The sequence below is a fragment of the Nocardia sp. NPDC004711 genome (assembly GCF_053601595.1).
In genome coordinates this window covers 1-56719 of record NZ_JBSGCB010000037.1, presented here as the reverse complement: position 1 = coordinate 56719, position 56719 = coordinate 1, and the positions used below count along the sequence as shown (strand labels likewise).

At 68.4% G+C, this 56719-nt stretch carries 53 protein-coding genes and 1 pseudogene (1 of these 54 cut by a window edge); 28 read left to right on the top strand and 26 right to left on the bottom strand.

Annotated features, from left to right (window positions below; translation table 11 throughout):
• The 4 genes from ACWEKS_RS32215 to ACWEKS_RS32200 form a co-directional block, all read left to right on the top strand.
• Positions 1-914, top strand: partial view of an APC family permease gene (locus ACWEKS_RS32215; RefSeq protein WP_452343574.1) — the 3' portion only. Its footprint begins 559 nt before the window's first position; 914 of the gene's 1473 nt are visible here — the last part of the coding sequence; its start codon lies beyond the left edge, outside the window; the stop codon is at positions 912-914.
• Complete coding sequence (locus ACWEKS_RS32210) at positions 911-2539, top strand: N,N-dimethylformamidase beta subunit family domain-containing protein (RefSeq protein WP_452343573.1); 1629 nt, start codon at positions 911-913, stop codon at positions 2537-2539. The genes ACWEKS_RS32215 and ACWEKS_RS32210 overlap by 4 nt, the downstream gene beginning before the upstream one ends.
• Positions 2536-2916 (top strand): cupin domain-containing protein, encoded by a 381-nt coding sequence (locus ACWEKS_RS32205; protein ID WP_452343572.1) that lies wholly within the window; start codon positions 2536-2538, stop codon positions 2914-2916. The genes ACWEKS_RS32210 and ACWEKS_RS32205 overlap by 4 nt, the downstream gene beginning before the upstream one ends.
• A 122-nt stretch (positions 2917-3038) precedes the next feature.
• The gene (locus tag ACWEKS_RS32200; protein ID WP_452343571.1) at positions 3039-3617 is read left to right on the top strand and encodes a hypothetical protein; all 579 of its coding nucleotides are present in this window, start codon (positions 3039-3041) and stop codon (positions 3615-3617) included.
• Here ACWEKS_RS32200 and ACWEKS_RS32195 read toward each other — a convergent pair.
• Together ACWEKS_RS32195 and ACWEKS_RS32190 are read right to left on the bottom strand one after the other, a co-directional pair.
• Positions 3598-3963 (bottom strand): NADPH-dependent FMN reductase, encoded by a 366-nt coding sequence (locus tag ACWEKS_RS32195; protein ID WP_452343613.1) that lies wholly within the window; start codon positions 3961-3963, stop codon positions 3598-3600. The genes ACWEKS_RS32200 and ACWEKS_RS32195 overlap by 20 nt on opposite strands.
• Complete coding sequence (locus ACWEKS_RS32190) at positions 3942-4073, bottom strand: NADPH-dependent FMN reductase (RefSeq protein ID WP_452343570.1); 132 nt, start codon at positions 4071-4073, stop codon at positions 3942-3944. Before ACWEKS_RS32190 ends, ACWEKS_RS32195 begins: the two co-directional genes overlap by 22 nt.
• A 457-nt stretch (positions 4074-4530) precedes the next feature.
• Here ACWEKS_RS32190 and ACWEKS_RS32185 point away from each other — a divergent pair, with 457 nt between their 5' ends.
• From ACWEKS_RS32185 to ACWEKS_RS32175, 3 genes are read left to right on the top strand one after another with little or no spacing between them, the layout of a single operon-like run.
• Positions 4531-5844, top strand: coding sequence for a phthiocerol/phthiodiolone dimycocerosyl transferase family protein (locus tag ACWEKS_RS32185; protein ID WP_452343569.1), 1314 nt, complete (start codon positions 4531-4533; stop codon positions 5842-5844).
• A gap of 18 nt (positions 5845-5862) precedes the next feature.
• Complete coding sequence (locus ACWEKS_RS32180) at positions 5863-6057, top strand: ferredoxin (RefSeq protein ID WP_379380893.1); 195 nt, start codon at positions 5863-5865, stop codon at positions 6055-6057.
• A complete protein-coding gene (locus ACWEKS_RS32175; RefSeq protein ID WP_452343612.1) occupies positions 6053-7297 on the top strand; it encodes a cytochrome P450 in 1245 nt (414 codons plus the stop codon). Before ACWEKS_RS32180 ends, ACWEKS_RS32175 begins: the two co-directional genes overlap by 5 nt.
• Before the next feature lie 22 nt (positions 7298-7319).
• Here ACWEKS_RS32175 and ACWEKS_RS32170 read toward each other — a convergent pair whose 3' ends face one another.
• The gene (locus tag ACWEKS_RS32170) at positions 7320-8402 is read right to left on the bottom strand and encodes a hypothetical protein (protein ID WP_452343568.1); all 1083 of its coding nucleotides are present in this window, start codon (positions 8400-8402) and stop codon (positions 7320-7322) included.
• Positions 8403-8524: 122 nt separating this feature from the next.
• Between ACWEKS_RS32170 and ACWEKS_RS32165 the strand changes: the two genes are divergently transcribed.
• Complete coding sequence (locus ACWEKS_RS32165; protein ID WP_452343567.1) at positions 8525-9757, top strand: lipase family protein; 1233 nt, start codon at positions 8525-8527, stop codon at positions 9755-9757.
• Positions 9758-9926: 169 nt separating this feature from the next.
• Here the strand turns inward: ACWEKS_RS32165 and ACWEKS_RS32160 are convergent, their stop codons facing one another.
• Positions 9927-11639, bottom strand: a complete 1713-nt coding sequence (locus ACWEKS_RS32160; RefSeq protein WP_452343566.1) for a PucR family transcriptional regulator — start codon at positions 11637-11639, stop codon at positions 9927-9929.
• Positions 11640-11871: 232 nt separating this feature from the next.
• Here ACWEKS_RS32160 and pruA point away from each other — a divergent pair, with 232 nt between their 5' ends.
• The 3 genes from pruA (at position 11872) to ACWEKS_RS32145 (ending at position 16110) form a co-directional block, all read left to right on the top strand.
• Positions 11872-13530, top strand: coding sequence for an L-glutamate gamma-semialdehyde dehydrogenase (gene pruA / locus ACWEKS_RS32155; protein WP_452343565.1), 1659 nt, complete (start codon positions 11872-11874; stop codon positions 13528-13530).
• Positions 13530-14489 carry a proline dehydrogenase family protein gene (locus ACWEKS_RS32150; protein WP_452343564.1) on the top strand — a complete coding sequence of 320 codons (960 nt, stop codon included), beginning with the start codon at positions 13530-13532 and terminating at the stop codon, positions 14487-14489. Before pruA ends, ACWEKS_RS32150 begins: the two co-directional genes overlap by 1 nt.
• 193 nt (positions 14490-14682) lie before the next feature.
• Positions 14683-16110: an amino acid permease gene (locus ACWEKS_RS32145; protein WP_452343563.1), complete on the top strand. Its 1428-nt coding sequence runs from the start codon at positions 14683-14685 to the stop codon at positions 16108-16110.
• A gap of 19 nt (positions 16111-16129) precedes the next feature.
• Here the strand turns inward: ACWEKS_RS32145 and ACWEKS_RS32140 are convergent, their stop codons facing one another.
• On the bottom strand, positions 16130-16792 hold the full coding sequence (locus ACWEKS_RS32140) for an HAD-IA family hydrolase (protein ID WP_452343562.1): 663 nt from the start codon (positions 16790-16792) through the stop codon (positions 16130-16132).
• Positions 16793-17017: 225 nt separating this feature from the next.
• Here ACWEKS_RS32140 and ACWEKS_RS32135 point away from each other — a divergent pair, with 225 nt between their 5' ends.
• A complete protein-coding gene (locus ACWEKS_RS32135) occupies positions 17018-17845 on the top strand; it encodes an acyl-CoA thioesterase (protein ID WP_452343561.1) in 828 nt (275 codons plus the stop codon).
• A gap of 72 nt (positions 17846-17917) precedes the next feature.
• On the opposite strand, the gene ACWEKS_RS32130 is transcribed toward ACWEKS_RS32135, so the two are convergent.
• The 4 genes from ACWEKS_RS32130 to ACWEKS_RS32115 form a co-directional block, all read right to left on the bottom strand.
• Entirely contained in the window at positions 17918-18829 is a 912-nt protein-coding gene (locus ACWEKS_RS32130; protein ID WP_452343560.1) for an EamA family transporter, read from the bottom strand.
• A gap of 209 nt (positions 18830-19038) precedes the next feature.
• Positions 19039-19785, bottom strand: a complete 747-nt coding sequence (locus ACWEKS_RS32125) for a class I SAM-dependent methyltransferase (protein ID WP_452343559.1) — start codon at positions 19783-19785, stop codon at positions 19039-19041.
• Positions 19786-19814: 29 nt separating this feature from the next.
• Positions 19815-20024, bottom strand: coding sequence for a DUF397 domain-containing protein (locus ACWEKS_RS32120; protein WP_452343558.1), 210 nt, complete (start codon positions 20022-20024; stop codon positions 19815-19817).
• Complete coding sequence (locus ACWEKS_RS32115) at positions 20021-20896, bottom strand: helix-turn-helix domain-containing protein (protein WP_452343557.1); 876 nt, start codon at positions 20894-20896, stop codon at positions 20021-20023. The genes ACWEKS_RS32120 and ACWEKS_RS32115 overlap by 4 nt, the downstream gene beginning before the upstream one ends.
• Before the next feature lie 316 nt (positions 20897-21212).
• Between ACWEKS_RS32115 and ACWEKS_RS32110 the strand changes: the two genes are divergently transcribed.
• Together ACWEKS_RS32110 and ACWEKS_RS32105 are read left to right on the top strand one after the other, a co-directional pair.
• Positions 21213-21413 carry a hypothetical protein gene (locus ACWEKS_RS32110; protein WP_379443491.1) on the top strand — a complete coding sequence of 67 codons (201 nt, stop codon included), beginning with the start codon at positions 21213-21215 and terminating at the stop codon, positions 21411-21413.
• Between the two features lie 66 nt (positions 21414-21479).
• Entirely contained in the window at positions 21480-21980 is a 501-nt protein-coding gene (locus tag ACWEKS_RS32105; protein ID WP_452343556.1) for an Lrp/AsnC family transcriptional regulator, read from the top strand.
• A gap of 62 nt (positions 21981-22042) precedes the next feature.
• On the opposite strand, the gene ACWEKS_RS32100 is transcribed toward ACWEKS_RS32105, so the two are convergent.
• The 6 genes from ACWEKS_RS32100 to ACWEKS_RS32075 all read right to left on the bottom strand — a co-directional run bounded on the left by ACWEKS_RS32100 (position 22043) and on the right by ACWEKS_RS32075 (position 25747).
• Entirely contained in the window at positions 22043-22264 is a 222-nt protein-coding gene (locus ACWEKS_RS32100; protein WP_452343555.1) for a hypothetical protein, read from the bottom strand.
• Positions 22265-22315: 51 nt separating this feature from the next.
• Positions 22316-23422 (bottom strand): alanine dehydrogenase, encoded by a 1107-nt coding sequence (gene ald / locus ACWEKS_RS32095; protein ID WP_452343554.1) that lies wholly within the window; start codon positions 23420-23422, stop codon positions 22316-22318.
• A 185-nt stretch (positions 23423-23607) separates the two neighbouring features.
• Complete coding sequence (locus ACWEKS_RS32090; RefSeq protein WP_452343553.1) at positions 23608-23919, bottom strand: DUF3349 domain-containing protein; 312 nt, start codon at positions 23917-23919, stop codon at positions 23608-23610.
• A 32-nt stretch (positions 23920-23951) separates the two neighbouring features.
• Entirely contained in the window at positions 23952-24254 is a 303-nt protein-coding gene (locus ACWEKS_RS32085; RefSeq protein WP_452343552.1) for a DUF3349 domain-containing protein, read from the bottom strand.
• 3 nt (positions 24255-24257) lie between these two features.
• A complete protein-coding gene (locus tag ACWEKS_RS32080; RefSeq protein WP_452343551.1) occupies positions 24258-24551 on the bottom strand; it encodes a hypothetical protein in 294 nt (97 codons plus the stop codon).
• An 11-nt stretch (positions 24552-24562) separates the two neighbouring features.
• A complete protein-coding gene (locus tag ACWEKS_RS32075) occupies positions 24563-25747 on the bottom strand; it encodes an anion permease (protein ID WP_452343550.1) in 1185 nt (394 codons plus the stop codon).
• Between the two features lie 323 nt (positions 25748-26070).
• Between ACWEKS_RS32075 and ACWEKS_RS32070 the strand changes: the two genes are divergently transcribed.
• A complete protein-coding gene (locus ACWEKS_RS32070) occupies positions 26071-27186 on the top strand; it encodes a hypothetical protein (protein WP_452343549.1) in 1116 nt (371 codons plus the stop codon).
• A gap of 137 nt (positions 27187-27323) precedes the next feature.
• On the opposite strand, the gene ACWEKS_RS32065 is transcribed toward ACWEKS_RS32070, so the two are convergent.
• Positions 27324-28454 carry a glycosyltransferase gene (locus ACWEKS_RS32065; RefSeq protein ID WP_452343548.1) on the bottom strand — a complete coding sequence of 377 codons (1131 nt, stop codon included), beginning with the start codon at positions 28452-28454 and terminating at the stop codon, positions 27324-27326.
• Between the two features lie 603 nt (positions 28455-29057).
• Between ACWEKS_RS32065 and ACWEKS_RS32060 the strand changes: the two genes are divergently transcribed.
• The 6 genes from ACWEKS_RS32060 (at position 29058) to ACWEKS_RS32035 (ending at position 36575) form a co-directional block, all read left to right on the top strand.
• Positions 29058-29780 (top strand): FadR/GntR family transcriptional regulator, encoded by a 723-nt coding sequence (locus tag ACWEKS_RS32060; protein ID WP_452343547.1) that lies wholly within the window; start codon positions 29058-29060, stop codon positions 29778-29780.
• Positions 29781-30073: 293 nt separating this feature from the next.
• Entirely contained in the window at positions 30074-31597 is a 1524-nt protein-coding gene (locus ACWEKS_RS32055; RefSeq protein ID WP_452343546.1) for an aldehyde dehydrogenase family protein, read from the top strand.
• A gap of 13 nt (positions 31598-31610) precedes the next feature.
• Positions 31611-32639 carry a hypothetical protein gene (locus tag ACWEKS_RS32050; protein WP_452343545.1) on the top strand — a complete coding sequence of 343 codons (1029 nt, stop codon included), beginning with the start codon at positions 31611-31613 and terminating at the stop codon, positions 32637-32639.
• An 11-nt stretch (positions 32640-32650) separates the two neighbouring features.
• Entirely contained in the window at positions 32651-35017 is a 2367-nt protein-coding gene (locus ACWEKS_RS32045; protein ID WP_452343544.1) for a GMC family oxidoreductase N-terminal domain-containing protein, read from the top strand.
• Positions 35018-35124: 107 nt separating this feature from the next.
• On the top strand, positions 35125-35346 hold the full coding sequence (locus ACWEKS_RS32040) for a hypothetical protein (RefSeq protein ID WP_357005732.1): 222 nt from the start codon (positions 35125-35127) through the stop codon (positions 35344-35346).
• A gap of 5 nt (positions 35347-35351) precedes the next feature.
• Positions 35352-36575, top strand: coding sequence for a hypothetical protein (locus ACWEKS_RS32035; RefSeq protein WP_452343543.1), 1224 nt, complete (start codon positions 35352-35354; stop codon positions 36573-36575).
• 87 nt (positions 36576-36662) lie between these two features.
• Here the strand turns inward: ACWEKS_RS32035 and ACWEKS_RS32030 are convergent, their stop codons facing one another.
• The 4 genes from ACWEKS_RS32030 to ACWEKS_RS32015 form a co-directional block, all read right to left on the bottom strand.
• Positions 36663-37541 carry an NAD(P)-dependent oxidoreductase gene (locus ACWEKS_RS32030; RefSeq protein ID WP_452343542.1) on the bottom strand — a complete coding sequence of 293 codons (879 nt, stop codon included), beginning with the start codon at positions 37539-37541 and terminating at the stop codon, positions 36663-36665.
• Between the two features lie 256 nt (positions 37542-37797).
• On the bottom strand, positions 37798-39249 hold the full coding sequence (locus ACWEKS_RS32025) for an FAD-dependent oxidoreductase (protein ID WP_452343541.1): 1452 nt from the start codon (positions 39247-39249) through the stop codon (positions 37798-37800).
• Between the two features lie 169 nt (positions 39250-39418).
• Positions 39419-40936 (bottom strand): FAD-dependent monooxygenase, encoded by a 1518-nt coding sequence (locus tag ACWEKS_RS32020; RefSeq protein ID WP_452343540.1) that lies wholly within the window; start codon positions 40934-40936, stop codon positions 39419-39421.
• A gap of 64 nt (positions 40937-41000) precedes the next feature.
• Positions 41001-42077, bottom strand: a complete 1077-nt coding sequence (locus ACWEKS_RS32015; RefSeq protein ID WP_452343539.1) for a phospholipid scramblase-related protein — start codon at positions 42075-42077, stop codon at positions 41001-41003.
• A 179-nt stretch (positions 42078-42256) separates the two neighbouring features.
• On the opposite strand from ACWEKS_RS32015, the gene ACWEKS_RS32010 reads away from it, so the two are divergent.
• The 4 genes and pseudogenes from ACWEKS_RS32010 to ACWEKS_RS31995 form a co-directional block, all read left to right on the top strand.
• A complete protein-coding gene (locus ACWEKS_RS32010) occupies positions 42257-43474 on the top strand; it encodes a hypothetical protein (RefSeq protein WP_452343538.1) in 1218 nt (405 codons plus the stop codon).
• Positions 43475-43643: 169 nt separating this feature from the next.
• On the top strand, positions 43644-44993 hold the full coding sequence (locus ACWEKS_RS32005; RefSeq protein WP_452343537.1) for a M20/M25/M40 family metallo-hydrolase: 1350 nt from the start codon (positions 43644-43646) through the stop codon (positions 44991-44993).
• 19 nt (positions 44994-45012) lie between these two features.
• Positions 45013-45549, top strand: coding sequence for a YbhB/YbcL family Raf kinase inhibitor-like protein (locus ACWEKS_RS32000; RefSeq protein WP_452343536.1), 537 nt, complete (start codon positions 45013-45015; stop codon positions 45547-45549).
• 264 nt (positions 45550-45813) lie between these two features.
• Positions 45814-46801, top strand: a pseudogene (locus ACWEKS_RS31995) (IS3 family transposase); the annotation flags it as partial.
• A gap of 474 nt (positions 46802-47275) precedes the next feature.
• On the opposite strand, the gene ACWEKS_RS31990 reads toward ACWEKS_RS31995, so the two are convergent.
• From ACWEKS_RS31990 to ACWEKS_RS31980, 3 genes are all read right to left on the bottom strand, one after another.
• The gene (locus ACWEKS_RS31990; RefSeq protein ID WP_452343535.1) at positions 47276-47725 is read right to left on the bottom strand and encodes a GNAT family N-acetyltransferase; all 450 of its coding nucleotides are present in this window, start codon (positions 47723-47725) and stop codon (positions 47276-47278) included.
• Between the two features lie 430 nt (positions 47726-48155).
• Positions 48156-49121 (bottom strand): formylglycine-generating enzyme family protein, encoded by a 966-nt coding sequence (locus ACWEKS_RS31985; protein ID WP_452343534.1) that lies wholly within the window; start codon positions 49119-49121, stop codon positions 48156-48158.
• Between the two features lie 71 nt (positions 49122-49192).
• Positions 49193-51178 (bottom strand): sulfatase-like hydrolase/transferase, encoded by a 1986-nt coding sequence (locus ACWEKS_RS31980; RefSeq protein WP_452343533.1) that lies wholly within the window; start codon positions 51176-51178, stop codon positions 49193-49195.
• A gap of 102 nt (positions 51179-51280) precedes the next feature.
• Here ACWEKS_RS31980 and ACWEKS_RS31975 point away from each other — a divergent pair, with 102 nt between their 5' ends.
• Positions 51281-52300 carry a LacI family DNA-binding transcriptional regulator gene (locus tag ACWEKS_RS31975; RefSeq protein WP_452343532.1) on the top strand — a complete coding sequence of 340 codons (1020 nt, stop codon included), beginning with the start codon at positions 51281-51283 and terminating at the stop codon, positions 52298-52300.
• Between the two features lie 472 nt (positions 52301-52772).
• Here the strand turns inward: ACWEKS_RS31975 and ACWEKS_RS31970 are convergent, their stop codons facing one another.
• Positions 52773-53663 (bottom strand): alpha/beta fold hydrolase, encoded by an 891-nt coding sequence (locus ACWEKS_RS31970; RefSeq protein ID WP_452343531.1) that lies wholly within the window; start codon positions 53661-53663, stop codon positions 52773-52775.
• Positions 53664-54162: 499 nt separating this feature from the next.
• Positions 54163-55161 carry a hypothetical protein gene (locus ACWEKS_RS31965; RefSeq protein ID WP_452343530.1) on the bottom strand — a complete coding sequence of 333 codons (999 nt, stop codon included), beginning with the start codon at positions 55159-55161 and terminating at the stop codon, positions 54163-54165.
• 125 nt (positions 55162-55286) lie between these two features.
• On the opposite strand from ACWEKS_RS31965, the gene ACWEKS_RS31960 reads away from it, so the two are divergent.
• Both ACWEKS_RS31960 and ACWEKS_RS31955 read left to right on the top strand, forming a co-directional pair.
• Positions 55287-55586 (top strand): PadR family transcriptional regulator, encoded by a 300-nt coding sequence (locus ACWEKS_RS31960; RefSeq protein ID WP_452343529.1) that lies wholly within the window; start codon positions 55287-55289, stop codon positions 55584-55586.
• Positions 55583-56356 carry a hypothetical protein gene (locus ACWEKS_RS31955; RefSeq protein ID WP_452343528.1) on the top strand — a complete coding sequence of 258 codons (774 nt, stop codon included), beginning with the start codon at positions 55583-55585 and terminating at the stop codon, positions 56354-56356. The genes ACWEKS_RS31960 and ACWEKS_RS31955 overlap by 4 nt, the downstream gene beginning before the upstream one ends.
• 83 nt (positions 56357-56439) lie before the next feature.
• Here ACWEKS_RS31955 and ACWEKS_RS31950 read toward each other — a convergent pair whose 3' ends face one another.
• Positions 56440-56580 (bottom strand): hypothetical protein, encoded by a 141-nt coding sequence (locus tag ACWEKS_RS31950; protein WP_452343527.1) that lies wholly within the window; start codon positions 56578-56580, stop codon positions 56440-56442.
• Positions 56581-56719: the final 139 nt, after the last annotated feature.

Below are 56719 nucleotides of genomic sequence, written 5' to 3'. Positions count from 1 at the left end.
GTGGCCATGAAGGGCTTTCGGCGGGCAGCTTCAACCCCGCACACCTGATGACCGGATCGATCGGCGCGCTGTTCGCGATCACCTTCGTGGTGTACATCGGATTCGAGCAGACCGCCATCTACAGCGAGGAGGCCCGAGACCCACACCGCACCGTCCCGCGTGCCACCTATATCGCGATCGGCGTGCTGGCGGTGGTCTACACCTTCATCTCCTGGGTCATCCTCATGGCCGCGGGCCCGAACCGGCTGGCCGCGCTGTTGGCCGGCGACCCGTCCCAGCTGGTTTTCAACCTGAATACCGAATATGTCGGCGCGACAATGACGTCGGTCATGCAGGTGCTGATCATCACCAGCTTCTTCGCGGGCGCGCTCGCGCTGCAGAACGCCGGAGCGCGGTACCTGTTCGCGCTCGGCCGGGACGGTGTGCTGCCGCAGTGGTTCAGCCGTGCCGGGGCACGGACCAAGACCCCGAGTTCGGCTGGGCTCGCACATACCCTCGTGGTGACCGGTACCCTGATCGGCTTCGGCCTGACGTCCCTGGACCCGTACAGCCAGATCGTGCTGTGGACCAACACTCCGACGCTGGTCGGCGTCATGGTGCTCGAAATCGCCGTCTGCGCAGCGGTTATTCGCTATCTGCGGCCTGCCCCGGGTGGAGAAACCCTGTGGCAGAGGCTGATCGCACCCGGGTTGGCCGCGGTGTTCCTCGCCGTCGTACTCGTGCTGCTCATGCAGAACATGCCGATGCTGACCGGGCTCGGACCGATGGGCAACGCGATCATGCTCTCCCCCTTGGCGGTGGGATTCCTCCTCGGAGCCGGGCGAGCGTTGTGGCTGCGCACCGCGGCGCCCGATCGATACCGGCAGCTGTCCGGCGGTACCGAAGCCCTACTCACAGCAGAGGTGGTTCGATGACTGAACAACAGCGGTTTCCGCGACACGCGTGGACCGTACCGGGCTGGCAGTGCGAAATCCCCGGTGGCGATCCATTGTCACCCGAGATCTGGTGCTACACAGACCAATTCTCCTATACCGCCGGGGACACGGTCGCGGTGCACGTGCACACCACCGCCGACCGCTACCGTCTCGAAGTGGTGCGCGACGGTGCACACCCGAAGACCGTGTACCGGCTCGAAGATCTGCCCGGCAAGTCCCATCCAACACCGCCCGACAGCTATACCGTCGGCTGCGGCTGGCCAGTCGCCGCGCGCATTCCCGTCGACCCGCAATGGCGCTCGGGTCTGTACCTGGTGATCGCCCGGATCGAGGTCGAAGGCCGGATCTACGAGCGCGAACACTTCTTCGTCCTGCGGGCGGCCGTCACCGGACGCACCCGGTACGCACTGATGCTCACCACCGCGACGATGACCGCCTACAACGACTGGGGTGGCGCCAACCACTACCGCGGTCTCGGTGACGACCCGGAGATCGACGTCCCCGCGCCGGTGGTGTCCACCCAACGCCCCATCGCCCGGGGGATGCTGCGCAAACCCGTCGGCGCACCGCGCAGCCGACACGAATACACTCCGCCACCGTTCTGGCAGCCGCACCACGAAGCCTATGAGTGGGCGTTCGCCAACGGCTACTCCCGCCATCACGCCGACGCGTTCTGGGCGACCTACGAACGGCCGTTCGTGGTGTGGGCCGAGAACCACGGCTACGACTTCGACTACCTGACCCAGCACGATCTGCACGTCCGCCCGGAATCACTGCGTGACTACCAATGTCTGGTGATCGTCGGTCACGACGAGTATTGGACGGCCGAAATGCGGGACGCCGTAGACGATTTCGTCGACAACGGGGGCAATGTCGCTCGTTTTGCCGGAAACTTCCTCTGGCAGGTCCGCCTCGACGACACCGGTGCCACCCAGACCTGCTACAAGCTCCCCGCTTTCGACCCGCTCTACGAAACCGATCCGAGCCGGGTCACCACCGTGTGGGACGCTCCGATCGTCGGCCGCCCCGGCGCACAGACCATGGGTTTGACCGGTTTCGGCGGTGTGTACAGCCGGTACGGCAACGCGGTGCCGCGCTCCAGCGGCGGATTCACCGTATATCGGCCCGAGCATTGGCTTTTCGAGGGAACCGACCTGTACTACGGCGACGTGATCGGCGGCGCCCCGGTCTGCACGGCGGCGTTCGAGCTCGATGGCGTCGACTACACCTTCCGGAAGGGGCTGCCCTACCCGACCTTCGAAGATGGCGCCCCGGAGACCCTCGAGATCCTGGCGCTGGCCCCGGCGGTGGTAGGCGCCGAGGACCGGTGGAACGCGGAGGTCCCGCTCGGCGCACCGGAGTTCGAGGCGGAAATGATGCTCCCGTTCATCTATGGCGACGACGTACCCGAATACCAGCGCGATCGACGTTACGGCGCGGGCATGGTCGGCGTCTTCACCCGCGGCGCGGGCACTGTCGTCAACGCCGGGTCGTGCGAATGGGTCAACGGCCTCATCGAGCGCGACTTCTTCACCGAACAGATCACACACAACGCACTGCGCCGGCTCGGCGCGGCCTCGCAAGCGGAGAAGGGTAACTCATGACCATCGGTGTCAAGGATGTGCGCGCGATCGGTTTGGGCATCGGCACCCGGGTGGTGCCCGAGTGGCCCGAAGGCTGGACCGCCTCCCCGGACTGGGAGGAAGTCGAATGGCGCGGCTGCTCCGACGCCACCGGCCGCATGGTCGGCAGTGCCTGGGAGGGCCAGGCGGGCATCTTGCACGTGGTCGACTATCCGGTCGACGAAATCTGCGTACTGCTCACCGGCAGTGTCGCGGTGACCGACGACTCCGGCGAGCGGCGAGTGTTCCGGGCCGGTGAGGCATTCCTGTTCCCGCGCGGATTCACCGGGAAATGGGAGACTCTCGAACCCTCCTCGAAGATCTTCGTCGTCCTGGAACCCGCCCCCGAATCCGCGTAAACCCGCGGTCCTAGAACGAGATCGGGACAGACCGTCATGCAACCGGTTTGCCTCCGATTTCCGTGCCGCACAGTTCATTTCGTCTGGTGGCACAGCAACGAAGCAACAACCGAGGAGATCCAGTGAATCGCCGCACCCGCATCATCGTCGCCTCCGCGATGGCCACGACCTTGATGACTCTCACGGCAGAGGCGGCCACAGCCGCACCCGCACCGACCACTCTGACGGCCGGAGAAATCGAACCGACCATCCTGAGCGCCGATGCCCGGGACAGCGCGACACCGTCGACGCCGCCGGCGACCCAGGATCAGAGGACCACAGATCAGGCTGATGTCGCTGCGGTGCAGCCTCTTTCACCGTCCGCCTCGGTTGCGACCCCGGTTGCCGCGATCGACGGCTCGGATCCGCAAGCCGATATCGAGAATGCGCTGAGTCAGGCGGGCAACGAGTTCATGCTGGCCGCGACCGTGGGCACCATGGCCGGTGGCGTTGTAGGACTCGTGGGCGGATGCGTCGTCGGCGCGATCGTCGGTGCGATCGGTGGCTGCCTCCCCGGCCTGGGGATCGGGGCGGCCGTGGGCCCCATTGTCGGTGGCGTGGTGACCGGCGTCCCGGCCGGAATCGCGGCATTGGCGCAGGCGTACAACACGTTGCACGCCGTCGGTGATATCAGCGCCCCGCTCACAGCTCAGGTCGGCTGACATCCGAGGAACGAGCGAGCGCTCCACCCGCGGCCCTACCTGACGAGAGCATCACGCAAGCGGCACGACCGGCTCGTCGATACGGGTCGGTTGTTGCCGGTGACCGATACCCCGTCAACGGTCCGTAGCCGACGTCGGCGACCGGCTTGCAGGGCCATTCGGCATACAGGTCGATGCAGTTGGTGAGGGAGGACGGGGGTGCGGTGTTGTATTCGCCGGTCACGAAGATGAAGGCGGCGCAGGAGCCGACGTGCTCGGCGAAGCGGCGGGTGTGCGGGTGCGGGCCGCCGGGACGGGTTCGTCCAGCAGGGGCAGCTGGTGATCCTACAGATCGATCAGCTCGAATTCGGCTGTCTCGCCTGCATGTTCGGTGGCGATGGCCTGTACCCAGCGGGCCACCTTCTCGCCGTTGCGGCCGGGCCGGGTGCTGCCGATGATGATGCCGATTCTGGTCATGTCGATTACTCCTCGGGGTGGTGACGACTCGACGACACAAGTGGCCGCCGAACCCTCGCGCTGCGACATCCCGGCGCAGTGATGTGCGTCACTCATCCGGTGTCCGGAACCGTCCGGGCCGCCGGGCGGTTTCCCCGCGAGTGCGGTTCAGTCCGCCGAGCCCTCGAATCGGCACGTGCCCTGGGATTTCGACCATCGTACGGATGGCGATCGTTCTGAACGAGCTGCGCTTCAGTTCAGCGTCGCAACTCGAAGGCGCTGGTGCCCTTGCCTTCAGCGCACAGGCCGGTCACCTCGTGCACCCGTAGCATCTGGGCAGGCCAGGCAACATTCTTTGTGCCGGAAGGCATTCGGGCACTCGGAGCCGGAACCGGTTCCTGACAACAGTCCTGACGATTGTCCCAGTCGTGTGTATGGTCGGAAGGGCATGTTTCACAATGGGGAGTGCCAGCGCTTCATGAGTAGTCAACGACCGCTATCGTCCTTCGAGTTCAAGCATTTCGACCCCGACGCCCGCTGGGGCGACGTGCCGAAAGCCGGTGTGCCGCTGTTCGTCGCGACCACGGTGCGCGGTGAGATCGATCCCGACGTCATGCGCCGGGTGCTGGCGGAATTGGCCGCCGACCACGCGCTGCTGCGCGCGGTCATGGTCCACGAGCCCGGAGGTGAGCCGGTCTTCCGGGTTCGCGAGGAGTACCAGCCCCCGCTCGAGGTCACCGAGTGGGGACCCGACGGCTATCAGCGGCTGGTCAACATCGAACAGGACTGGAGCACCGGCCTTTTCAAGGCGCACGTGCTGCGTGAGGGCGGTCTCGACCAGATCGTGCTGATCATGCACCACGGCATGTGCGATGGACGGTCGGCGCTGGCGCTGCGCGACGACATGTGGCAGCGCTACGGCGCCCAGCTGGCGGGTTCGCCACTGCCGCCGTCGAATTCGGACAACGAGCTGGTCGACGGTATCGATACCTTGCTGGCGGGCAGTGTCACCGAGGCCGAGGTCGACGAGCTGGTCGCGATGCTGCGCGGCATCGCGGCAGCCGGTGACGCGGTGCCCGCGCCACTCGAGCTGCCCCGTGACGGCGACGGCGTCGGCGACCCGGTGGGCCGGTTCGCCACCCAGCGCGTCGTGGTGGACCCCGAGCAGAGCGCGGCCTTCTTCGGTGCCGCACGCGCACAGGGTGTTTCGGTCAACAGCCTGGTCACCGGCGCGGCCATGGTCGCGGTGCGAAGCCAGCTCGAGGCGGATTCCGGGCCGGTGCCGATGGTGTTCGGGCACGCGGTGGATCTGCGCGCCTCGCTCGCCGAGCCGATCCCGCAGTCGACGCTGCTCAATTGCGCGGGCGGGGTAGCCACCCCGGTCTTCGCCGCCGCCGACACCGACCCGATCGAGCTGGCCAAGGCGACCGAGGTGGCCATGCGCGCCGCCCTCGACGCCCGGTTCCCGGCCCTGTTCATGCGGGCCTCGCAGCGCGCATTCGACCCGGAGACCGCCGCGATATTCGGTGCGCAGCCCACGCTGGGCATGTCGAATCTCGGTGTGGAACAGACGCCTTCGATCCCCGGCGGGCTCGAGTTCGTCGCCGATGAGGTGTTCGGCATGGCCAAGGGCATGCCGCCGAAGCTGACCGTGTGGACCGTCGCCGAGCGGCTCGTCATTCACGTCAACTACGACACCACCCGCAACAGTCACGCCCTGATGGGCCGCGTGACCGAGGCGATCCGGGAGCAGGTTCGTCGCATCTGCGACGCCGACGCGGATCGTGGCTGACTCGCGGCCGGACACGCCATGAGAGTTGCTGTCAGTCAAGAGAAGTGCATCGCAGCCGGTCATTGTGTGCTGCGTGCCGACCAAGTCTTCGACCAGCGCGACGACGACGGTGTCGTCGTGCTGCTCGACGAGAGTCCGGCGCCGGAGCAGGCCCCGGCCGTGCGAACGGCCGCCGAATTCTGCCCAGCGCAAGCCATCCAGATCGAGGATTGACCCGAACATGCCTGAGTCCAGCACCAAGGCCCCCGCCGAGCCGACCTTCTATCCCGGTCGCCGCGCCGCGAGCTGCCCGTTCGCGCCCGCCGCGGAAATCCGCGAACTCGCCGACGCCGGCCCGATCTCCAAGGTCCGGACCTGGGAGGGCAAGCAGCCGTGGCTGATCACGGGCTACACCGAGGCGCGCGAGCTGTTCGCCGACGCCCGCGTCAGCGCCGACAACCACCACCCCTCCTACCCGCACATCCACGAGGGGATGAAGACGGTCGCGGAGATGAGCCCGCGCACCATGTTCAACACCGATGGCCAGGAGCACGCCCGCTACCGGCGCATGCTGGCCAAGCCGTTCACCCCCAAGCGGCTCGAGGCCATGCGGCCCAATATCCAGAAGCACGTCGACGAGACCATCGACGCCATGCTGGCGCAGGGCAACTCGGCGGACCTGATGAAGGCGCTGGCGCTGCCGGTGCCATCGCTGATGATCTGCGAACTGCTGGGCGTCCCCTACGGGGACCACGCGTTCTTCCAGGAGGCCACCGAACTCGGCTTCGGCGGCAATGCCACCGCCGAGGAGCAGCAGCAGTCGACGCTGGAGATGCTCGGCTACCTCAACAAGCTGGTCGAGGCCAAGACCGAGAACCCGGCCGAGGATCTGCTCTCCGATGTCGCCGAACTGGTGCGCGACGGTGAGCTGCAGGTGTGGGAGGCCGCGCTGCAGACGGTCGGCATTCTGGTCGCCGGGCACGAGACCACCGCGAACATGATCACGCTGGCCGTCATCGCACTGCTCGACCGGCCCGAGCAGCTGGCGATCATTCGCGACACCGACGACCCGCAGGTGCTCGGCAATGCGGTCGACGAGCTGATCCGCTACATGACCATTGTCGACACCGGGCTGCGGCGGGTCGCCATCGAAGACATCGAGGTCGGCGGCGAGGTGATCCGCGCGGGCGACCCGATCGTGTTCGACCTGGCCACCGCGAACTGGAACCCGGAGGTCTTCGCCGAGCCGGGCACCCTGGACCTGGCGCGCTCGAATGCCGCGCAGCACTTGGCCTTCGGGTCGGGCCGGCACCAGTGCATCGGTCTGCAGCTGGCGCGCATCGAACTCGGCATGGTGCTGCAGACGCTGTTCCGGCGGGTGCCGGGGCTGCGCCTGACCGTGCCGACCGAGGAGATCGATTTCAAGTACGACGCCATGGTGTACGGGGTGCGGTCGCTCCCCGTCGCATGGTGATGCGGTGACCGGTGCCCTGCCATCAGGGCAGGGCATGCAGCCAGAGTCTGCTGCGATCGGCCTCGGTGGTGGCCAGCAGCAGGCCGGCGGGCAGCGCGGCCATGCGAGCCCCGGGCGCGCTCACCGGCAGGGAAATCTGTTGCCATTCAGTGCAATTCGGCATCATCGACGCCAGCTGCACCACGTGGTCGAGCGCCACGAGACTCAGGACGCGCGACGCGGTCGGCAGCACCTGCAGCACGTCGACCGTTGACGCGCCCGGACCGGGCACGGCGTCGGCCTCGGCCGACGGCCAGCACAGCAGGTGCGGTGTAGCGCCGATGGATTGGCCGAGCACCGTGCAGCCGGCACTGCCGCAGCCGACGCGCGCGGCGACGGCACTCGCCCCGGGCAGCTCGTGACGCCGCCATCCGAGGCCGTCGGGCGAGGTCCACACCAGTGGCCGAAGGATGTTGTCGCGCAAGGTTTCCCCGACGATGACGAAGCCCTGCTCGCCGATGCCGACCCCGGCCGCGCCGGTCTGCTCGCCGGGTGCGGACGACAACGCCGGATCGTCCGCGTGGCGTTGCCAGTCGGCGCCGTCCGAGGAGGTCCAGAACGCGGCGCCGTAGCGGCCGTTGTCGCCGTCCCAGCCGCCCACCAGCAGATCGGTGCCGTTGCGCGCGGCCGCCGCGGTCACCGCGATGGCGTGCGGGCCGCCGAACATCTCCATCGCCTGGGTGTGTTCGGTGAGGCCCCGGCCGTCGCCACTCCAGATGGTCATGCGCGGATTGCTGTGCGCGCCACCGAAAGCCTGACCCAGCACCACGGTGTGCGTGCCGGTGCCCGCCGAAATCAGTTCCGCCAGTGCGCCGTACGGACTGTCGGGCCGGACGGGGACAGATGTCCAGCGCGTGCCGTCGGAGGAGGACCAGGCGGCCGGGGCACGTCCGTCGCCGGCCGGGATCGAGCCCAGGGCGAGCACGCCGCCCGCGATCGGCGCGAACTCCAGCACCCGAGCCCCGTGCTGCGGCAACGATACCTCGCGCCAGGGCGAATCCGATGGCCGCGCAGCACACCCGGCGGCCAGTACGAGCACGGCGAGCAAGACGATCGACCACCTCATTGGGACAGGGTGTCAGATCAACCCGGCGATTTGTCGGTTGTGTGCGTTTCCCGTGGGACCCGAACCGCCGCGCCGAGGCAAATCCGGGCCGTGCAGCGGACCACGTGTGACGATCTCTCCTCGTGGCTGCTGTCCGGTTCACACGGATATGGATGCTGGTGGCGCTGGTGACGGCGCTGCTCCCACTGCATGCGCACGCCGATCCCATCTCGGATCTGCTGAATCCGGCGCACGATCCGGCCAGCGTGCTGCCGTCGCCGCCGACCGACCCCTTCTTTACGCCCGCGCCCGGTTTCGAGGCCCGCCCGCCGGGCTTCGTGCTCTCCGCCCGTACCACCGACAGCCTGTTTCCCGCCGCCCGCGCCTACCAGCTGCTGGTGCGGTCCACCGACTCCCACAATCAGCCGGTCGCCATCGTGACCACCCTGCTGCTGCCGAACGAGGCGTGGGAGGGGTCGGGCCCGAGACCGCTGGTGTCGTACAACCTTCCGATCTCCTCGCTGGGGCAGTCCTGTGCGCCCTCCACGGAACTCAAGCGGGCTGTGTCGGCCGATGTCGTGGCGATCCGGTTGATTCTGGCCAAGGGCTATGCGGTGGTCGTTCCCGACCATCAGGGCCCGCGGCAGGCATACGCGGCGGGGCTGATGGGCGGGCACGCCGTGCTCGATTCCATCCGGGGCGTCACCCGCGCGAACATGCCGGAACTCGGCCCGGCGACGCCGGTGCTGATGACGAGTTATTCCGGCGGTTCGATCGCCACCAGCTGGGCGGCGCAGCTCGCGCCGACCTATGCGCCGGAGATCCGGTTGGCGGGCGTGATACTCGGGGGGACCCCGGCGGACTATCAGACGCTGCTGCCCGCCATGAACGGCAACTGGGCTACCGGGGTCCTGCTGGCGGCGGTGCTCGGGCTGGCGCGCGAGTACCCGGAACTGATGGGCCTGTTCAACGACAATGGGTGGCGGTTGGCGCGGATGTTCCGCGATATCTGCATTTCGCAGGAGACGGCGCTCGGGCTGATCGCGCCGCTGCGGGCGGACCAGCTCTCGGTCGTGCCGGATCCATTGAAACTGCCTGCGGTGCAGCGGATTCTGGAAGAGAACCGCCCCGGCCGCAGCGCGCCGGCCGCGCCGGTGTTCCTCTTCCACGGCGTCAATGAGATCTTCGTTCCCTTCGCGGGCGCGCAGCACCTGTTCGACGAATGGTGCGCGCGAGGCGCCCGGGTGCGGTTGCAGCCGTTCCCGGGGGAGCACTTCATCGTCGGCGCGCTGTCCATTCCACTGACCACCGGGTGGATCGAGGATCTGCTGGCCGGTCGGCTGGTGCCGCCGGGGTGCACCGGTCCGGGTCACTGACCATCCGCGGAAATTCCAATCGAGCAAAATATCTTTCGGTGTCGCTGCCATAAGTCATCGGCATTTCGCTTAATATTCCTGGCCGGATTGGCAAAAGGACCTCCATGAATCGTGGCCGATTCTGGAAGCGGCGCTGACGGAATAGGCCGGCACCGCGCTGGGAGGTTGCTCAGCGTCGGGTCGGCCGGTGCCGAGTCCGGTCCGCCCCGCGGCGGTGGCGGGCCAGTTGCAGTTCGAGCAGTAGGCGATCGGCCGGATCGTCGAGGTCGATGCCGGTGATGTCCTGGGCGCGGCGCAGGCGGTAGCGCAGCGTGTTCGGGTGGATGCGCAACGCCGTGGCCGCGGCCCGTACATCGCCGTGATGGCGCAGGTAGTGGTCGACGCTGGCCTCGAGTTGCGCGGCGTGGCTGCGGTCGTAGTCGAACAGGGCGGTCAGGCGCGGGTCCTCGAGTTCGGGGCGGGCGGCGATGAGATCGAGGATCTCGCCCAGTAGTACCGCCGTACGGGATTCGGCGAGGGTGGTCACCCGATCCTTCGGGAAGTCCGCCGCGGTGCTGTCCAGGACACGGTCCACCTCGAGGCGGGCGCGGGCGACGTCGGTCAGCTCGGCGACGGGAACGGCGATGGCGGCGCGCAGGATCGGGCCGCCGGTGGTTTCCAGCTGGTCGACCAGCTGCCGGGTCCAGGCGGTGACCGCGCGGGCCGAGTGGTAGCGGGGGAGCAGGATATAGGCGCGGTCACCGATGAGGGTCGCCAGCGAGTCGCGGCGGAAGGCGCTCGCGCGCAGGCGAAGTGTGCTGCCCAGCGCCGACAGTTCCGCGGCGGCGGGGGTCGCGCCGGAGGATGCGAACCCGATGAGCGCCGCCGGGCCGGTCACCGGGATGCCCAGCGCACTCGCCACCGACGGCACATCGACACCGCCGCCGCGCGCGCCGAACAGGCGCTGGATCAGCAGGGCCTCGGTGGACGGCGCGTCCAGGCTGCGCGAGATGATGCGCGCGGCAATGGCCGACGCGCCCCGCAGCACTTCGGCCGCGTCGGACTTGAACGGCCGCTCGCCCTCCTGCAGCCAGATCGATCCGAGCACGGTGGCGGCGCTGCCCTCGCCCGGCCGCCGAATCCCCACGGCCAGACGGTGTTTGATGTCGAGCTCGGCGTGCGCGGGCAGGTCGACCACCTCGTCGGTGTGCCGCAGGCGGTCGAAGACACCCCACTGCTGCAGGATCCGCAGATACTCGCGCGGCCCCTCCCGGCCCAGGATGGATTGGATCCGCAGCCGGTCCGCGGCATCATTGGAGGCCGAGTAGGCGAGCACGTGCGAGTGCGCGTCCTCGATGGTGACCATGCCGCCCGCGTTCTGCGCGATGATCTGCGCCAGCCCGAACAAGTCGGTATCGGCGGCCAGCAGATCCTGGTCCGCGCTGTCGCGGGCCGGGCCGGTGCGATCCAGCATCCGCCGGATCAGCGGGTACACGTGATCCCAGCGGGCCTGCGGGTGCACCCCGACCACCGCCACCCCCGCCCGCAGCGCGGCCCGCCGCAACCCGCCCGCCGCGGCCGCGAACTTCGACAGCACCGCGCGGGGTCGTTGCGCCGGTGCCCGCTGGGCGACCTCCTCGAGCCACCGCACGGCCTCGGCCTCGGCGATACCCACGTGCAGATACATGTCCGACATGGGTGCGTGCGCAACGGTTTCCGAGCTCAGGTCCGAACTGTCGACCAGCGCCACCGACCGGATGGCCACCTCGTCCCCGAGCGGTGCGTCGACCAGTTCGACGAGCGTCGTGCCCAGTGCCCCCAGCAGTTCCCGCAGCGCTACTCCGGTTCGGTCGAGCTCGGCGGCCCGCAGACCGGTGGAGGTGTGGCGTTCGTCTGCGGTCATGCTGTCTCCGGTGTTCAAAGCCTGGGTACTGCCGCGCCGGCACGCTCGGCCCTGTGGGTCGTGGCCGGAACAGCGCCATCGATCCGGGCACGAGTGCGCCGGCGGTGTTCAGCCGAACGTACAACAGGTTCGGTGGTTCTTTGGCTGATCGGCTCAATATCCGTGGCGCGATTCGGGGTTGACTCGGCGTACTCGCCCGGTGACACGGGCCACAATCCGCCAGGAGGTTGTCATGGACGCCGTCACAGTCACTCCACCGCCGGTGAACGAACCGGTGGGGACCTTCGCGCCCGGCACCCCGGAGCGTGCGCGACTGCAGGCCGAGCTCACCGAACTCGCCGCGACGCCGCTCGAGATTCCGCACGTGATCGGTGGGCGGGAGCGGCGGAGTGCGGGGGAGGTAGTGGATGTCGTGCAGCCGCACCGGCATTCGGCGGTGCTCGGGACCATCACGATGGCCGAGGCGCAGGATGCGGCCGACGCCATCGAGGCGGCGACCGCCGCGGCGCCGGGGTGGCGGGAGCTGTCGTTCGACGAGCGGGCGGCGGTATTCCTGCGGGCCGCGGATCTGCTGGCCGGACCGTGGCGGGAGACGGTGGCGGCGGCAACCATGCTGGGGCAGTCGAAGACCGCGTATCAGGCCGAGATCGACGCACCGTGTGAGCTGGTGGATTTCTGGCGGTTCAATGTGCACTTCGCGCGCGGGATCCTGGCCGGGCAGCCGATCTCGACGCCGGGGGTGTGGAATCGGGTGGAGTACCGGCCGCTGGAAGGGTTCGTGTACGCGGTCACGCCGTTCAATTTCACCGCCATCGCGGCCAATCTGCCGACCGCGCCGGCGCTGATGGGCAATACGGTGGTGTGGAAACCCTCACCCACACAGGCGTTTTCGGCGTATTGGACGATGCGGCTGCTGGAGGCGGCGGGGCTGCCGCCGGGCGTGATCAATCTGGTGCACGGCCACGGTCCCGAGGTGTCGGCCGTGGCGCTGGCCGATCGGCGGCTGGCGGGCATTCACTTCACCGGGTCGACGGGGACGTTCCAGCGGCTGTGGCGCACGGTCGGCGAGAACATTGCCGGCTACGACACCTATCCGCGGCTGGTCGGCGAGACCGGCGGCAAGGATTTCGTGGTCGCGCACAGCTCGGCGGATCCGGACGTGTTGAGCACGGCGCTGATTCGCGGGGCGTTCGACTACCAGGGGCAGAAGTGTTCGGCGGCGTCGCGGGCGTTCATTCCGAAATCGGTGTGGTCGCGCATGTCGGGGGACTTCCTGGGCAAGGTGTCGGAGCTGACCTACGGCGACGTCACCGATTTCACGAATTTCGGTGGGGCGCTGATCGATCGGCGCGCCTTCGACCGCAATGTCGACGCCCTCGAGCGGGCCAAGGCGACACCCGGTCTGACCGTGCTCACCGGCGGGCGGGCCGACGACAGTGTGGGTTACTTCGTCGAGCCGACCGTCCTGCTGGGTGAGGATCCGGGTGACGAGGCGTTCCGGACCGAGTACTTCGGGCCGATTCTGGCCGTGCACGTCTACGACGACGCGACGCCGGACGGGTTCGACGCGGTGCTGGATCTGGTCGATCGCGGGTCGTCGTACGGACTCACCGGCGCGGTGATCGCCGACGACCGGATGGCGGTCGCGACGGCGTCCGAGCGACTTCGGTACGCGGCGGGCAATTTCTACATCAATGACAAGCCGACCGGCGCGGTGGTCGGACAGCAGCCGTTCGGCGGGTCGCGGGGCTCCGGCACCAACGACAAGGCCGGGTCGGCGCAGAACCTGCTGCGCTGGACTTCGGCGCGCACCATCAAGGAGACCTTCGTGCCGCCGACCGATCACCGGTATCCGCACCAGGCCGTGGCGACGGAAGCGGGAGAACGCTGATGTTCACGACCGTGCTGCGTCCGGCGCTGCTGGCGGCCTCGCGGTCGCCGCGGGTGGAACGGACGGTGACCGGGCTGACCGCGACCCGGAAGATGGTGCGGCGCTTCGTCGCCGGGGAATCCGAGGCGGATGCCGCGGCGGCCACGGGGACGCTGCTCGACTCCGGGCGGTACGTCAGCCTCGACTATCTGGGCGAGGACACCACCGATCTCGCGCAGGCGCGCGCCACCGTCGCCCACTACCTCGCCCTGCTCGAAACCCTGGGTGATCTGCCCGGGTCCACGGGAGAGGTACGGTCGCTGGAGGTTTCGCTCAAGCTCTCCGCGCTGGGCCAGGCGCTGCCCCGGGACGGCCACGCCATCGCCCTCGAACACGCCCACAAGATCTGCACCGCCGCGGCGACGGCGGGGGTCTGGGTCACCGTGGACGCGGAGGACCACACCACCACCGATTCCACCCTGTCCGTGGTGCACGCGTTGCGGGCGGACTTCCCCTGGGTGGGCACGGTGCTGCAGGCCTACCTGGTGCGCACCGAGGGCGACTGCCGTGACCTGTCCGGTCCCGGATCGCGAATCCGCCTGTGCAAGGGCGCCTATCGCGAACCGGCCGGGGTCGCCTACCAGGGCCGCGACGAGGTGGACGCGTCCTATCTGCGCTGCCTCGACATCCTCATGCGTGGCCTGGGCTATCCCATGGTGGCCACCCACGACCCGGTCATGCTCGACGCCGCCGCCCACTACGTGCGGGCGGCGCGGCGGTCGCCGGACCGTTTCGAATTCCAGATGCTCTACGGCATCCGCGACGACGAACAGCAGCGGCTGGTCGCCACGGGCGCGCACCTGCGCACCTATGTGCCCTACGGCGACCAGTGGTACGGCTACTTCATGCGCCGGCTGGCCGAGCGCCCGGCCAATCTCGCGTTCTTCCTGCGCTCGTTCGGACCGGGCGCGCGCCGCTGATCGGTAACGCGATCGCACCGCCTCGGCGGACGCGCCAGGGCGGGGCGCGTCGGCCGGTTGGACAAGAACTCTGAACTTTATTTAACCAACCGCCCGATCACAGCATCGGCCATGGTCCGATTAGCTGAGCTAGCTCGAGTGTGACCTGCGTTACCGCAGAGTGGCGGTACGCAGCGGAACGAAAGGATCCCGCATGTCTTTTGCGGAGTTGCGCGGCCAGATTCTGCGCCGCAAGCCGATCTCGGAGGTAGACGACGACACGCCCGCGGACGAGCGGCTGTCGAAACACCTCGGTCTGTGGCAGCTGACGGCCATCGGGGTGGGCGGCATCATCGGCGCGGGCATCTTCGCCCTGGCCGGATCGGTCGCACACAATACGACCGGGCCCTCGGTCCTCATCTCGTTCCTGATCGCGGGTGTGGCCAGTGCGTGTGCGGCACTCTGCTACGCGGAATTCGCGGGCATGGTGCCCAAGGCGGGGTCGGCCTACACCTACGGGTACGTGTCGCTGGGTGAGCTGGCGGGCTGGTTCATCGGGTGGGATCTGCTGCTCGAGTACGTGGCGGTGGCGGCGGTGGTCGCCATCGGCGTGTCCGGGTACTTCAACTTCCTGCTGGATCAGATCGGAATCTCCTTGCCGCACTGGATGCTCGGGGCCTCCGGTACCGGGGACGGGCATGTGGTGGATGTTTTCGCGATCCTGTTCTGTCTGGGCAGCGCGTGGGTGCTGTCGCGCGGCATCAAGAGCGTGGGACGGTTCGAGACGGTCGCGGTGGGGATCAAGGTGGCGATCGTGCTGCTGATCATCGTGCTCGGCCTGTTCAAGATCGACAGCGCGAACTACCACCCGTACTTCCCGTTCGGCACCGGCGCGGTGTGGACGGGCGCGGCGACGGTGTTCTTCGCCGTCTTCGGCTATGACGCCATGAGCACCGCGGCCGAGGAGTCCACCGAGGCGAAAAAGCATCTGCCCAAGGCGATCATCTACTCGCTGGCCATCGCCATGGTGCTGTACGTGCTGGCCACGCTGGTGCTCACCGGCATGCAGAAGTACACCGAGATCAGCCCGACCTCCGGGTTCTCCACCGCGTTCAAATCCGTGGGGATGCCGGGCATCGCGAACATCATCGCGATCGGCGCCATCGTCGGCATCATCACCGTGGTGCTCACCTTCATGCTGGGCGTGACCCGCGTCTGGTACGCCATGAGCCGCGACGGGCTGCTGCCGGAATGGTTCGCCAAGACCCATCCCACCCGCAAGGTGCCCACCCGGGTGACCTGGATCGTGGGCGCCGGCTCGGCGATCCTGGCCGGGCTGCTGCCCATCAATACCGTTGCGGAGCTGACCAATATCGGCATCCTGATGGCGTTCATCGTGGTCAGCGTGTCGGTGATCGTGCTCCGCTACACCCGCCCCGACGAGCCGCGGGAATTCCGGCTCCCGCTCATGCCGGTGGTGCCCGTGGTGGGCATCGGCTTCTCCATCTATCTGATCTGGTCGCTGCCCTGGGAAACCTGGGTGCGCTTCGTGGCCTGGCTGATCGTCGGCCTCATCGTGTACTTCGGCTACTCCCGCTTCAACTCCCGCCTGGGTCACCCGACAGCGATCGAAAACGCCTGAGCCGGAGACCATTTCCGGGTCAGGCGGATACGTGAACGGCGATCGAGCCGCTGGGGAGCGGCTCGATTCGAATGTGGGTGAGGTCAGGGACGTGGGCGGTCGGGTCGAGGGTGGCGGCGCGGGGGCCGACGCCGATGACGCGCATGCCTGCTGCCTTGGCGGCGGCGATGCCTGCTTGCGAGTCCTCGAAGACCAGGCAGTCGTCGGCTGAAAGGCCCAGTTCGGCGGCCGCTTTCAGGAAGCCTTCCGGATCGGGCTTGCTCACCGTCACCGATTCGGCCGTGATGCGGATCCGGGGGATGGGGAGGCCGGCGGCGGTCATCCGGGTTTCGGCGAGGACGCGGTTGGCGGAGGTGACCAGGGCGTGGGGGAGGTCGGCGAGGGCGGCCATGAACTCTGGGGCGCCGGCGATGGGTACGACGCCGTCGACGATGGTGGCTTCCTCCGCGAGCATGCGGTCGTTGTCGGCGCGGTTGAGCTCGGCGGGACGGTCCGGCAGGAGTTCGGCCATGGTCGCCCAGCCCTGGCGGCCATGTGCGACGGCCAGCACATCAGCTACCGACAGGCCGTGCTCGGTGGCCCAGCGTCGCCACAGCAACTCCACTACGGCTTCGGAATTCACGAGTGTGCTGTCCATATCGAGCAGGAGGCCGCGGGCGGCAAGCGTGGCATCAACTGTCATAGGCTGGTTATAACCACAAGACGCCGGGCGTGCAATATGTCTCGAATCCGTGTCGCGGGCAAGGGATTCCCGCGCATCGCACCCCGGAGCTCGTTACACAGCCCCAGGGCCCACGCTTGCCTCCTCTATAACGGTCGTTATAGTCGACGGAGGCTATTCTCCGGCGAGACGGAGGGCCACGCGCTCGCGCGCACGAACCTGCACCTGTTCGAAGGAGAATTCGTCTTGGGGTCGACCACAACCCTCGAGCACCCGTTCGATACCGCCATCGCGTTGACGCCGCAGGGGGAAGGGCGCTTTCTCGGTCATACCGCGGCCGAGTACTCGAACATGGTGGGCCCCTTCGGCGGGATCACGGCCGCCGCCATGCTGCGGGCCGTTCTCGACGACCCGCGTTGCGCGGGCAGTCCACTGTCGCTCACGGTCAACTACGCCGGGCCCATTGCCACGGGAGCGTTCACCATCGACGCCGAGCCGGTGCGGACCAATCGCACCACCCAGCACTGGGTGGTGACCATGCGGCAGGACGACACCGTGGCCACCACCGCGACCGTGGTGTGCGCGATGCGTCGCTCGACCTGGTCCGACACCGAGATCAGCCCGCCCGCCGCGCCCGCGCCGGACTCCCTCGAGGTGGCGGAACTGCCCGAATCGCCTGCGTGGCTGCGGAATTACGAGATGCGGTTCGTGGCGGGCCGCGGCCCGTTCGCCGGGGGCGATGACGGCGTACCGGCCCCGACGTCCACCTCCACCCTGTGGGTTCGGGACACGCCTGCGCGCTCGCTGGACTTTCCGGCGGTGGCGGCGATGAGCGATATCTTCTTCCCACGCGTGATGCTGCGCCTGGGCCGGATGGTCCCCGCGGGCACCGTCTCGCTCACCACCTACTTCCACGCCGAGCTCGACCCGCTCGCCGAACCCGGACAGTTCGTTCTCGCGACCGCCCGGGCACAGCACTTCGGCAATGGCTTCTTCGACCAGTCGGCCCACCTGTGGACCGAAGAGGGCACCGCACTGGCCACGAGTCACCAGCTCGTGTACTTCAAGGACTGACCCGCCACACCGCGCGCAGCAGTCGGCACGCCCCGACTACGGACAACGGAAGTGGTTGGGGAGCAGCGGCGTTCATCGCTCGGCCGGGAACGCCAGGGCGGCCAGACCGGCACCCAGGACGACCAGACCGCACCAGGACAGCGCGGGTAGGCGCTCGCCGACGACGGTGACGCCGAGCAGAGCGGCGACCGCAGGCTCGGCGAGCGTCAGGGTGGTGGCGGACGCCACGGTCGTGTGGCGCAGTCCGTAACCGAACAGGCGGTAGGCGAGGAAGGTCGTGAAGAACGCGAGGTGCAGGGCGACCGCCAGTCCCCGCGGCGTGGTCAGCCAGATCGGGCCGGAGGTTGCGACCACGGGCAGGACCAGGACGGCGGCGAGACCGAACATGATGCCCATGACCGAGCCGGAGGCGTGGCCGCGGGTGATGAGGGTGCCGCCGATCAGCGAGTAGACGGCGTAGGTGAGGCCCGCACAGGCTGCCGGCAGAATGCCGAGCAGGTCGATCGGGGCCGCATTGCCGAATCGCGGCCCCATAACCAGTACGGCGCAACCGATTACGGCCAGCCCGGTGGCGGCACACCATCTCGCGGACGGTCGCCCCCGGCCGGTGAGCCAGGCCAGCAGGCCCGCGAAGACCGGTGCGCTTCCGAGGGCGATGACCGTGGCCACGGCCACGCCGGTGCGGGCCACGGCCGGATAGAAGGTGACCGGATACCCCGCCACGGCGCACGCGCCGAGCAGCAGCAACCACCGTTCCGACGCGGCGGCGCGCATCCGATGCCCGCGGCCGGTGACGAACAGCAGGAATCCGCCGAGGGCCAAGCCGGCCGAACCGATTGCGGCAGCGGATGTTCCGGCTGGAGCCAGCGATGCCGCGGTACCGGTGCTACCCCACAGCACCGACGCGGCGAGGATCGGCGCACTACCGCGCCAAGCGGTCGAAAGGGTGGGTTCCGGGGTGAGCGTGGACGTGCGTTCGGACACTGTCGAGTACTCCGTCGTCGAATTCCGAAGGGGGAAGGAATCGAAACGGGCGCACGACGAGTCCGGGCTGCCGTCGGAGGTCAGCCGGAACGCGAAACGAGAGTCTGCCGCTGCGCCCGATCAGGCGGCCGGCGGCGGCGTGACGGAGTGCCAGAACGTACCCATGGTTCGAGACTACCCAACCGTCTCGCGCCCGGTCCGCCCGGAGGTCAGGTGGTGGCGGTTCCGGCGCGATTCAGAATGATCAGCGGGGTGAGGTAGTGCTCGAGTACGTACCCGCCGAGGGCGTGTGCCGCGCGGGCGGCCTCGTCGACTTCGGCGGCCGTCCAGTCGCTGAAGGTGGTGAACAGATCGTGGATCTGGTCGGCGCTCAGTTCGATTGTCCAGGAGATCCGTTCGACATGGGTGGCGACGAAGTGACCGCTGCCGGTCAGGCGGCGCACCCATGCATCGGTGTCGAAGTCCGCCGGTCTGCGGGACGGAGAGTCGTCGCCGCGACGGGCGACGATCTCGGCTGTTCGCTGCCGGAATGGGGTGGCAGCCGCCGACGGGTCGCCGAAGACGTGACGCCACACCGCGAAATGGCCGTCAGTGACCAGCGCGCGGTGAATTCTCGGCAGCACCACGTCGAGATCGAACCAGTGGATGGCCGTTGCCGCGACGGCCAGATCGAAGGCGGCGGACGGCAAGGGCGCTGTTTCGGCGCTGTCGATGAGCACGGACACTTCCGGCCATCGACGGTGCAGATGGGCGGCGAGGCCCTGCCCCGGCTCGACAGCGGTGACGGCAGCACCGGCCCGCAGCATCGGACCCGTCGCCAATCCGGTGCCGGCGCCGAGCTTGAGCACCCGGACGCCGTGCCGCAGCAACCCGAACTCCCGCAACCGTTTCCACAGTGCGGCCGGATAATCAGGTCTGGCTCGATCGTAGATCTCTGCATGGGCGTCGAAATGCATCGGACCGAGCCCTCGACCGTCTCCGGACATCAGCCGAGATCGAACTTCCCGGCTTGCACGGCAGCGTTGAACACGGCCCAGTCGGCCGGAGCGAACACAAGCACTGGGCTCGAGTCTCCCAGTTTCGAATCCCGCACTCCGACCCTGCCACGGCTGAGGTGGGCGGCTTCCAGGCATTCTCCGCCCGAATGGCTGTAGCTTGATTTGAACCAATCGGCGTCGGACAGTTCGATGTTCATTCGCCGCACTCCTTGGCTCTCGACAACATGACCTGCCTGGTTGTGACCGGATCCAATGCTACTCGGCTGATCTCGCCGAACGCATGTCGGTACCGCCACACCTCGGGCTCTCGTTCCAGGTAGAGGTCTCCCACAAAACCTTCGATGTAGACCACCGGCGGCTCGACCATCCCGGTTGCCGGAAGTTTGGGAAATTCCAGTAGGACAAAGGATTCCACCACCGAGCCGAGATGGCTCGGAGCGTCGTGGGGAACATACCGAATCGACACGTTCGGCAGCTGGCTCAGATCGGCCAGGTATCGAAGCTGCTCGGCCAGAACTGCCGGTCCGCCGATCTGACCGCGCAGGGCAGCTTCCGACAAAACGACATCGATCTCGAACCCTTTGTCTTCCAATCGGTTCTTTCGCCTCATGGCCATTTCAACGCGCCTCTCCACCTGCTCCGGGGGCATCGTCGGATGCTCGGTCCATTCGATCGCGCGACGATACGCAGGCGTCTGGAACAGTCCGGGTACGTCCGCCTGGCGCCAGAAGGACACGCGGCGGGCGGAAGCTTCCAACCCGAGGTAATAATCGAAACGAGGCTTCATCGCATCCTCGTACGCCCGCCACCAATTCTGCTGCGCCGACGCCATTTCCTGAGCGAGGCCGAGCAATAGGCGCCGCTCGTCGTCGCTGCACTTGTATGCGTCGGCGAGCGCATTGATCCAGATCCGCGACACTTTGGTCTTGAGACCGTCTTCCAGGCGGCCGATGGTTTGTACCGAGGTGTCCACGACCCGCGCCGCGGCGGATCTGGTCAGCTGCGCCCGTTGACGGTATGCGGCCAACAGTCGACCGAGGGCGCGGGCGGCAAGGGTGGAGCCAGACATTTTCCTAGCCTTTCTATCGAAGGCATTGAAATTTGGAACCCCCCGTGGTGGAAGTCCGGCGCAATAGCCGCGACCGGCCACCCATGGCGGCCCCAAATCCCTTGGCATCGCAGTAAATCTGAGTTCGTGTCCAACCCATCCACCACCGACCATAGCGAATTGCCAACGATGACAATCGAATACGCGCATCTGACCATGCAGACACACCGGAATTGTCTGGTTTCGGTGTGTCCGGTGAAGAACCAGGCCAAGCGTCGGCTCATCGCACGCGGGGCGTCGGAACCCGCCGACGCTCGACACGGAGGGAGTTGATGTGGTGAATCGACCTGTTACGCACAGCATGCCGGACCACCCGGTGCTGAATCTGGAAGTCGCCCAACGCGCCTTGGCTCAGCACACACAGTGCGGTGAGGAGTGCGAGGCGAAGCGGTACTTCAGCCGGCAGGTGCCCTACCTGGAGCGGAGCGGGTACCGGGAGCGCGGCGCCACCAGCTGGAACATCTGGGCCGGTGAGTGACCGCTCGGGACGAATATTCCGTTGATCCGCCCCTCCCGCACGAAGGAAGTTCGATACAGTTCGTCCATGAAGAAGGTTTCTTCAGGATCGAATGTGCCGGGCGGGGCGGTTCCGCTGGATGCCATCGACCGGCTGCTGCTCGATGAGCTGGCCCGCGACGGGCGTATGACCAACAATGCGCTGGCCGCGGCGGCGGGGATCGCACCCTCGACCTGCCTGGGGCGGGTGCGGGCGCTGGTGGAGCACGGGGTGATCCGCGGGTTCCACGCCGATATCGACCCGGCCGCGCTGGGTCGCGATCTGCAGGCCATGATCGCGGTGCGGGTGCGTGCGGCCGCGCGCGGCCAGCTGGCCGAGTTCGGCGAGCAGATGGCCGCGCTGCCGGAGGTCGAGAACGTGTATTTCATTGCCGGGGCAGACGATTACCTGATCCATGTCGCCACCGCCGACTCCGGCGAGCTGCGCACCTTCGTGCTGGAGCATCTGAGCGCGCATCCCGCCGTCGCGTCCACGGAGACGATCCTCATCTTCGAGCACGTGCGCCCGGGGCATCGCCCCGCGACCTGATCGGCCGAGCGGGGGCTGGTGGGTGCCATGTCCGGAAGGGTTGGTTCAGTAGGCGGGAACCCTCACGGTCCGACGAACAGTCGTTCGCACGGCAGGCGTGGCGGCAGCCGACAGTCGTCGAAGGTCTCGCGTATGAATTCGATTGTGAACCAATGCTTTTGCCTCCAATCGTGGATCAAGTTGCGGACCGCCACCGCAGTGACCTTGTAGTCGAACACCACGTCGGCCAGCCAGATTCGCACGTGGACATCACCTTCGGGCGGGACCCATCCTTCGATGGTCATGGCCGATCGCCATTCCCGGGCACTACCGTGTCGACCTTTCCGGATGACGCCTCAGGCAGCCAGGGAGTGTGCGGCGTACCCGTGTGCTGCCGCAACCGATTCCGAGAGCAGTTCGCCCTTGTGGGTGCTCAGGCCCGCGGCGAGGCCCGGGTCGGCGGTGACGGCGGCGCGCCAGCCCTTGTCGGCCAGCGCGACCACATAGGGGAGGGTGGCGTTGGTGAGGGCCACCGTCGAGGTGTGCGGCACCGCGCCGGGCATATTGGCCACGCAGTAGAAGATCGAGTCGTGCACCCGGTAGGTGGGCTCGGCGTGCGTGGTGGGGCGGGAATCGGCGAAGCAGCCGCCCTGGTCGATGGCGATGTCGACCAGCACCGAACCCGGCTTCATCTGGGCGACGAGGTCATTGGAGACCAGGGTGGGGGCCTTCGCGCCCGGCACCAGCACCGCGCCGATGACCAGGTCGGCCTCGCGCACCAGGTTCTCGACCTCGAGCCGGTTGGACATGACGGTGCGCACCTGGCCGTGGTACAGGTCATCGATCTCGCGCAGGCGCTGAATGTTCAGGTCGAGCACCGTGACCTCGGCGTGCATGCCGTGCGCGACAGCGATGGCATTACGCCCGGACACACCCGCACCGATCACCACCACGCGGGCCGGGCGCACACCCGGCACACCACCCATGAGCACGCCGCGGCCGCCACCGCTGCGCATCAGGTGATACGCGCCCGCCTGCGGCGCCAACCGGCCCGCGACCTCGCTCATCGGGGCCAGCAAAGGCAGGGAGCCGTCGGGGGCGGTGACGGTCTCGTAGGCGAGGGAGGTGATGCCCGAGGACAGCAGGGCGTCGGTGCACTCCCGGGAGGCGGCCAGGTGCAGGTAGGTGAACAGCACCTGGTCCTCGCGCAAGCGCGAATACTCTTCGGCGACGGGCTCTTTCACCTTGAGCACCAGATCGGCGACGCCCCAGACCTCGTCGGCGGTGTCGAGCACCTGCGCACCGGCGAAGCGGTAGGCGTCGTCCTCGAACGTCGAGCCGACGCCCGCACCGGCCTCGACGACCACCTCGTGGCCGCGGGCCACCAGCTCGTGCACGCCGGCGGGCGTGCAGGCCACCCGGTACTCGTGGTTCTTGACCTCGCGGGGAATTCCGATCTTCATCCGCACTCCTGACTCTCTCGACTGGGGTTAGGCGGGATCGCCGCCAGAGAGTCAGTATGAATATTGTGCGAGATCAGCACTAGAGGCGTGAATAATATTCTCTGAATTCGCACTCGACTATCTGAATGGTCGAAATCCGCGAGTGCGAGCTGGGTCACACCGAAGCATCTTCGGCGTTTGCGGCGCTACTGCAACGGCTCCGGCCAGCTGTCGTCGATCGGCCAGCCGCCCGCCCGCAAATGGGCGCGGACCCGATCCAGATCGGAGGTGCGCGGCATCTCGTCGGTGAGTTTGGTGATGATCACCCCGACGTCGGCCCGGTCGGCGGGCAGCGCGCCGAGCAGCACCAGCTCGGCGGCCACCTGCCGCACCTCGTCCTCGGACAGCCGCCGGGCCAGTACGGCCAGCAGCGGAAGATAGTCGGTGTCGGGGACACCGTGCGGGTACCCGGCGCGCAGCCAGCCGACAATTCTGGCCAGTAGCTCGGACAACTCCATCGGTGCTCGGTTCTGCTCTGCCGGAACGGAATTCACGCCTCGGACGGGTCACCCAGCGGCCACCCGCCGGCCGCCAGCCGGGCCGCGACCCGGTTCACGTCGTCGGCGCCGGGCTTCTCGTGGGCGAGCTGCGCGATGGCGGTTTCGATGGCAGTCCGGTCCAGCACGCCGCCGGAGGCGAGCAATCCCTCGATGACCTCGTCGACTTCGCGGTCGGTGAGCTTGCGGTGCAGCACCGCGAACAGGGCCACGTAGTCCTCACGCGGGATGCCGTGCGGGTAGCCTGCGCGCAGCCAGGCCAGGACGGTGGCGAGGATCGAACGATTGGTCGTCATGGCTCACTTCTTCGGGGGTTTCGCGCCGAACAACTGGATGTCGAAGGTGTGGCTGATGAAATCCTTGGCGATATAGAGGATTCCGGCGGTGACCACGATCAGGGCGGCCGCGAAGCAGAGGTAGGCGATGGCGGTGACGACCACATTGCGGTTGGCGGTGGCCGGGCCGTCGGCGGCCGGTTCCAGGGCCCAGAGCCGGACGCCGATCCCGAAGATCACCGGCACTCCGACCCCGAGCACCAGCGCGATCAGCGTGACCTCGCCCAGGGACTTGGCGATGGCGTTGAAGGTGTGCATGCTCGCTCTCCTCAGGCCGCGGCGGTCTCGCGCGGCGGGGCCGACGGGGTGGCGCCGTCCGCCCAGTCGTCGTTGACATTGCTGGTGTCGATCGGATTGCGGCGCGAGCGCAGGTACATGTAGACCGACAAGGCGATCAGCACGGCCAGCACGATCAGGACACCGAGCAGGCCACCGCCGAGATCGGCGACCCACCAGCAGGCCGCGCCGACCAGACCGGCCAGCGGCAGGGTCAGCACCCAGGCCACGGCCATGCGGCCCATGACGCCCCAGCGCACCTCCGCGCCCGGCTTGCCCAGGCCGGTGCCCAGGATGGATCCGGTCGCGGTCTGGGTGGTCGACAGCGGCAGGCCGAACTGGGCCGAGGTGAGAATGATGGCCGCCGAGGAGGTTTCGGCCGCGAAGCCCTGCGGCGAATCGATCTCCACCAGGCCCTTGCCCAGGGTCCGGATGATGCGCCAGCCGCCCAGATAGGTACCCGCGGCGATCGCCAGGGCACAGCACACCTTCACCCACAGCGGGATGTCGTCGGCATTGGTGTAGGTGCCGCGGGCTACCAGGGCCATGAAGATGACGCCCATGGTCTTCTGGGCGTCATTGGTGCCGTGGGCCAGCGAGACCAGGGACGCGGAACCGATTTGGCCCCAGCGGAATGCGGTGCTCACCCGGTCCTGGCGAGAGTGGCGGGTCAGCCAGTAGACGGCGTAGGTGCCCAGTCCGGCCACCAGTGCGGCGACGAACGGGGCCAGCAGGGCCGGAAGGATGATCTTGTTGATCAGGCCGGTCTTCTGATCCCCGGTCCAGATCACGCCGCTCGCGCCCAGCGCGGCGACCGCGGCCCCGATCAGGCCACCGAAGAGGGCATGGGAGGAACTCGACGGAATTCCGACCAGCCAGGTGAACAGATTCCACAGAATTCCGCCGACCAGGCCCGCGAAAACTATGTGCAGCAAGGCCATACCGTGGATACCGCCGATATTCAGCAGCCCACCCGAGACCGTCTTGGCGACCTCCACCGACAGGAACGCTCCGACCAGGTTGAGCACGGCCGAAAGGGCCACTGCCACCCGGGGAGCGAGCGCGCCGGTCGCGATGGAGGTCGCCATCGCATTCGCCGTGTCGTGAAACCCGTTGGTGAAATCGAACGCCAACGCGGTAACCACCACGATCAAGAGAACCAGTAGCTCAGCGCTCACAACTTCAGTGTCACAACGGAATACCGCGCGCAGAATGGCTACACGCCGCTGTTCACTCGAAATTCAATCGGATAGCCCCGGGACGGTCGCCCGGGGTTGTCCGGCCTCTCACATGCCCTGGCAGCAGCCGGGCATGAGCGTGCACATCCAGTTGCACAGCATCTGCAGCGGGTTGATTCGCGATCACCTCCTCCCGGAGGATTTCGGAGTCGAGAGGGCCGGAGGTCGGCGGACTACGCCGTCAGTGAAATGAGCGCGCAGCGGCGGTGTTTCGCGGTGAGAATGAGGCGGGCCGCTGGGGCCCGAGGTTCGGGAGGGTGTTGATGGACGAGGTGCTGCTCACGCCGCCGGATGCCGCCGAGGTGCGGTTCCTGGCGCGGGGTGTGGTCAGTGCGGTGGCGGCGGAGGTGGGGCTGACGCCGTTGCAGGAGTTGCTGGTTCCGGCCTTGTTCCTGTCGATGACCGGGCATCCGGTGGAACTGGCCGAGGTGCGCCCGATCGGGGCGGCGGAGTTCGCGGACGGTATGGCGCGGCGCAATCGGGTGTTCCGGGAACGCGTCGTGCAGACCATGTTGCTCGCGGCGCTGGTGGTGCGGCCGCTGCCCGCGGAGGTGGGAAACCGGTTGCGGGAGTTCGGCGATGCGCTCGGCGTCGACGACGACATGATCGCCGTCGCGCAGCGCTACGCCGAGGGCGCGGTGGATCTGGCCGCGGTCGACTTCACCCGCAACGGCTACCTGGGCAATACGAATACGCTGCGGCTGGACGCGCTGCACACCGAGGGTCTGGACAGCTCGTGGAGCGCGGTCACCGACGATCCGATGCTGGCCGGGCGCTGGGCCGAACTGTGGGATCTGCCCGTCGGCACGCTGGGACGCGGTGTCGCCGACTTCTACCGTGACCGGGGGTTCGTCACCCCCGGTCTGCCCGGTTCGGCGCCGCCGCTGCTGGCCCAGCACGACTGGGTGCACGTGCTCGCCGGATACGGGACCACCCTCGAGAACGAGATCGAGGTCTTCGCCTTCATGGCCCGCGCCAATGACGACCCGCGCGCGTTCAGCCTGCTGGCCATGGTGATCTCGCTGTTCGAGACCGGATACCTGCGCGCGGGCGCGGGCCTGTTCGAGGCCGACGAAGGCCACCTCAGCACGCACGGCATGGCCGAACGGCTCGGCGATGCCATGCGGCGCGGCGCGCTCACCCAGGGCAGCCACGACTTCCTAGACCTGGACTGGTTCTCGCTGGCCGACCGCCCGATCACGGTGGTGCGCAATGAGATCGGCCTGGTCCCCAAGGCCGGGTCGGCGCTCGCGGCGGGCTCGGCCGGACCGTGGCAGCCCGGCGGGATCACGCCGTACCAGCTGAACTCCTCGAAAAATGCCGCGGTGGCCTCGGGACGGCCCTACGTGCCCTGGCAACCCGACCCGTCGCGCGACTGACCGGCTGCGGCGAAAGTCAGGTCTGGAAGTCAGGTTTGCCGTACGAGGGTCGTGCCCGGTAGCCCGGGTGAGTGGTGCGAGCGCCTTGCGCACTGCTCACCCGGGCATGCTGATCCGTCGCTCCCCGAGGCGAGGGGTCAGCCCTGATCGAGCAGGCCGAGCATGCCGGAAACGGCTGCGGGCCAGGTGAATTCCTCGGCGCGGCTGCGGGCCGCGCGGCGGCGTTCGGCGGCCGGGCGGGACAGCACGTCGGTGACGGCTTCGGCGAAAGCACGCGGATGGTCTGCGGCCACCGCGCCGGCTTCGGCGGTGATGATGTCGGCCAGCGCTGAGGAGCGGCTGACCACGACCGGGGTGCCGGCGGCAAGGGCTTCCAGCGCGGCCAGGCCGAAGGTTTCGTGCGGGCCGGGGGCCAGCGAGACGTCGGCGGTGGCCAGCAGGGTGGCCAAAGCGGTTCTGTCGTCGATGAATCCGGCGAAGTGGACGGTGGGGCGGCCGTCCGGGAGCGGTGGGATGGTGCGGGCGCGGCGCTCGAGGGCGTCGCGGCGGGGGCCGTCGCCCGCGACGACCAGACGGGCGTCGAGGCCGCGGCGGCGCAGTGCGCTCACCGCGGCGATGCTGCGGTCGACCCGCTTCTCGACCGAGAGGCGGCCGCAATGCACCAGCAACGGGTAGTCGTCGGCGCCGAGATCGGTGCGCAGGCGGTGGTCGTGGCGGTCCGGCCGGAACATGTCCAGATCGACGCCGAGCGGGACGAGTTCGACGTTCTCGACATCGATGCGGTGGAACTCCTCGCGCGCGAACTGGGTGGTGCAGACGACGACGTCGTAGTCCTCGGCGGTACGGCGGTTGGCGGCGTCGGCGGCGCGGCGAGCGATCGGACCGGGCAAAATCTGGCCCAGCAACCGGTCGAGACGCTCATGGGAGATCATCACGCCCGCGATGTCGCGGCGGCGCGCCCACCGGCCGAAGCCACGCAGTGTCAACCGGTCCGACACCTCCAGCACATCGGGCCGCAGCCCGGCCAGGGTGTCGGCGACCCGGCGCGGGTCCGCTGCCCGGTAGCCGCCGGTCCACGGAATCTGCGGTGCGGGCACCGTGATCCGCAGTACCCCGGTCGGCAGCACCTCCTCGGACCGCTTCGGCCCCGGCACGACCAGCGCCACCTCGTGCCCGGCGGCCGCATATCCCTCACCCAGGTGATGCAACGCGGTGCGCAACCCACCCGACCGCGGACCATAGAAGTTCGCTAGCTGAACGATGCGCACGAGGCCGATCGTGCAGGGCAACGGGTTACCGTCGGCACCTCCGGCGCCAACACCACATGAACACCCGCGAAAGACCCAGCGAACCCGGCGTAGTCGGCACCCCGCACCCGCCCACCCGAACCTCACACCCCGAACCCCCACGGCCCGCACCACCAAGATCGGGAAGCCCGCAGCGCGCAATTCCGGGCAAATCTCCACCACACCGCATACCCATGCGCTCGGTAGTCAGGGCCCAGTGCGCGGCACTGCCGCTCGGCGGGCGACCGCTTCACCGGGCGGACCGTTCGCGGCGATCCGCCGGCGCCGTGCTGCACGGGTGCGCGACGCCGTAACCAGGTGCTGATCGTGAGCGAGTAGAACAGTTCGCTGATCTTGGTCAGCGGCGCGCTCGCCCGGTCGGCGGCGGCCGCGGCGCTACCGTTCACCGTCTTGACCTATCCCGCACGGCAATCCGGGGCGATCGGCTCCGGCGATCTGGTGCGCGTCGATCGCCCATGGCCTGGCAACCTCGCGCCGCTGCTGCGGGCGGCCCGCGGGTGTTGGTAGTGGCAGCAACTGGTCTGGCCGCTTGACCTGCTGGGTGGGTGGATTTAGCGTTCGGGGATGGCGTTCAAGCGGATCGATCGGCGGACGGTGCCGGACACTGTATTCGAGCAGCTCGTGGGCGAGGTGCTGGATGGGGAGTTGGCGCCGGGGGCGGCCCTGCCGGCGGAGCGTGCCCTGGCGGAGACCCTGGGGGTGTCGCGGCCTACGGTGCGGGAAGCGCTGCAGCGGTTGGCGCACACCGGGCTTGTCGAGGTGCGGCAGGGTGGGTCGACGACGGTGCAGGACTTCCGGCGGCACGCGGGGCTGGAGATGTTGCCGCGGTTGCTGATTCGGCAGGGGGAGCTGGACCACGCGGTGGTGCGGTCGATCCTGGAGACGCGGCGGGTGCTCGGGCGGGAGGTGGCGGGGCTGGCCGCCGAGCGCGCCGGGGACGGGCTGGCCGAGTCGCTGCACGCGGCGGTGGAAGCGCTTGCGGCGGAACACAATCCGGTGACACAGCAATTGTCCGCAGTCACCTTCTGGGATCACCTGGTCGATGGTGCGGATTCGATCGTGTACCGGCTGCTCTACAACGATCTGCGCGCGGTGTACGAACCCGCGGTCGAGGCGCTGGCGGTCGTGATGACCGGTGAGGTGGGCAGCATCGATCGCTACCGCGGGCTGGCCGAGGCGGTCATCGCGGGCGACGCCCAGGAGGCGCGGGCGGCGGCGGATGCCCTGCTGGCGATTGCGGCGGAGTCGTTCGAGGCATTTCTACGGCAGGCTCGACCCGGCACGTAGGAAGCCCCGCCCGCACCGGCCCCGGGTTGTAGGACGCTCGCCCGCACCAGGCCCGGCCCCCGGCGGATAAACCGCTGCCCGCAAAGGCCCGCCCCCAGCGGATAAACCGCCGCCTGCATCGGGCCCGCTCCCGGCGTATAGGCCGCCGCTCGCTCCGGGCCGCGCCCCGGCGATCGCTGGGCACAGCTGACAGATCCCGGCGACGGTCTTGTATTTCGACACTGGATGGATATATTGGTCTGACCACTTGGCCACCAGGCCAAGATCATCTGTCTGGACAAGGCGGTACGCGTATGACGCCCCCTCTGCAATCGCACCGCGAGGCTCGCGTGGCGCGGCCCGACGCGGTTGCCCCGGCCGCGCTGCTCGAGCGGGCGCGGGAAGTGCAGCCGGAGTGGGCTGCGCTGACGGTCGCCGAACGGGTCCAGGTGGTGGGGTCGCTGCCGCAGCTGCTGTTCGACCGGATGGATCGGATCGCGGAGGGGATCGTCGCCGAGAACGGCAAGCCGCTCGCCGAGGCGCTGGCGCACGAGGTCGTCCCGGCGATCGCCCTGGCTCGCCATCACCTCGACAGTGCCGTCGCCACCCTGGGCGCGACCCGGATCAGCTCGGCGACCGTGCCGCATCGGAAGGCGATTCGCACCCATCGGCCCTACGGGGTCGTGGTCGCCATCGCGCCGTGGAACTTGCCGTTCCTGATTCCGTTCAGTCAGGTGCTGCCCGCAGTGATCGCGGGAAATGCGGTGGTACTCAAGCCTTCCGAGCTCACACCGCGGGTGGCCGAGGCGCTGGTCGAGCTGATCTCCGACTGCGGTTTGCCCGCCGGGGTGCTGCAACTGGCGGTCGGGGACGGGGCGGTCGGCGCCGAGTTGATCGCCGGGCGGCCGGACAAGGTGCTGTTCACCGGTTCGGTGGCCACCGGGCGGACGGTGATGGCGGCGGCCGCGCGCTTCCCGATTCCGGTCGGGCTGGAACTGGGTGGGATCGACGCCGCGATCGTGCTCGACGATGCCGACCTGGAGTTCACCACCTCGGCGGTGGCCTGGGGCGCGAACTTCAATGGGGGACAGGCCTGTTGCTCGATCGAGCGGGTGCTGGTGCACGACTCGCTGCACGACGCGTTCCTGGCCCGGCTCGAGGACAAGGTGCGGCGCATCGACACCGGGCGAGATCTGGCGCCGGCCATCGATGAGCGCCAGCAGCGGGTGTGGGAGCGCCATCTCGCGGCGGCGCGGCAGGGCGGCGTGCAGGTGCGCGGCGGAGAACCGTTGCGGGACCGCCACCTCTCGCCCGCGCTGGTGAGTGGTGCGGATGTCACGACTGCCGAGGTGTGGCGGGAGGAGACTTTCGGGCCGGTGGCGGCGATCGCGCGGTTCGGCTCCGATGACGAGGCCGTGGCGCTGCACAATGCGACCGAGTACGGGCTCACCGCCAGCGTGTTCTCCGCCGATGTCGGACGCGCCCGCGCACTGGCGCAGCGGCTGCGGGCGGGCGCGGTGTCGATCAATGATGTTGCGGCGACCATGTATTCGACACCGGAGCTGCCGTGGGGCGGGGTCGGCAGGTCGGGCTTCGGCCGCTCGCACGGGGTCGATGCGCTGCTGGATGCGAGCTGGGTGCAGGTGGTGGATCTGCCGCGCGGTCCGGCGTTCGGGCCGAAGCGGCCCTGGTGGTATCCGTACGGGCCCGAACTCGAGGACGCCATGCGGGCGCTGGCCTCCGGCGCGGTCACGCCGCGGGCGGCGGCTCGGCTGCGAGGATACGGGCGGGCCGGTCACGTGCTGCTGGGCATGCTCAGCCGGCAGCCGAAACTCTGAAGGACGGGAATCGGTGAACAACCAAGTCATGACCGCCATCGCCCAGAATGCTCCGCGGCTGCGGGCGGGGGCCGATCACGTCGAATCATGGTTCGTGCGCGCCAATGACCCGCACTCGCCGCGCGCGGTGTGGATCAAGGCGACCGTGCTCACCGCGCGTGACGGGACAGCGCTGGCGCAGGCGTGGTGCAGCGTCTTCGACGGGCAGCGCACGCACGCGTGGTGTCTCGATATTCCCTTGGCCGCGGCACGATTCGAGGCGCACTCGATCGGGCAGGACATCACCGTCGGTCCGCTGACCCTGTCGTTGGCCGGGAACGGCGGTACGACCGGCGGCACATTGTCCGATGCCGCACAGACTGTCGCCTGGGAGCTGAGCTTCAGCACGGTGGCGGGTCTGGGTGCGCCGATGTCGCTGCTGCCCAGCGACCGGTTGCTCGACACTCCGGTGCCGAACAACAAACTGGTGACCCCGTTTCCGGTGCTGACCTGCACGGGCCGGCTGGAGTGGCAGGGCGAGCACTGGGACCTGAGCGGCTGGCACGGGATGCAGGGCCACAATTGGGGCCGCGAACACAGCCCCGAATACGCCTGGGGCCAGTGCGTTTTCACCGATGCCCGGGGCGGCGATCCCTTCGCCGTGATGGAGGCGGCTTCGGGCCGCACCCGCATCGCGGGCCGCACCTCGCCGCTGCTGTCCATGCTGGTCATCCGCCGCGGCGACGAGGAATTCCGGTTCGACCGGATCGTCGACCTGTGGCGGCAGCGCCCCCGGCTCGACTTCCCCACCTGGACCCTGCGCATGCGCGGCCGCCACGGCACCGCGGACCTGCGCATGCACGCCGAGCCCGCGCAGATGGTGTGCCTGGCCTACCGGAACCCGGCGCGCGACACCAGCTACTGCCTCAATTCCAAGACCGCCGCCGTCTCCGTGCACGTCGCCCCGATCAACGGCAATGCCTTCGAGCTGCGCAGCCCGCACGGCGGCGCGCTGGAATTCCTTGTCCCGCACCCGGTTGCGTCGGTGTCCCCGATCGCCTGAGAGAACCCGCTATGCCTTTGACCTTCTTCGAGACCATGCGCGGCGAGCTCTACGACGCCGACGGGCTGGCGCATCACGTGGCCATGGATCTGCGCTGCGAATCCGGGCACGCGCGCGGATTCGTCACCAATGGGCACGCCCGCATCACCGGCACTATCCGGGCCCTGCCGTGGGCCGACGGCGCGGCGGTGCTCGGCACCCTGATCGCGCTACCGGTGACCAAGCGCCTGATGAGCTACGAACTCGAGTTCCGCGACGACGACGGCCGCGCCTGGCATCTCAGTGGTCGCAAAGATGTGCGCTGGCTGCGCGGCGCACACGCCAGCTTGACCAACCTCGCCACCACCCTGTCGTGCGAGGGTGAGCAGGTCGCGCAGGGGCGAATGCAGTTCTTCGCCAACGACTATCCGAGTTTTCTGCGCTCGTTCCAGCCATGGGTGTCGCTGCGCGCCGACCTGCCCGAGGGTCGCCATCCGGAGGGGATGCTCGGCCCGGGACATCGCGAGACCCTCGCGGCGCTGGCCGAGGTGCTGATCGAGCCGGGCGGGTCGGTGCCGCCCGTCGGCACCGGCACCATCGACCGGGTCGACACCTATATCGGCAATATGACCCCGCTCATGCAATCCGGGCTGCGGGCGGCACTGCGCGGCCTCGATGCGGCGGCGCGCGCCAGGCACGGCAAACGCGCTGCGGCGCTGACGGTTCCGCAACGCCGCGCCCTGGTGGAGGAGGCCCGGCGCGCCAGCGCCCTACGGCACGCGGTCGATGCCGTCGAGACTCCGTTGCGGATCGCGCATTTCGGTGACCGCCGCTATCTGGATGCGATCGGCGCGCCACGTTACGACGAGCCCGTGCTCGAGCAGCGGCCGGGCTGGATGGCCAATGTCACCACCCCGACCGAGCTGTCGCGGCGGGAGACGATCGACTGCGATGTCGTGGTGATCGGCACCGGCGCGGGCGGGGCGGCCGCGGCCGCCCGGCTCACCGAGCACGGCCTCGGCGTGGTGATGGTCGAGGAGGGCGACTACGCCGGTCGCGCACAGTTCCGCGGGGATCTGGGGGAACGCACCCAGAAGTATTGGCGCGATGGCGGATACAACCTGGCACTCGGCAATACGGTCCTCGGCGTCAGCACGGGCCGGCTGGTGGGCGGGACGACCGCCATCAATTCCGGCACCGCCTTCCCCACCCCGGACGCGGTGCTGCGGGAATGGCTGGACCTGGGCTTCCCCGGCGACTTCACCCCCGAGGCGTTCGCGCCCTACCTGGACGAGGTCGCCGCCGAACTGGGTATCGGCCCCGCCGATCCCCGCTATCTGGGCCGGGTCGCGCAGATCATCGGCGCGGGCGCGGACGCCCTGGGCGCGGCGCACGGGCCGCTGCCGCGCAATGCGGTGGGCTGCGACGGGCAGGGCCAGTGCGTGCACGGCTGCCCGACCGAGGCCAAACGCTCGAGCAATGTCAGCTGGGTGCCGCGGGCGTTGAAGGGCGGTGCGCAGCTGTTCACGAATCTGACCGTCACCCGAATCCTGTTGTCGGGCAGCCGCGCCACCGGTGTGCTCGCCGAGGGCCAGGACGCGCACGGCGCGCCGCGGACGGTGGAGATCCGCGCCCGCGCGGTGGTGATCGCGGCCGGCACCCTCATGACGCCACTGCTGCTGCGCCGCAACGGCCTGACCCTGCCCGCGCTGGGACGCCACCTGTCGGTGCATCCGTCCCTGGGTGCGGTGGCCATGATGCCGACGCCCGGAACGCCGTGGTCGGGGATCCCGCAGGGCTATCAGGTGGAAGGACTGGGCGATCCGCTGGTCACCTTCGAAGGCGTGGCCATCCCACCGCAGTTCGCGGCCGGCACATTGCCGTTCCACGGTGCGCGGCTCACCGAATGGATGAACCGCTGGACCCACACCGAGCAGTTCGGCGCGATGGTGCGTGACACCGGCACCGGCAGCGTGCATCACGGTCCGGGCGGGCGGACCCTGATCCGCTATCACCTGACCCCGCGCGTCCAGGCCGCGTTGCAGCACGCGTGTGCGAGCCTGGCCGAGCTGTTCCTGCGCGGTGGGGCGCAGGCGGTGGCGTTGCCGATCGCGGGGACCCCGCCGATCCGCACCCTCGATCAGGCCCGCACGGTCGCCGAGATCCGGTTGAGTCCGCGGCAATTCCGCATGATGGGCCCGCACCCGCTGGGCACCGCCCGGATGGGCCCCGATGCCCGGACAGCGGTGGTGGATTTCGGCCATCGGGTATTCGGCACGAATGGTCTGTATGTCGCCGACGGTTCGGTCGTCCCGACGTCGCTGGGGGTCAATCCGCAGGTCACCATCATGGCCTTCGCGCTCCGCGCCGCCGATCTGATTGCAGCCGACCTCAATTGACCGGATTCGCCCCGTCACCCCTCTGGCGCACCACCTGTGATCTTGGTACAGATTGGTGTAAGCACAAAGGGGTGATCCGGATCATTCCGGAGGATGGGGACGAATCAATGGGTGCCAGAGCCGAACTGGAACGGGAACTGGGTGGGTCGCTGGCCGCGCTGGATCTGCTGACCGAGGCCGAGACCGCCGATCTGCTGGCGATCTTCCAGCAGGCACAGCGCACCGAGAACATCGCCATGGTCGAGGCCGTCGACAAGACCGTCGGCGCGCTGCCGTGGCCGTTGCGCACGGCCGCCAAGAAGATCATGTTCGGCAACAAGCTCGGGTAGGGGCGATGAGTGACCTGGTCACCCGCGCGCAGATCACCCTGCTGTCGCGGACGCTGCACGTCTCCGAGGACAAGCTCGCCCATCTGGAGAAGCTCGGCGCCGCCAACCTGCACGAACTGCAGGAACGCATGGCGCAGGTGATGTTCGCCGAGCACAATGCGATCTTCTCGCGGTTGTCGCTGCTGGTGCCGATCATCCCGCTGAGCATCTCGCTGCCGCTGGTGCAGAAGCTGGTGCCGCCGGTGATGGCCGGTCGCGCCGCCGGTGCGATCGGGGTGGATCACCCCCGGAAGGCCGCGGAGGCGGTCGGCATGCTCGACCCGGGCTATGCGGCCGAGGCCGCGCCCTACATGGATCCGCACAGCGTCGGGCAGCTGGCCGATATCGCGCCGGCCAGGCCGGTCATGCGGATCATCAACGAGCTGCTGCGCCGCGGGGACTACATCACGGCGGGACCGTTCCTGGCCTATGCGACACCGGATCTGGTGCACGCGGTCGAGCGCGACGTGCACGACGACGAGGGCCTGATCCGGTCGGCGTCGTACTCGTTCTCCGGTGAGAACATCAGCGTGATCATCCGGCACCTGCTGACCGGCGAGGCGCGGCGGGTTCCGAAGCTGGCCCGCACCATCCTGCAGGGCGCCAAGGAGTTGCGGCTGGCGGCGCTGTCGGTGTTCGCGCGCTGCGACACCGATGTGATCGTGGCGATCGGCGACATCCTCTTCGATGTGGGGTCAGCCGACGAGATCGCCGATCTGATCGAGACCTTCATTTCCGCCGGGGCGGTCCCCGAGACGCTGCGCTTCGCCGGACAGCTGAGCCCCGCGGCGCTGGACCTGCTCGCGGCCAATCCGATTCTGGCCGAACCGGAGTCCGTCGACGCCGTCGCGGGCGCGGCCGACGGCAGCAGCGAGGCCGCGGTCTGGCGGGGTCTGCTGGAGCTGGCCGAGCGCACCGAGCCGGGCATCGCGCGCCGGATCGGCGGGGCCATCTCGCATTTCGACACGGCGACGCTGACCGGGCTCCCGGGGCTGGCGGCGACCGCGCACCTGTGGCCGCCGCTGCTGAAGGTCCTCGCCACCGCCGAGCCGGATGCGCAGTCACGGATCGGGGAACTGTGGTCGCCGCTGCCGGCCTTGGAGCGCAACGAGATCGAGCAGCGCATCGCCGATCTCGGCCTGGGCGAGCAGTTGACGACACTGATCGCAACATTGCAGCTCACGCAATAGTGTCGCCGACGCTGCGGCCCCGGCGACATTCGAGTCGGTTGGGCCGCAGCGGCTTTCGTACTCACGGATGAGCGCGGTCACGGTCCGTCAGTGCCCGCGCAGGGCCTCGATGCTGCGTTCGAACGCGGCCGCACCATGTCCATCGGTGACCTGACGGTCCACCAACGAGGCGATCCCGTCGAGCGGTTCGGCGGTGATTCCGGCATCGAATGCGGCTTGACGCAACGTGTCCAGGGCGGTTTTGGTGAAGACCAGGTCCTGGAAGACGTCGCTGATGTAGTCGCCGGTGTCGATGATGCGGCCGTAGGCGGGCAGCGTCTGGGACATGGCCGTCACCCACGCCGCCGCGCGAGTCGCGAACTCCGAGGCCGCGACTCCGGCCGAGCCGACCAGGGCCGCGCCCTGGAAGAACCCGCCGAACATGGCGTACATGGTCGACAGCAGCGCGAAATCCCACAGCGCGGCCAGGCCGGCATCGGTGCCGAAATATTCGGCCGAGCCCAGTAATTCGAGGGTGGGGCGGTGAGCGTCGAAGATCGTCTGCGACCCGCTGTAGAGAATGCTCGAACCCTCCGCCCCGATCATGCCCGGGACCGCCATGATCCCGCCGTCGAGGAAATCGATGCCGTGCCCGGCCGCCCAGGCCGCCAGTTCCCGCGACTGTTCCGGTGAGGTGCTGGTCAGATTGAGCCACTGTTTGCCGCGGAGCTCGGCCGCGATCGGATCGAAGGTCTCGTGCACGGACGCGTGATCGAGCAGCACGGTGACGACCAGCCCACCGCCGCCCACCGCCTGCCCGGCAGTCCGAGCGGAAACCGCGCCCGCGGCAACCAGTTCGGCATCCTTCCCGGACGTCCGATTCCACACCGTCGTCGCCACGCCGGCCTTCAGGAACGCTGCCGCCAGCGCTCGCCCCATCGCACCGAGGCCGAGTACGGTCACCGGGCTGTGCTGGATGTTCGTCATTACAGGACAACTCCTTGTCGCTCGTTGGCGAGTGGTTCCGGCGCGCGCTGAATTCGAGGCTGCCGGTTGCGGAGTCGTCCCACAAGTACGCACAAATAGCTCAGCTACTTACGAAAAGGTTTGTCTCCAGCAGAGTCGGCCACCAGCACGAGTTTTCCGCGCAGGTGTGCGTTCTCGCCGAGGCGATGTGCGTCCGCCGCCTCGCCGAGGGGGAAGGTTCGAGCAACCTGCCAGTCCTGCCTCCCGGAGCTCGGCGCTACGCGCTCCCGCCTCGCTCGGCTGCGCGCCGCCCGGCGACGCGGCCGAAGGCGAGGGCGTCGGCGATGTGGAAACCGCCGTCCTTGCACCAGGAGTAGGTGGAGCTGACATTGCCCGCCGCGTAGAGGCCGGGGATGACCGCGCCGAAAGGATCGAGGACCTCGGCGTTCTCGTTGCGGCGGGGGCCGCCGTTGCTCCAGGCCAGGATGGGGGCGGCGGTGAAGGCGTAGTAGGGCGGCTCGGACAGGGGTGCGAGAGTCTTTGCGGGGCGGCCGAACTGGTCGTCCTTCCCGGCGGCGCAGGCGGCGTTGTAGCGGTCGACGGTCTGCTGCAGGACGTCGGCGTCCACGCGCAGGATGGCGGCGAGTTCGATGAGGGTATCGGCGCGGTGGATCCAGCCCTTGCCGATCTCGGCGCTGTTGTCGGCGCTCCAGTCGTAGCCTTCGATCAGACTGGCCCAGCCGACGGCGAGCCGCTCGCGCCCGGGCACGATCGGGCCTGCGCGGCGGGCGGATTCGTCGAAGACGATGTGCATCGGGGTGGTGGGGAACAGCTGGTAGCTGCCGTTGATGCGGGCATGGCCGTGGCCCAGGGCCACCCGTTCGTTGCAGTAGCGGCGACCGTCGAGGCCGAGATAGACGAAGCTGTTGGTGTTGGGGAACGCGGTGTAGAACCCGGCTTCGTAACCGGGAGCACGCAATCCGGGCAGGGTCATCATGTTGGACATGTGCCACAGGTCGGCTCCGGCCTTGACCGCCATGCGCAGGCCGTCGCCGGTGGCGGCGGGCGTACCCCAGACCACCGGGTCGGTCAGGCGCAGGTGATCGCGCACCATCTCCGGGTTCGCCTCGAATCCGCCGGTGGCCAGCACGACTCCGCGGTCGGCGCGGATCCGCAGGGCGGTCCCGTCCGGTGCGGTGGCCAGGACGCCGAGCACCGTGCCGTCGCCGGTGATCAATTCGCGTGCGGGCGTCTGCAACCGGACCTCGATGCCGCGGTCGCGGACCGCGCCCGACAGGGCCGCCCACAGCAGTCCGTCACCCATGCGGCCCTCGACGCCGATCCAGCCGCACATGACATCACTGCCATCGAGGTCGGGGAATTCCGGCGGCGCGGGCACCGCCAAACCGACCGGGATGCCGAGGCTTTCCATCCACTCGCTGTTGCGGGCGGTCTCCTGCGCCCACACCCGCACCACCGGTTCCGGGATCGGCCGCCCGGCGCTGAGGCTGCGCAGGTAGACCGCCGCCCGCTCGGGATCCCGGTTGTCGAACCACACCGCGCCCGACACCCGGGTGCTGCCACCGGCCCGGTCACCGGATTCCTTGTCCAGCACCAGCACTCGCGCCCCGGCATCGTGGGCTGCGACGGCGGCCGCGCAGCCCGCCCCGCCGAATCCCACGACCACCACATCGGCCTCGACATCCCACGCCACTCCCGAGTCGGCCACGACCGCACCGTCCTTCCATCTCGTCCACCGCGAACGGTCCCAGCCCGCCGCGCCGACCGAAAACGCTTGTCTCACTCACCGGATACCACCGGCGCGGCCACCGGAACTGCCGGCCTCGGCCGCGGTGGCGGGGTGAGCTGCTCACCGCGGGCCGGTGCCGCCGGGCCGGTCACGCCGGATTGCCGAACCAGGTGGTCAAGGCCTGTTCGAGCCCATCCGGCTCGGTGGAGGTCCAGGCCACGACGCCGTCGGGGCGGATCAGCAGCGACAGCGGCTCGCGCGGCTGAGCGGGCTTGGCGGTGAGGATCCGGATGCGATCCGCCCACGGCTCGACCCGGGCGCGCAGGGCGGGGGAGTCGCTCGGATCCAGCAGCAGGCCACGGCCGTCGGCGAAGTGACCGGACACGCTCGTGCCGTCGGACAGTTCGAAATCGGGTGTGGCCGCACCGATCAGCGGGTCGCCGCTGCCCAGGTCGTAGCGGTGCAGCACGCCGGAGAGCTTCTTCACCACCTGCGTGGTGGCCGCCGGGGTGTCGAGCAGGTCGGTGGTGACCGCCCGCAGCGCGCGACTGCGCGGATCGGTGCGCATGAGCGCGATCTGCGCGCGCGTCCAGTCCAGCACCCAGGCGCCGATCGGGTGGCGTTCACGAGTGTAGGTGTCCAGCAATGCCTCCGGGGATCGGCCGCGGATCACGGCGGCCAGCTTCCAGCCCAGGTTGACCGCATCGCCGATACCCAGGTTCAGGCCCTGGCCGCCGAACGGGGAGTGCACGTGGGCGGCGTCGCCGGCCAGCAGGATCCGGCCGCTGCGGTAGTCGGGGACCTGACGGGTGTTGTCGGTGAAGCGGGTGGCCGAAACCACCGTGGAGATCGCCACTTTCACGCCGGTGACGCGTTCGAAGCTGTCCTCGAGCTCCCGGGCGGTGACCGGGTTGGTGCGGTCGGCGGGCGGGCCGTCGAGTTCCACGGTGAGGATGCGGCCGGGTTGGGGGCCGTTGACGAAGATGCCGGTGGGGGTGGTGTGCCAGCCCAGAGGCAGGTTTTCCGCGCCGGTCATCTCGACCAGGGCCTGGCGGCCGGTGATTTCGGGGTCCAGGCCGGGGAATTCGAATCCGGCCAGTTTGCGCACGGTGCTGCGGCCGCCGTCGCAGCCGACCAGCCAGCCGGCGCGCACGGTGTGCCCGCCGCAGTCGACGGTGACACCGACGCCGTCGTCATCGAATCCGGTCAGCTCGACCCCGCGCCGCACCGGTACTCCGAGGTCGGCGGCGCGGCGGGCCAGGACGGCCTCGATGGTCTGCTGATCGAGATAGCGGTATCCGGCCGCCGGGCCCAGATCGGCGAAGGCCGGATCCGCGCCGTCGACATTGTCGGCCCACAGCATGATCCCGGCGAAGTGCCCACCGGCCGGTGTACGCCGCGGCGCGGTGGGAACCGCTGCGCCCGCGAACATCTGACCCATGCGGGCCAGCGTCGCCTCGTGGGCCGCCCGCAGCTCCGGCACCAGCCCGCGCCGGCCCAGCGCCTGGGCGGTGGGCACATTGATCACGCCCGCCTTGATCGTCGTATCCGGTTCGGCGAGGCGCTCGACGACCAGCACGTCCACTCCCGCCAGCCGCAGCTCGCAGGCCAGCATCAGCCCGGCCGGTCCGGCCCCGGCCACCACCACATCTCGTGTCTCGTTCATGAGAATCACTGTGGTGGTGGCCGATCACCGGGCGCTTGCGTCGGCTTGCGCGCCGCTTGCGCGGTCAGTTCCAGCCGCGCGAATCCTGTTTCAGGGCGGTGTCGATGGCCAGGCCGGAGGCCACCACCATGGACAGCAGCGGCTGGGGGAGCTGGCGGTGGATCTGCACGACATAGTTGTCGGCGGTGGTGAACATGGTCTTGAGCAGGCCCTCCCACGTCTTGGTGATGCGGGCGACCTCCTGACCGGTGTGGTCGTGGATGGCGAAGTTCCAGGCCCGCCAGTTCTCGGCGCGGATACCGCCGATCTGCTGACCGTTGACCAGGAAGGCGAAGTTGATCTTGCCGATCATGTTCTCCTGGATGATCTCACCGATCGGCGCGCCATTGCCGTGCTCGAGCAGGAACTTCGACTTGAAGACCTTGGCCGGGCGGGTGATTCGCATGAGGCACTGGCCGTGCGCGTCGCGGATCTCCAGTTTGTGGGTCATGAACTGGTCGTAGCTGGACAGGAAGCGCACGGCCTTCTTCAGCGCGCTCTGCCCGACCTCGGCGACCGCGCCGATCTGGCGGCCGTGCTGGTCGAAGACGCTGTACTCGTTGACCATTTCGATCAACTTGACCTTCTGGTTCACCACCAGCACGGGTTCGGTGAACACGGTGCCGCCACCGGCCTGGGCGGGGGCGATCCCGGCCTGCTGCTGCACCTGGCGCTGGATGTCGGCGGGGTTGTCGGCGCTGCCGACCTCGAGCTCCCAGGGGCTGGCCTCACTGCGACCACCGAACTGCGGTTGCGCGCCATGGGGCCGGCCCGGCTGCTGCGGGTGTGGCGGGCGCTGACCGTACTGCTGTTGCGGCTGTTGGGCGTACTGCTGCTGGGGCTGCTGGCCGTACTGCTGCTGAGGTTGCGGCGCGTACTGCTGCTGGACCTGGTGCGGCTGCGACTGCTGCGCGTGCGGCTGGTTCGGGTGCTGCGGGCGGGGCTGCTGCGCGAACTGGTCGGACCGGGGCCGATCCGATTGCTGCGGCGCCGGCGCCGGTTGCTGCTGGGGCTGAGTGTGATTCGTCCATTGGCTGCCGTCCCACCAGCGGAGCACTGGAGATCCGGGACGCTCGGGGTACCACCCCGCGGGTTGACTCATGGCCGCATCCTAACGGTGTACAGGGACTCTGCACTTTTTGCACTTTTCGCCCCGCGGTCACCTCTATGATGGGCGGTCGACATCCGGAGGCCCAGCTCGGGTCACCGGGGAAACGGGGAAAGTATGTCCGCCACAGTCGAATTCGCGGGTTGCCACGCGTACACGGTGCGGCCGGGCTTATGACCGAACTGGTGACGCGAGCCCAGCTCGTCCTCCTGGCCCGGACCCTGCACGTGCCGGTGGAACGGCTCGCCCACCTCGAACGGCTCGGCCCGCATCGCCTGCACGAGCTGCAACAACGCATGGCGGGCAACCTCTTCGACCGGCATGCGCCAGTGTTCGAGCGCATCGCCAGGCTGGTCCCCGTCATCCCGCTGAGCATCTCGCTGCCGATCGTGCAGCGGCTGGTGCCGCCCACCATGACCGGGCGCGCGGCCGGCGCGATCGGAGTGAAATACCCGGCCAAGGCAATCGAGGCGCTGCTACGGCTGGATGTCGGATACGCCGCGGACTGTGCGCCGTATCTGGATCCGCGCACGGTCGGCCAGCTCGCCGACGACGCACCGCCCGCGCCGGTGGTGGCGATCGTGAACGAGCTGCTGGCCCGGCGCGACTACATCACCGCGGGGCCGTTCCTGGCCTATGCGACACCGGAATTGATCCAGGCGGTCGAGGAGGGGGTGCCCGATGACGAGGGCCTCATCCGCTCGGCCGCCTACGCGTATTCGGGGGAATCGCTCAGCGCGGTGATGCGGCAGCTGCTCGCGGGCAGCGGTCAGCGGGTGCCGCGGCTGCTGGGCACGGTCATCAATGGTTCCAAGGAGTTACGGCTCGCGGCGCTGTCGGTGTTCGCACGCTGCGCCCCCGATGTGATCGCCGCGGTGGGCGACATACTCTTCGAGGTGGCCCCGCCCTCGGCGGTGGCGGACCTGATCGCCACCTATATCGCCGCCGACGCCACCGATGACATGCTGCGCTTCTTCGGGCGGCTGAGCCCGAACGCGTTGACCCGGCTGGCCCTCAATCCGGTGCTGCCGGAGATCGCCGAGACCCTCGTCGACGCCGTGGACGGCAGCAGCGACCTGGCGGTGTGGCGCGGGGTTCTCGAACCCCTGGCGCGCACTCCCGCCGAGGTGCGCCGCCTGGCGGGCCTGCGCCTGGCCACCCTCGACGCCCCCACGCTGCTCATGCTGCCCGCGCTGGCCCAGGCCGCCCGGTTGTGGCCGCCGCTGCTGTGGGTGCTGTCCGCGACCGATGTCGAGGTCCAGGCCCGCGTGGGCGAGCTGTGGGCCACCTCCACCCGCCTGGACCTCGAGGTCCTCGAACGCCGCATCGCCGACCAGCGCCTGGATGCGCTGCTGGCCACGCTGACCAACACGATCCGTTTCCTGCGCTGAGCGCGCCGCCGTCGCCGATCGGGTGCGTGCGGGGTGCTTTCCCGCCGGGTACGGGAACCCTTGTGCCACGGATGATTCCAACTCCCGGTCGTCGTTCGACCTGCGGCGGGCCGGGTCGTGCGGGCGGCGGTGGGCGACGGGGTGCCGGGGAGGTGGTAGGAAAGGTGACGTGTCCGAAACCGCCGAAACCCGCACCCCTCGCGCCGTGTCGGAAGTGGTGGACCTGGTCAGCACGCTGATCCGGTTCGACACCTCCAATACCGGCGAACTGGAAACCACCAAGGGCGAGCGCGAATGCGCGCAGTGGGTGGCCGCACAGCTCGAGGAGGCCGGGTACACCACCGAATACGTCGAATCGGGTGCGCCGGGGCGCGGCAATGTGTTCGCGCGGCTGCAGGGCGCGGACTCCTCGCGCGGGGCCCTGATGATCCACGGGCATCTCGACGTGGTGCCCGCCGAAGCCGCCGACTGGAGTGTGCACCCGTTCTCCGGCGCGGTGCGCGACGGCTACGTGTGGGGCCGCGGGGCCATCGACATGAAGGACATGGTCGGCATGATGCTGGCGGTGGCCCGCCAGTTCAAGATCGAGGGCACGGTGCCGCCGCGCGACATCGTGTGGGCGTTCGTGGCCGACGAGGAGAACGGCGGGCGCTGGGGCTGCCAGTGGCTGGTCGAGCACCGGCCCGACCTGTTCGAGGGCGTCACCGAGGCGGTCGGCGAGGTCGGCGGATTCTCGCTGACCGTGCCGCGGCCCGACGGCAGCGAGCGGCGGCTGTATCTGGTCGAGACCGCGGAGAAGGGCCTGGGCTGGATGCGGTTGCGCGCCAAGGCCCGTGCCGGGCACGGCTCGTTCCTGCACGAGGACAACGCGGTGACGATCCTGTCGCAGGCGGTGGCGCGGCTGGGCACCCACACCTTCCCGCTGGTGGTCTCCGATTCGGTCGCGGAGTTCCTGGCCGCCGTCGCCGAGGAGTCCGGGCTCGAATTCGATCCCGGCTCACCGGATATCGAGGGTCAGCTGGCCAAACTGGGCACCATCTCCCGCATCATCGGCGCGACCCTGCGCGACACCGCCAACCCGACCATGCTGCGGGCGGGCTACAAGGCGAATGTGATTCCGCAGACCGCCGAGGCCGTCGTCGACTGCCGGGTGGTGCCGGGACGGCAGGCCGAATTCGAGCGGGAGGTGGACGCGCTCATCGGACCGGATGTGGAACGGGAGTGGATCACGAAGCTCGACTCCTACGAGACCACCTTCGACGGGCACCTCGTGGACGCCATGAACAACGCCATCCTGGCCCACGATCCGAACGGGCGCACCGTGCCCTACATGCTCTCCGGCGGCACCGACGCGAAAGCCTTCGCCAAGTTGGGGATTCGCTGCTTCGGCTTCGCGCCGCTGCGGCTGCCGCCCGAACTGGACTTCTCCGCCCTGTTCCACGGGGTCGACGAGCGGGTTCCGGTGGAATCGCTCGAATTCGGCACCCGCGTACTGGAACACTTCCTGTTGCACAGCTGACGATTCGAAAGGACTGCTCGTGCCCGACTACTCCTACAATCCCTACGCGCCGCTGCCGCAGCTGCCCGAGTTCACCCTGACCTCCACCGATATCAGCGACGGCAAGCCCCTGCACCTGGATCAGGTCAGCGCGCTGGGCGGCGCGGGCGGACAGGACATCTCGCCGCAGCTGAGCTGGTCGGGCTTCCCGGCCGAGACCAAGAGTTTCGCCGTCACCATGTACGACCCGGACGCGCCGACCGCCTCGGGCTTCTGGCACTGGGTCCTCGCCAATGTCCCCGTCACCACCACCAGCCTCACCAGCGGGCAGGCCAGCAAGGGCGGCACCCTGCCCGCCGGCGCCATCCACCTGCGCAATGACGCGGGCCTGCACGAGTACACCGGCGCGTTCCCGCCGGCCGGGCACGGCGCGCACCGCTACTTCGTGGTCGTGCACGCCGTCGGCGTCGAGCGCGTCGAGGTCGACGAGAACGCCTCGCCCGCCTACCTGGGCTTCAACCTGTTCATGAACGCCATCGGCCGCGCCACCATCATCGGCACGCACGAGCAGAAGTAGGCGTCCACGCCGAAACGACTGTGGCCCCGGGCGAATTCTCGCTCGGGGCCACAGTCATGTCCGGGCAACACTACCCGTGGGAGTCCCGGTAGTAATCGCCGAAAATCCAACGAAGTTGGAGATAATCCCTGGCAGAAGGCGATTCGGCGATTCCAGTTGAGCGTGATGTCAGTTCAGGCGATGGCGGCTCAATGACGCCGGTCGGCTCGCGCATGGCTTGTGGTGAGGGGTTGAAGTAGCGCCGCGGGTTGCCGGGATTGCAGTCACCGCGACGACTACGACAGCGAGTGGGCCGCGATCAAGACGGTCTCGGCCCAGCTGGGTATGACCGCCGAGACGCTGCGGAAATAGATCAGGCAGGCCGCGGTCGACGCGGGTGAGACCGAAGAAACGACGACCGAGTCGGCACGGGTGATCCGCGAGCAGAACGCAAGATCGCCGAGCTGGAAAAGACCATCGAAATCCCCAAGGCTGCAACGAGTTTCTTCGCGCGGGAGAGCGACCCGCGACACCGCTGATTTGTGCGTTCATCGCCGAGCACAGGGCTCGGTTCGGGGTCGTTCCGATCTGCCGTGCGCTGACCGCGCACGGGGTCAAGATCGCCCCGAGAACCTTCCACGCCTGGGCTCGGCGGGCACCGTCGACACGGGCATTGTGGGACACCACGGTCACCGAGATCCTTGCCGGTTTCTACGAACCGGATGATCGAGGCCGGCGGGCACCGGAGTCGTTGTATGGGGCCGAGAAGATGTGGGCGCACCTGTAGCGCCTGAAGATCCCCGGTCGCCCGCTGCACCGTCGAGCGGCTCATGAGCGCCAACGGGTGGCGTGGCGTGGTGCGGCGCAAGAAGATCCGCACCACCGAACCGGATCCGGCCGCCTCGCGGGCACCGGACCTGGTCGATCGCCAGTTCCGGGTTCCGGCACCGAACATGCTGCTCGTCGCTGATTTCACCTATGTTCGTCTGGTCACGGGCGCGTTCGTCTACACGGCGTTCGTGATCGACGCCTACGCCGGGCGGATCCTGGGCTGGGCATATTCGACCAGCAAACAAGCCGCGTTCGTCAACTCCGCGATCGGTCAGGCCGCGGCGTTGCGGCATCGGGAAGTACATCCGTTGGCGGGCAACATCATTCATCATTTCGAAGCCGAACATTCGTGCACGCCTTGACCCGTCACGGCATGGCCGGATCGATGGGCCGTGCCGGGGCGGCCGGTGACAACGCGGCCATGGAGAGTTTCTTCGCGCTAATGCAGAAGAATGTTCTCGATCGCCGACCCTGGTGCAGCCGTGAGGAATTGCGCATCGCGATCGTCACATGAGGTGGCGTCTTTCACCAAGCTAAGGCATACCTCACAACATTCCGGACGGCCTGTACCACAACTCATCTCACATCAGCATGAGCGAGCACTGCCGCCGGCTATACGACGCTCTGCCCGTCGATCTTCCGATGCCCCGCACAGGCCGGTTCGGCCAGCGCGGTATGCGGCAGGAGAGTGCACTGCCATCGGCGGACCGATCGCAGTGCAACCGTTCTAAGCGCGCACTACGGCTGAGGAATTCGTGCGAAACGGCGGTTCGATAGCCGATCGTGCGAGATTGGACCGTCATCCGCAACTCGGCATTAGCGGACGTTCTGCGCCGCACCAGGTTCGGGCCGCCGGCGCCCCGCGCTGGCCGGTTCGGTCAGCGCAGTATGCGCCATGAGCGAGTGTTACAGGGACCTACAACTTATCTGCGGCGACCTCGTAGACGATCTCCAGACCGTCCTCGTTGTCCCATTGCTCTCCGACCTCAACGAAGCCGTACTGCGATGCCAACCGATACGAAGCCAGGTTATCCGGGCCGATGCTGACTCGAACCGTTCTCACCTGGGGTTCGCGAGCAGCACGCCGCAACAAGCACTCCAACGCTGCGCGGGCGTAGCCGCGTCGTCGATACGCTGGATCGACGGCATACCCGATCTCGACCATCCCCGATGCGTCGGGAAGCCCGTGAAAGCCCGCCCTGCCCACGGCAAGTTGCTGTTGTTCGTCCCAGATGACACCGGTGACCCACCCTGCGCTGGTCGGCTCTTCCTCGACTTGCGCGCCCCTCAACACCCACAGCCGTCGCCACTCAGGTCCTGCGAAATGAGCCGTCAGCGGAACCGGGCTGGCCGCATTTGCCGCCACAAGGTCTCCATCGGCGAGCGCCTCGTATGTTCGGCGGTTCAAGTGCACTATGCGCACACTCGGCCGAGAACCACATCCACCTGCAGCGACATGATCATGAGACATGCGGCAAACCTCCCATATGCTCCTTCACCTGCGCACCGGAATATTTGTCGAACTCGCATCTTCCCGACATCCCGTCATCGGCAGTAGCGGACGTTCTGCGGCGCACCAGGTTCCGGCTGGCGTCGCCCCGCGCTGGCCGGTCCGGTCAGCGCGGTATGCGGCAATTGAGTGCGTTCAGCGGACCTCTTCCTGGCTGAAGCGGCGTGCCGATAGCCCGTCGGACCAGGCTGTTACGTTGCGACCATGTCGCGCTCGAAATCTTCAACCAGTATGTCTCCTGACCACAGGTCAACGTGCCTCACGCCATCAGGCGAGCGGATCTCACTCAGCACGCGACGCGGAAACCGGTATTGCCGCTGCTGGATTCGGGAGAGTTGTGGATTCGGGCCGCGACCCGATAGCGGTTGCAATAGCTGTCGTGGCACAGATACGAGCCGCCGCGCAGTACCCGGCCGTCGCCGGTCGCCGGCCCGCGCGGGTCGGTGACGAGGTCGCGAGAGTGGTCGGTGTGCCAGTGGTCGGCGCACCACTCCCACACGTTGCCGACGGTGTTGTACAGCCCGAATGCGTTCGGCACGAAGGCATCCACCGGAGCAGTGCCGCGATATCCGTCGGCGGCGGTGTTGCGGGCGGGAAACGAGCCTCGGAAGATGTTGGCGCGGTAGCAGGTCTCGGATTCGGGTTCGTCGCCCCACGGGTACCGGGCGCGTTCGAGGCCGCCTCGGGCGGCGAATTCCCATTCGGCCTCGGTGGGCAGCCGCACCCCCGCCCAGGCGCAATACGCCTGCGCGTCATGCCAAGACACGTGCACCACGGGATGGTCGCCCCGGCCGTCGAGATCGCTGCCCGGGCCTTCCGGCGCAGACCAGGTCGCCTCGGGGACCGCACACCACCACGGGGTGCCGTCGGGGCGGCGCGCGTTGCGCCGTAGTGCGGCGGGCAGAAACCCGGCGAACACATAGGACCAGCCGTAGCGTTCGGCGGCGGTGGGATATCCGGTCGCGGTAATGAATTGCGCGAACTGGTCATTGGTGACGGTGCGCGCGGCGATCGCGAATTCCGATACCCGCACCGGTCGCACCGGGCCTTCACCGTCGGCCGGATGGCTGTCGGGTTCCTCACTGCCCATCCGGAACTCACCACCTGGAACAGGGATCAAGACTGGGGACGGACCGCCGACCGCGTGGGCGGGTATGCGCGGCGTGCGGTTGGTCCCCGAACGAGCGGGTGCGCAGCAACTCCGCGAATCCGGTGCCGGTCCGTCCGCAGGATGCGGGATGGATGAGGGCATTCGCAGTTCTTCCTTCCTGAAGTTCACTCAGCGTTACCGAAGGCGACGGCCAGCGCACCGACACGGACCCCTCACGGAATGCCGGCGGCGGTGTTGCCCAGGACGCGCGCGGTATGCGAAGCGGCAGTGCGGACATGGGAGGCAGCATCGGAGTTGCCAGGTGCGGAGGAGGCGGTGACGAGTTGGGGTCGGGCCGCGCGGGCGCGTTCGCCGAGGTGGTCGAGCGCGTTGGCGGCCTGCAGCCGAACCCAGCCATCGGGGTGGTTCACGAGGGTGTCCCCGAGGTAGCCGACGGCTTGCTGATTTTCGCTCGCTCGGGCGAGGGCTTCGGCGAGGGCGATTCTCACGTGTGGTGAGGGTTCGGCGTCGAATACGCGGTACAGGTCGTCGGTGGCCGGTGCGGCAGCGGTGTCGAGCATGCAGCAGCCGGTCGCCGCCCAGTAGCGGACGATGTCGTTGCCAGAGGTCAGGTTTCGCACCAGGTCCAGGAGGGCGGCGGGGTCGCGTTGGATGGCCGTGGCTGCGAGATCCATGATCGCGCGCAGCGGGTAGGCGTCCCGGTCGCGGCCAGCGGTGTAGCCTTCGGCGGCTTCGCTCTCGGGGATGAAGCCGTCGTCGACCACCGCCAGCATGTGCTCGTCCAGGGCTGCGCTCATCCGCCGTAGGTCGGTCGCGTAGTCGGGATCGGTTGCGAGATTATGGATTTCATCGGGGTCGGAGTGGGTGTCGTAGAGCTCCTCTGCCGGGCGCGGTTGCCAGAACCGATCGGTGAGCTCGTCGAGGCGGCCGTCGTGGTGGAGTTGATCCCATTCGCGGTATCCGGCCTGGAGCCACATGAACTGCACGTGTAGCCCATTCGGCAGATGGGGCAGATAGTTCCGGATGTAGCGGAAGCGTTCGTCCCGCGCGGTGCGGACCATGTCGTAGCGCTCATCCATCCGATTGCGCATGCCGAACGCATAGCGCGCCGCGGCACGGCGGGGCCCGGCGAACGGGGTGCCGTCCATCCAGATCGGCGCCCCGACGCCGGCCAGGTCGAGAATGGTCGCCGGGAGCGCGGTTCCGCTGCATACGGGTTCGTCCAGGGTGCTGCCCGTCGGCGCGGGGGCCAGGTCGGCGACATTACGGCCGAATCGGGCGATCAGCGGGATGTGCAGTCCGCTGTCGTAGCAGAATCGCTTCGAGCGGGGCAGCACACCGGCGTGATCGCTGTAATACAGGACGATGGTGTCCTCGGCGAGGCCCGCCTCATCCAATTCCCGCAGCCGTGCGGCCATCTCCTGATCCATCTGATTGATCTGATTCATGTACAACGCCGCATCCGAACGGGTGGTCGGAGTGTCGGGATAGTACGGCGGGATACGCACCTGATCGGGGGTGGTAGGACCGCCGAGGATCGGGGTCGACGTGACGGTGTGCACGCCCTGGAGTTCTTCCAGATACGGGGTGGAGAGTCTGCCGTCGAGCTGGTCGAGGCCTGGCGCGTTGAGGAAAACCGACGATTCGTGTGTGATCGTGGGATTGAAGATCGCGAAGAACGGCGCCCCGCCCGGGCGATTGCGCCAGTGCGCGTGCAGCGAGGATTCGTCCCAGGTCGCGCCGATGTCGAGATCGGCAGTGTTGTAATCCTCTTTGGCGTTGTTCGTGCAGTAGTAGCCCGCCTGTCGTAGCAGCCTCGGCCATCCGGCGTGATCGAGAAAAGGCGGCAATGCTCCGGCCGCGCGCATGTGATTGGCCGGTGCGCAGCTTTCGGGCACGACTCCGGAGATCATCGCGAACCGGGACGGCGCGCACACGGGCGCCGCCGAGAAGCAGTTACGCCACCTGATCCCCTCCGCGGCAAGCCGATCCAGGGTCGGGGTGTGGGCGACGCCCCCGTAGCAGCCCAGGTGCTGCGCACCGCAATCCTCACTCACCAGGCACAGGATGTTCGGGCGCGAGCCGTCCTCTGCCCGGGCGAGGCCCGGCACGAGCGCGGCGGCCGCCGCTGCGGCCGCGCCACCCAGGAAGGTCCGGCGTGCGATTCCGGCGTCGGTCCGCCGATTCGATGCAGTCATGGCCCGAACGATTCCTCTCGACTTACACGTGTAAACAGACCGGAGGTTACACGAGTAAGCTACGATCGTCATGACTGTCGCACCGAGAGGAGAATTCGATCCGTGACCGCGGAGGCACCGATCACCAGGCCGAACAGCGCCGACGTCGCGCGCCGGGCGGGAGTATCGCGAGCCACGGTGTCCTACATCCTCAACGGCCGCACCGACGTGCGCATCAGCGAACAGACCCGCGATCGGGTGCTCGCAGCGGTCCATGATCTGGGGTACGCGCCCAATGCCACCGCCCGCACCCTGCGAGCCGGACGCGGCAATACCGTTCTCATCCCGATGCTCGAATTGCCCGCCAGCCCCGCCAGTGACGCGTTCACCGCACACTTCGCCCGCGAACTGGCCGAACGGGATCTGTGCCTGCTCGTCCACGGCGGCCGCGAGCGCGCGGGCCTGGAGGCCGCGCGAGCCTGGGCCGAACTCCGCCCGGCCGCCGTGATCGCGCACGCCCAGCAGTGTCCACCCGAGAGTGTCGATTTCCTGCGGCGCGCCGGAGTCGAGGTGGTGGCGCTACTGGGTGCGCACCCCGACCCCGCGACCGCTGCGATCCCGATCCCAATGGATCCCAATGCCGTCGCCCGCGCGGCGGCCGACCATCTCATCCGGAGAGGCTGCCGGCGACTGGCCTGCCTGGTGCCCGGCGATCCATTGACCATCCTGAGCGTTCCCCGCTTCGAGACCGTGAAGGAGGTGGCCGCAGCCTCCGGCCTTCTGGTCGAACGGGTGGACTGCGACCTGACCGAACAAAGCCTCACCCCCACGATCACGAGATGGCGTGCCGAACCCGAAACCCGCCCCGACGGCATCTACGCCTACAACGACGAACACGCTCTACTGCTGATCGAGGTACTCAGGGAAGCGGGACTGCGGGTGCCCAGCGACATCGCGGTGGTCGGGTCGGGCAACTTCCCCATGGGCCGCATCCTAAGGCCGCACCTCACCACCACCTACGTTCCCGCCGAGCACATGGCCGCACTGGCCGCGGCGGCGATCCGAGCGGCTCTGGACGCCGATGACACGCCGCCGCCCGCGGAGCCACCACATCCCGAGCTCATAGTGCGGGAATCCGCTTAGCCCGCAACAACATTGGCAGCGGGCGCTCCTAAGCAACCAGCACGAAACACCATGCTAGCCAGCAACATAACAAAGTGATGGTCGAGTAGTCACGGTGTCCATCAAGTCCAGGTGGCCGATTGTTGGGGCTGCGCCACTGCGGCTGCATTCGGCAGTAGCAGACGTTCTGCGGCGCACCAGGGTTCCGGCCGGCGTCGCCCCGTGCTGGCCGGTTCGGTCAGCGCGGTATGCGGCAGGAGAGTGCACTGCCATCGGCGGACCGATCGCAGTGCAACCGTTCTAAACGCGCACTACGGCTGAGGAATTAGTGCGAAACGGCGGTTCGATAGCCGATCGTGCGAGATTGGACCGTCATCCGCAACTCGGCAGTAGCGGACGTTCCGCCTGCCCCGGATCGACACGGCCAGTTGATATCCCGATGCCCCGCGCTGGCCGGTTCGGTCAGCGCGGGTCCAGCGCTTACTTCGAGCGGTCATCGACCGCTCTGGTGTAGGGGGATCATGGCTTGGGTGGCGTTGGCGAACATGGCGTAGTGGCCGCCGTCGACGAAGTGGGTCGTTGCGTGGGGCAGCCGAGAGGTGATCTCTCGCCCGGATCGAGGACTGACGGTGGTGTCTTGTTCGCCGTGCCACCATTCCACCGGGCCGGTGACCTCGCCTAGGTCGAACCCCCACGGGCGGCACAGCATGGCGAGGTCGTCGGTCGGGCCAGCGGAGCCCTGCCGGTATCCGTCGCCGAGTGCCTCCATCGCGGCCCGGGTCTGGTCGGGGTACTTCCTGGCGAACTCGGCATCCGGTGAACTTCCGCGTGCGACCAGCGCCATGAGCCGGTCGACGGCCTCGGCTGATCGTGGGGCGCTCAGCGCAGAGAGGGCTCCGTACAGCCGTGGCGTGTGGACCGCCATCCCGTTGTAGAACCGGGACATACGCGACACCACGCCCTCGGCCCGGGTCCAGTCCTCGCTGTAGGGCGGGCTTCCCGCGCCGACCACCGTGCAGGTCACGCGGTCGGGAAACCGGGATGCGACAGCGAGGGCGTAGGCCCCGCCGGCGGAATGGCCGAGTAGCCCGAAACGCTCCAGTGCCAAGTGGTCCACCAGTTGTTCGACGTCACCGGCCCAATCGATCAACCGTCGGCGAGGGGCCGGGTCCGAGTGTCCCAGGCCGGGTCGGTCCACGGAGATCATCCGGATTCCGCCGGCCGTGGCCACCGCGTCCAGCGCGACTCCGGCGTGTCCCGAGGTCGCCGACCCGGGCAGGAACACACACGGCGAACCGGACCGGTCGCCGTGCTCGTACCAGCTCAAGTTCCGACCGTCAGCGAGGACCATCGACTCCGGCATCCGGCTGTCGTCACGGCTCATGAGAGATTCCTGTCTCTAGCTTGCTGAAGAGTTCTTGCCATTCCGCGAGTAGCTGCGACAGACGCTCGGCCACGAAGTCGGCAAGCGAAGCCATGTCCTCCAAATGCCGACGCCGCTGCGGGCTCTGATCCCGCACCGCGGGTGACTCCGGCGGCAGCGACGATCTGATCGACGGACACGGCGGCGAAGCCGTGCTCGGCGATCTGACCCGTGCCGATCCCACATGCTGTCCGACGGTGCTGGCACCGCGCTGTCAGCCAATTGCCAGCGCTCGAGTCGATGCGCCGTGAGGGCCGCCGCATCGACGACGTGCTGGCACATATCAGCCCGGCGCACAGTGAGAACGTCAACTTCTTCGGCGCCATCGAGTTCGACATCGACGCCGAACTCGCCCGGCTCGGCCCGACCGGGTACCACCGCTGCGCGTGCGTGACACGTTGTTCTGAACGTCCTTGGGCCGTCATGGGCACACTGTCATTGGTGGCCGGGTCTGAAGCAGTTATGGGTGGATGCGCGTCGCGGCTACGGTGAAGGTCACGCTTCCGACGATGACTGCGCCGCCGGTCGCCAGGAGGAGCAGCCCCAGGGGCGAGTGTTCGGTGACCTCGCCGAGCAGGGACCAGATCGCGCCGCGCAGGGCCACCGTGGCCGGTACTGCTAGCGCGGCGGCCGTGGAGGCGGCACGGACTGCGCGATGTATCCGGTTCGGCCGCGGGGCCGGGGCTATGAAGACGAGGACGTGGTTCGCGAGCATTGCCATCCCGAAGAACCCGCTGGTGGCGGTGACTATTGCGAAGACGATCAGCAGCGGGTCGGTCCACCTCTCGCCGATGGCTTGCGCGGCTGTGACTGCTGCCCCTGCGGACACGGCCGCCGCCGCGAGGACGGCGATGTCGTGACGGCGGGTGAACGCCGCGACCGAGCTGTAGTGGGAGGGGCGGACAATGGCCCGGCCGCCGGTGAGCAATGCGGCCAGGGGTTCGATGTCGTCGAGCCAATCACCGTCGTGCACTCGCTCGGATACCGGCAATCGCAGCGCTTTTCGCTGCAGCATCAGCCCGGCGGCGGTGACGGCCGTGAGGACTGTGAGTGCAGTGATCAGCACCGGCGTGGTCGTCGCGGTCCAAGCCGTGCGATCGGCGTCGACCGCGACCGCGATCCAGTCCGTCGTCGCAGTCATCGCCACGAGCCCCGTTATCGCGGCTGCGGTCCGTGCCAGCTGTGCGACGCGGAAGGCTGGTTGTGGTTGACCGTTGCGCCACAACAGCATTCGCAGTGCCATCAGCAACAGCACTGCTGGTACCACGAATTCGGTGAACGACACCACCACGTCATATGGGTCGGCTTGCCACGGGCTCGCCGCCCGCACGGTCTTGGCCTGCGTCGTGGTCCATGCGAAGGCGACGAACCCGGCCCCTGCCACGAAAGAGGCCATCAGCGCCGCACCCGTGACACTCCGGACCTGGCTGCCGACCGATACCACCTGTTCATCCGCCACCGCTACCGCTCCTTTCTGACCGGCCGAGCCGATCAATCACGCGCATAGTACGCGCTGCGTACTATGTGGCGCGAGCTACGCAATGTGTACTAGTCTGCTGGGAAGGGTCGAACGAGGAGGTCCTGATGCTCGCCAACGACGCACAGGTACTGGTGTTGTGCGCGCTTGCCGAGGGGCCGTTGCACGGCTACGCGATCAATGTCGCGATCGAGCACTTGGTCGGGGAGCGGCTGGCGGCCGGCAGCCTGTACGGCGCGCTGGCACGGCTCGAAGCCAAAGGGTTGATCGAAGCTGTCGACGGTGTCGGGCGGCAGCGCCCGGTTCGCCTGACCCCGCAGGGCGCCGCGTTGCTGGAACGGGAACTGCGTGCCATGGCCGAGGTGTCGAGGACCGGATTGCGGCGTCTGGGGGTGAGCCCGGCGTGACCAGCTGCACGCAAATCCTCGTGCGGTTGTTGTATCCGCGGCCCTACCTCGACCGGTGGGGTGAGGACCTGTGCGACGCCGCGCGTTCGGAAGGGTGGCGATCCTGGCCGAATCTGGTGGCGAGCGCGGCCGCCATCTGGCTGCAACCGGCGATCTGGCCACCTCGTCACCGAGGGCAGCGCACCGCCCGCGCGACCGCGATGGTCCTCGCGGTCGCGGGCTGCGGATGGTTCATCGCCAATCTCCTTACCGAGGACGCCGGCCCCGTCCTCAGGCAGGTGCTGCGGGGCTGCGCGGCGGCCCTGCTGGTGGGGTGCGCGCTGGTGACACCGTTGCCACACCTGAACCGGACTGCGCTGGCTGCGGCGGTTCGGCGGTCCACGCGATTTTTCGCTGTTCCGGTGGCCCTGGTCGCGACGGTGGTGATCACCGTGCATGGCAGTGTGCTGCCCCGGATTCCGCCGGTGCCGATCCGGCTGGCTGTCGTGTCGTTGTGGTGGATCGGTTGGCTGCTGGCCGTCGGCGCAGGTTCACGAGTCCTGGCCAACCTCGGCCCCGAAACCGTCATCGCACCGAGTCGCTGGCGGGCCGGTGCCGGCGGCGTGGTCCTGGCCGCGGTCGCCGTGGTCACCGGTGCGGTCTTGCTGATCTTCGCTTTCTCCGGTGCCCGATTCGATCCGTTCGCAGCCATCTGCGGTGCACTCACGCTGGTGTTCGGGGTCGCGGGAACCGCAGCACTGTGCGAGCTCCCATCTCTCGCGGACGACTAGCCCACGGCCCCGACGCGGCAACCAATCCGGCCAGCAGGAATATCGCGATCGGCGCACTCGGTCGCACGAATACGCGAAAGCAGCTAGCTGGGCGGAAGCCAACCTGCAGGCTTGTCCGGCGAGGCGAACCGCTCGGCGGCGGAAAGAGCGAACCAACTCCGTGCGCCTTCGTCTGGCAGGAAATCCTTGGTGATGTACATCTGGTCAATGGTGCGGCGGGTCATCCGCCAGACACCGTCGGCGTCCTTACGGAATCTGTCGGTCGACGCGGCGGTGCGCCGTGAAGGTGGACGCCCGCGTAGGTCGGGTCCGGACCCCGGGTCCGGACCCCACCCAAGCCGAAAACCGGTCTCCGAAGGAAAA

Coding starts and splice junctions, on each gene's coding strand:
- ACWEKS_RS31985 (WP_452343534.1), bottom strand. CDS start 49,121: ATGCCCTCATCCATCCCGCATCCTGCGGACGGACCGGCACCGGATTCG.
- ACWEKS_RS32115 (WP_452343557.1), bottom strand. CDS start 20,896: ATGTCTGGCTCCACCCTTGCCGCCCGCGCCCTCGGTCGACTGTTGGCC.
- ACWEKS_RS32120 (WP_452343558.1), bottom strand. CDS start 20,024: ATGAACATCGAACTGTCCGACGCCGATTGGTTCAAATCAAGCTACAGC.
- ACWEKS_RS32170 (WP_452343568.1), bottom strand. CDS start 8,402: ATGAGGTGGTCGATCGTCTTGCTCGCCGTGCTCGTACTGGCCGCCGGG.
- ACWEKS_RS32090 (WP_452343553.1), bottom strand. CDS start 23,919: ATGGAGTTGTCCGAGCTACTGGCCAGAATTGTCGGCTGGCTGCGCGCC.
- ACWEKS_RS32085 (WP_452343552.1), bottom strand. CDS start 24,254: ATGACGACCAATCGTTCGATCCTCGCCACCGTCCTGGCCTGGCTGCGC.
- ACWEKS_RS32040 (WP_357005732.1), top strand. CDS start 35,125: ATGGGTGCCAGAGCCGAACTGGAACGGGAACTGGGTGGGTCGCTGGCC.
- ACWEKS_RS32035 (WP_452343543.1), top strand. CDS start 35,352: ATGAGTGACCTGGTCACCCGCGCGCAGATCACCCTGCTGTCGCGGACG.
- ACWEKS_RS32080 (WP_452343551.1), bottom strand. CDS start 24,551: ATGCACACCTTCAACGCCATCGCCAAGTCCCTGGGCGAGGTCACGCTG.
- ACWEKS_RS32015 (WP_452343539.1), bottom strand. CDS start 42,077: ATGAGTCAACCCGCGGGGTGGTACCCCGAGCGTCCCGGATCTCCAGTG.
- ACWEKS_RS32030 (WP_452343542.1), bottom strand. CDS start 37,541: ATGACGAACATCCAGCACAGCCCGGTGACCGTACTCGGCCTCGGTGCG.
- ACWEKS_RS32185 (WP_452343569.1), top strand. CDS start 4,531: ATGAGTAGTCAACGACCGCTATCGTCCTTCGAGTTCAAGCATTTCGAC.
- ACWEKS_RS32140 (WP_452343562.1), bottom strand. CDS start 16,792: ATGACAGTTGATGCCACGCTTGCCGCCCGCGGCCTCCTGCTCGATATG.
- ACWEKS_RS32010 (WP_452343538.1), top strand. CDS start 42,257: ATGACCGAACTGGTGACGCGAGCCCAGCTCGTCCTCCTGGCCCGGACC.
- ACWEKS_RS32210 (WP_452343573.1), top strand. CDS start 911: ATGACTGAACAACAGCGGTTTCCGCGACACGCGTGGACCGTACCGGGC.
- ACWEKS_RS31960 (WP_452343529.1), top strand. CDS start 55,287: ATGCTCGCCAACGACGCACAGGTACTGGTGTTGTGCGCGCTTGCCGAG.
- ACWEKS_RS32125 (WP_452343559.1), bottom strand. CDS start 19,785: ATGCATTTCGACGCCCATGCAGAGATCTACGATCGAGCCAGACCTGAT.
- ACWEKS_RS32045 (WP_452343544.1), top strand. CDS start 32,651: ATGCCTTTGACCTTCTTCGAGACCATGCGCGGCGAGCTCTACGACGCC.
- ACWEKS_RS32190 (WP_452343570.1), bottom strand. CDS start 4,073: ATGACCAGAATCGGCATCATCATCGGCAGCACCCGGCCCGGCCGCAAC.
- ACWEKS_RS31950 (WP_452343527.1), bottom strand. CDS start 56,580: ATGACCCGCCGCACCATTGACCAGATGTACATCACCAAGGATTTCCTG.
- ACWEKS_RS32105 (WP_452343556.1), top strand. CDS start 21,480: ATGAAGAAGGTTTCTTCAGGATCGAATGTGCCGGGCGGGGCGGTTCCG.
- ACWEKS_RS32160 (WP_452343566.1), bottom strand. CDS start 11,639: ATGACCGCAGACGAACGCCACACCTCCACCGGTCTGCGGGCCGCCGAG.
- ACWEKS_RS32070 (WP_452343549.1), top strand. CDS start 26,071: ATGGACGAGGTGCTGCTCACGCCGCCGGATGCCGCCGAGGTGCGGTTC.
- ACWEKS_RS32100 (WP_452343555.1), bottom strand. CDS start 22,264: ATGACCATCGAAGGATGGGTCCCGCCCGAAGGTGATGTCCACGTGCGA.
- ACWEKS_RS32145 (WP_452343563.1), top strand. CDS start 14,683: ATGTCTTTTGCGGAGTTGCGCGGCCAGATTCTGCGCCGCAAGCCGATC.
- ACWEKS_RS32055 (WP_452343546.1), top strand. CDS start 30,074: ATGACGCCCCCTCTGCAATCGCACCGCGAGGCTCGCGTGGCGCGGCCC.
- ACWEKS_RS31980 (WP_452343533.1), bottom strand. CDS start 51,178: ATGACTGCATCGAATCGGCGGACCGACGCCGGAATCGCACGCCGGACC.
- ACWEKS_RS32060 (WP_452343547.1), top strand. CDS start 29,058: ATGGCGTTCAAGCGGATCGATCGGCGGACGGTGCCGGACACTGTATTC.
- ACWEKS_RS32180 (WP_379380893.1), top strand. CDS start 5,863: ATGAGAGTTGCTGTCAGTCAAGAGAAGTGCATCGCAGCCGGTCATTGT.
- ACWEKS_RS32205 (WP_452343572.1), top strand. CDS start 2,536: ATGACCATCGGTGTCAAGGATGTGCGCGCGATCGGTTTGGGCATCGGC.
- ACWEKS_RS32150 (WP_452343564.1), top strand. CDS start 13,530: ATGTTCACGACCGTGCTGCGTCCGGCGCTGCTGGCGGCCTCGCGGTCG.
- ACWEKS_RS31970 (WP_452343531.1), bottom strand. CDS start 53,663: ATGAGCCGTGACGACAGCCGGATGCCGGAGTCGATGGTCCTCGCTGAC.
- pruA (WP_452343565.1), top strand. CDS start 11,872: ATGGACGCCGTCACAGTCACTCCACCGCCGGTGAACGAACCGGTGGGG.
- ald (WP_452343554.1), bottom strand. CDS start 23,422: ATGAAGATCGGAATTCCCCGCGAGGTCAAGAACCACGAGTACCGGGTG.
- ACWEKS_RS32020 (WP_452343540.1), bottom strand. CDS start 40,936: ATGAACGAGACACGAGATGTGGTGGTGGCCGGGGCCGGACCGGCCGGG.